This window comes from Geobacillus sp. CCR (assembly GCF_052906625.1).
Map to the genome: position 1 here is coordinate 110,286 of NZ_JBREBQ010000001.1, position 57,317 is coordinate 167,602.

The following is a 57,317-nucleotide window of genomic DNA, read 5'->3' on the forward strand; positions in this document are numbered from 1 at the left end:
TTGAAGTTTTTGATCGTCAGCCCGCATTCATACCCTTGCGCCACTTCGCGCACATCGTCTTTATACCGCTTGAGCGAATCGATTTCCCCTTCGTAGACGACGATGCCTTGGCGAATGAGGCGCACCTTGCTGTCGCGGGTGATTTTGCCGTCCGTGACATAGCAACCGGCGATCGTGCCGACTTTCGATACTTTGAACGTTTGCCGCACTTCCGCCTGACCGATCACTTTCTCTTCGTACTCCGGATCGAGCATCCCTTTCATCGCCGCTTCAATTTCCTCGATGACATTGTAAATGATGCGATGGAGGCGGATGTCGACTTTTTCCGATTCAGCGGCGCGCTTTGCGTTTGCATCCGGACGGACGTTAAATCCAATGACGATGGCGTTCGATGCCGTCGCCAGCGAAATATCCGATTCGGTGATGGCGCCGACAGCCGCGTGGATGATTTTCACCCGCACGCCTTCCACATCGATTTTTTGCAAGGCGGCGACAAGCGCCTCAACCGATCCTTGAACATCGGCTTTGACGATCAAATTCAGCTCTTTCATTTCGCCTTGCTTAATTTGTTCAAACAAATCATCCAAGCTGACGCGCGTTTTGACGCTTCGCTGCTCCTGCAGCTGCCGCTGCGCCCGCGCCTCCGCGATTTGCCGCGCCTTTTTCTCATCCTCAAACACCATGAAGCGGTCGCCGGCTTGCGGCACTTCATGCAGCCCAGTAATTTCGACTGGCATCGACGGAGTCGCCTCTTTGACGCGCCGGCCGCTGTCGTTCACCATCGCGCGCACGCGCCCGTATGTTGTGCCGACGACGATCGGATCGCCGACACGCAACGTTCCCGCTTGAATCAAAAGCGTTGCCACCGGGCCACGCCCTTTATCAAGCTTCGCTTCGATCACCGTACCGACCGCACGCCGGTTCGGGTTGGCTTTTAATTCTTCCATCTCACTGACAAGCAAAATCATTTCCAAAAGATGATCAAGACCCTCTTTCGTTTTCGCCGACAACTTGCAGAAAATCGTATCGCCGCCCCATTCTTCCGGAACGAGGTTGTATTCCATCAATTCTTGCATGACGCGGTCCGGGTTCGCTTCCGGCTTATCGATTTTGTTGATGGCGACAATAATCGGCACGTTTGCCGCCTTGGCGTGGTTGATCGCTTCCACCGTCTGCGGCATCACCCCGTCATCCGCGGCAACGACAAGAATGACGATATCGGTCACTTGCGCGCCGCGCGCCCGCATCGTTGTAAACGCTTCATGCCCCGGCGTATCGAGGAACGTAATTTTTTTGTCATTGACCGTCACTTGATACGCACCGATGTGTTGCGTAATACCGCCGGCTTCTTGCTCCGTCACTTTGGAGTGGCGGATCGCATCAAGCAACGTCGTTTTCCCGTGGTCGACGTGCCCCATGATCGTCACGACCGGCGGCCGTTCAACCAAATCTTCCGGCGCATCGACAATTTCGATCGCTTCAAAGTTCGTCTCATCGATCGTCACTTTTTCTTCGACTTCAACGCCGTAATCTGAGCAGATGAGCTCGATGGCGTCTTTGTCTAAATCTTGGTTGATTGTCGCCATCACGCCGAGCATAAACAGCTTCTTAATAATTTCCGACGGTTCGCGGCCAAGCTTTTTCGCCAGTTCGGCCACGGTAAGCGAGCCTTCAAACGTAATTTTTTTCGGCAGCTCTTTTTCTTTTTTCGCCGGCTGCGGCGCTTGTTTTGCGGCTGGTGCTGCCTGCTTTTTCCCTTTCGCCGGCCCTTTTCCTTTCTTTTTCGCCGCTTGGAGCAGTTTCTTTTCTTGCTGTTGCGCCTCGGTTTTTTTCGTTTCCTTCCCTTTTGGCGCTCCCTTTTTCTTCGCCGGTTTCATTTTCGCCGCTTCTTTGCTGTCGTCAAAAATTTCCTCATCAGCAAAATCGGCCGCTTTCGCCGGCGTCGGCCGTTTCGGCTTCTCCGTTTTCTTTTCCGCTTTTTTCTCTTCTTTTTTCCCGGTGTTCGGGCGATATTGATGGTCGAGTTTTTCGACGACATCAGCCTCCAGCATCGCCATATGGTTGTTCACTTCAATGTTCATTTCTTTCAATTTATGAATGACGTCCTTGCTTGGAACGTTCTGTTTTTTCGCGTATTCATACACACGCATTTTCGACATACATTCACCCCCATTAAGATCGGTCGAGCATCGTTTGCAATTGGCGCGCAAACCCTTCGTCGATGACAGCGACAACGACACGGGCGTCCTTGCCGATCGCGCCGCCAAGCACATACCGGTCCGGCACTTTGCAAAGCGGGACGCCATAAAACGTGCATTTGTCCGTCACTTTTTTTTCGGTGTTGACCGATGCGTCTTGCGAAAGCAAGACGAGCCGCGCCCGGCCCCGCTGCACTTCTTTGACGACAAGCTCCTCGCCGGAGACGACTTTGCCCGCCCGCTGCGCCAATCCAAGCAGCGATGCCCAACGGTTATGCTTCATGTCCGGCCTGTTTCTCCTTTTCCGCCAAGGCGAGCAATTCGTCATAAATCGCATCATCGATGTCTGCTTTTAAATGGCGGGCCAAAATGTTTTTCTTTTTCGCCTGCAAAATGCACTCCGGATCAAGGGTAATATACGCGCCGCGCCCCGCCTTTTTGCCGGTTGGGTCGATCGACACTTCCCCCTCTTTCGAGCGGACGATGCGCACCATCTCCCGTTTCGGCTTCATCTCTCCAGTGACGACGCATTTGCGCAACGGAATTTTCTTTTGCGCTGCCATTTTTCATTCCCCCTCACTCGATTTCCGCCGATTGATCAAACGATGGGCCGTTTTCTTCGCTATTTTCATTATCGGCCGCCGCATCGCTGAAATCAAGCGAAGTGGATGGCGCATGCGGATCAATGCCCATCTCCCGCGCTTCCGATTCGCTTTTAATATCAATTTTCCAGCCGGTCAATTTCGCCGCCAGCCGCGCGTTTTGCCCGCGTTTGCCGATGGCGAGCGACAGCTGATAGTCCGGAACGATGACCGTCGTCGCCTTTTGCTCCTCGTTGACAATGACGCGCAACACTTTCGCCGGGCTTAACGCGTTGGCGACAAACTCCACCGGATCGGCCGACCAGCGGACGATATCGATTTTTTCTCCGTTCAGCTCATCAACAATGGCCTGCACGCGTTGCCCTCTCGGTCCGACGCATGCGCCGACCGGATCGACTTCCGGGTTGTCGGAGTGGACGGAAATTTTCGAACGGTCGCCGGCTTCGCGGGCGATCGATTTAATCTCGACCGTTCCGTCGTAAATTTCCGGCACTTCGAGCTCAAACAGCCGTTTCAACAGTCCCGGGTGGGTGCGGGAGACGAAAATTTGCGGCCCTTTTGTCGTTTTTTCCACTTTCGTAATGTATACTTTCAACCGGTCGTGCGGCTTATAGGTTTCATTCGGCATTTGTTCGTTTGCCGGCAGGAGCGCCTCCGCCTTACCGAGGCTGACGTAGACAAAGCGCGGGTCGACGCGCTGAACGATGCCGGTCATAATGTCCTCTTCACGGTCGACAAATTCGGCGTAGATGATGCTCCGCTCTGCCTCGCGCACGCGCTGGGTGACGACTTGCTTCGCCGTCTGTGCGGCGATGCGCCCGAAATCGCGCGGCGTCACTTCGAGCTCGACGACGTCGCCGATTTGATAATTCGGATTGATCCGCTGCGCGTCCTCAAGTGAAATTTCAAGGCGCGGATCGGCCACCTCTTCGACGACATCTTTGCGCGCGAACACGCGGATCGTGCCGGTGTCCATATTGAGATCGACGCGCACGTTTTGCGCCTGGCCGAAATTGCGTTTATACGCTGAAACGATCGCCGCTTCGATCGCTTCCATCACGACTTCTTTGCTGATGCCTTTTTCCCGCATCAGATCGGCTAACGCCTCAAGCAATTGCGTGTTCATGCAACAAAAATCCCCCTTTTGCGATTAGAAGAAAATGACGGCTAATCGGGCGCTTGCCACTTTTTCATACGGAATGGCGACCGTTTTTTGCCGTCCGCGGTCTTTGACCAACAGCGTCACGGTCGTTCCGTCAAAAGCGGTTAGTTCGCCTTCAAACTGCTTTTCTCCTTCAATGGGCTCATACGTTTTGATATATACATTTTTCCCAATGGCCTTGGCAAAATCTTTTGCCTTTTTCAGCGGCCGCTCTGCTCCGGGCGATGATACTTCCAAAAAATAGTTATGCGGAATCGGATCGACTTCATCCAGCTTTTCGCTCAATTTTTCGCTGACAGCACCGCATTGTTCAATATCGACGCCATCGTCAGAGTCAATGAAGACGCGCAAAAACCAATTTTTCCCTTCCTTCACATATTCAATATCGACGAGTTCAAGCCCCATTTCGTCCAAAATCGGTGTGACGAGTTGTTCGACCGTTTCTGTCACCTTTTTGCTCATTGTGTTCCTCCTTACCGAGCAAACGTGCATGCGTGGCATAATGAGAAAATCCCCTGCACAAGGCGGGGAATGAACGAGAGACGGGTGCCCATTCAAGACGAAAGAGTGGGTTTCCCCACTCTCTGCTTGCCATTATCTTTGCCAATTCCACTAAAACTATAACACATTGGGAAATATATTGCAACGGGAAACTGCCGCTCGGGCGAAAGAGCGCTGTCCGCTTCCTTCAGCGGCGGCGTTTCCACTAAAACAGCGACAGCTGGTTATGGTCTGGAAGCGAGTCAAGGCAGCCGCGGCTTTCTAGATACTCGAGCAGCGTTTTCGACAATTTGCCGCGCTGTTGCAAATCCTCCTTCGACAAAAACTCACCTTCCTCGCGAGCGCGCACGATCGCCTGCGCCACGTTCGTCCCAAGCCCCGGAATGGCGTTGAACGGCGGAATGAGAGAATTGCCGTCAATGACGAATTCCGTCGCCTGCGAGCGGTACAAATCGATATTTTTAAAGGAAAAGCCGCGCTCGCACATCTCTAAGGCCACCTCAAGAACCGTGAGCAAGCTTTTTTCTTTCGCCGTCGCCTGAATGCCTTTGGCGTTGATTTCCTCAATCCGCTTGCGAATGGCGGCTGATCCTTTGATCATGGCGTCAAGGTCAAAGTCCTCCGCCCGCACCGTAAAGTACGACGCGTAATACAAAAGCGGATGGTGCACCTTAAAGTAGGCGATGCGCACCGCCATTAACACGTAGGCGGCGGCGTGCGCTTTCGGGAACATGTACTTGATTTTTTTGCATGAATCGATGTACCACTCCGGCACGTCATGTTTGCGCATTTCTGCTTCAAACTCCGGCGTTAAGCCTTTTCCTTTGCGCACGGATTCCATGATTTTAAAAGCGAGCGACGGCTCGAGCCCGCGGTAAATCAAATAGACCATAATGTCGTCGCGGCAGCCGATGACTTCCGATAACGTACACGTGCCGTTTTGAATGAGCTCTTGCGCGTTGCCGAGCCACACATCGGTGCCGTGCGACAAGCCGGAAATTTGCACGAGTTCGGAAAACGTTTTTGGCCTTGTCTCTTCCAACATTTGTCGAACGAAGCGCGTGCCAAACTCCGGAATGCCGATCGTGCCGACATTGCACATGATTTGCTCCGGCGTAACGCCAAGCGGCTCGGTGCTGCTGAAAATGCCCATCACATCCGGGTCGTCGGTCGGGATCGTTTTCGGATCGATGCCGCTTAAATCTTGCAGCATGCGAATGACCGTCGGATCGTCGTGCCCGAGAATATCGAGCTTCAACAAATTGTCGTGGATCGAATGGAAGTCGAAATGGGTCGTCCGCCATTCAGAGGACGTGTCATCGGCCGGATATTGAATCGGCGTAAAATCGTAAATTTCCATATAATCAGGGACGACGATGATGCCGCCCGGATGCTGTCCGGTCGTCCGCTTCACCCCGGTGCAGCCAGCCGCGAGCCGGTCGATTTCCGCGCCGCGCAGCTCTAAGTTATGGTCGCTCGCATACGCTTTGACAAATCCGTACGCCGTTTTGTCAGCGACCGTGCCAATCGTCCCGGCGCGGTAGACGTTGTCTTCGCCAAACAGCACTTTCGTATAGTTGTGGGCGCGCGGCTGGTATTCGCCGGAAAAGTTCAAGTCGATATCCGGCACTTTGTCGCCTTTAAAGCCGAGAAACGTCTCAAACGGGATGTCGTGCCCGTCTTTCTTGTATTTCGTTCCACATCGCGGGCAGTTTTTATCCGGCAAATCAAACCCTGAGCCGACTGAACCGTCGTTAAAGAACTCCGAATGCTTGCAGTTTGGGCAAACGTAATGCGGCGGCAGCGGATTGACCTCGGTGATTTCCGTCATCGTCGCGACAAACGACGAGCCGACCGATCCGCGCGACCCGACAAGGTAGCCGTCATCGAGCGATTTTTTCACAAGCTTGTGCGAGATCAAATAAATGACGGCAAAGCCATGGCCGATGATGCTTTTTAGCTCCTTCTCAAGCCGCTCTTCAACAAGTTTCGGCAACGGGTCGCCGTAAATTTCCTTCGCCCGCCGGTAGCTCATTTCCCTGATTTCCTCGTCCGCCCCTTCGATGCGCGGCGTATACAGCTCATCTTTGATCGGCTTGACATCGCCGATTAACGAAGCGATTTTTTGCGTGTTGTCAACGACGATTTCCTTCGCTTTTTCCGGCCCTAAAAACGAGAAGCAGTCAAGCATTTCATTCGTCGTACGGAAATATACATCCGGCAGTTCATGGCGGTTGAGCGGATTCGCCCCGCCTTGCGAATGGATTAAGATTTTCCGGTAAATTTTATCTTCTGGGTTCAAGTAATGGACGTTGCCAGTGGCGACAACCGGGATGTCAAGCTTCTCACCAAGGGCGACGATGCTGCGGATGATGTTTTTGATCATCTCTTCGTCTTTCACATAATCCATCTCGATGAGCGGCTTGTACACGTCCGGCGGATGCACTTCAAGAAAATCGTAAAAACGGGCGATGTCTTCGACTTCTTCCGGCGCCTTTTGGATCAAGTTGTCAAACAGCTCTCCTTTGTCGCAGCCCGAGCCGACAAGCAGGCCGTCGCGGTGCTTGACGAGCACGGAGCGCGGGATGCGCGGCACACGGTGAAAATATTGAATGTGCGACAATGACACAAGCTTGAACAAATTTTTCAATCCAGTCTCGTTTTGCGCCAACAGCGTCACATGGAACGGGCGCGCAAGCCGATAGGACGCTTCGCTGTGCGTGCGGCTGTTTAATTCGTCATGAAACAGTATGCCGCGCTCTTCCGCTTCCTTCAACAGCCGCATAAGCAAATGCCCGGTCGCCTCCGCGTCGTAGATGGCGCGGTGATGCTGCGTCAATTCAATGTCAAATTTTTTGCACAATGTATTGAGCCGATGGTTTTTCAAATCCGGGTATAAAAAACGGGCCAGCTCGAGCGTATCGATGACTGGATTCGCGATTTTGCCGCGCCCCATGCGAGCGAAGCCCGCGTTTAAAAAACCGATGTCAAAGCTGGCGTTGTGGGCAACAAGCGTCGCATCGCCGGCCCAGTCAACAAAACGGGCTAGCACCTCGTCCGGCTTCGGGGCGTCTTTCACCATCTCATCGGTGATCCCAGTCAGCTCCATCGTTGTCACTGACAACGGATGTCCAGGGTTGGCAAACGACATGAACCGGTCGATGATCTCGCCGTCTTTCACTTTCACCGCCGCCAGCTCAATGATCGTATTGTACACAGCCGACAGGCCCGTCGTCTCGACGTCAAAGACGACGTACGTTTCCTCCGAAAGACGGCGGTGCGTTTCATTGTAGGCGATCGGCACGCCATCGTCGACGATGTTCGCCTCAAGGCCGTAAATGACCTTCATGCCGTGTTTTTTCGCCGCGCTGTAGGCCTCCGGAAACGACTGAACAACGGCATGGTCGGTGACGGCGATCGCCGGATGCCCCCATTTTTTCGCTTGCTCAATGAGTTTTGTCACCGAGGTGACCGCGTCCATTTGGCTCATCGGGGTATGCAAATGGAGCTCGACCCTCTTTTCCCCTTCCGGCGCCGTATCTTGCCGTTCGTTTGCGGCGATTTCGTTCAAATCGTTGGCGATGATGACCAAATCACGGACGAACGTATCGTTTTGCACGCTGCCGCGCACTTTCACCCACATGCCTTTTTTGACGCCGCTCATGAGCTCGGCGTCCTCTTTGTCGCGCGAGAACATTTTGACTAAAATCGAGTTCGTGTAATCTGTGATTTTCATGGTCAACAGCGTGCGGCCGCTTTTTAATTCGCTCACTTCGGCGTCAAATACATAGCCTTGCACAACGACGCGCCGCTCTTCTTCGACGATCGTTTCAAGCCGCCGCACCGGCTCCTCGTCGCGGATCGGATAGCCGATGACAAGCGGACCGGACGGCGGCGCAGACGCGGCCTTTTCTTCTTCCCTCGCTAAATCGGTCAGTACAGCAAGCGCTCGCTCTTCGTCCTCTTGCTGTTTTTGCGCCAAAAACTGTTCCATTTCTTGCTTGGACGGCTCGACGCTGACGTCAAGCTGAAGGGGGGGAAACCCAAACGAAGCGTACACATCAGCGATTTTTTTGGCGAACCGCCGTTTGATCGCCAGCGCTTCCGCTTCATGGCGGGCAACGACAAGCAGCTTGTTTCCTTTCAGCTCGGGCGTCTGCCGGCTGAGCCAATCGACAAGCGGCGACATGCCTTCTTGCAGCTCGGCAAGGCAAAGCGGCCAATACGCCTGCACATCCGCCTCAGTTACGCGCGGCGCTTCGACCTCCATCGTATGGCGGACGGCGGCGATATGGCGGAACGCCGTCTGCAGCCGATCGGCAAACGTTTTGTATACATGAACCGGCAGCACATTGTCGAACTGAAAATAAAAATGCCAGCTTTTCTCCTCTTTATCGATCACGACTTTGCGAATGGCTGCCTCACGAAAATGCGGCATCCATTCGTCCGACGTCATCTTCAGCTGCTCAAGCAGGATGAGAAACCGCTCTTTTTGCTCTTTTGTCACCATGACGTCCGTTTGTTCCCCTCTCAACATCATTCTCTTTCTATATCATACCATAACAAAAGCGCCGGCGAAAAAGACAGAATTCTTTTTCGCCAGCGCCGGCACTCATGATTGAAGGAGACGGCGCGCAGTGTCGACAAGCTCGCTGACCGGCACATCGAACGTCTCGCCTGTTTTCCGCACTTTTACTTCCACAACGCCTTCGCCCGCTCGCTTGCCGACGGTGACGCGGAGCGGAATGCCGATCAAATCGCTGTCGGCAAACTTCACTCCGGCCCGTTCGGGGCGGTCGTCATACAACACTTCAAACCCAGCCTGTCCGAGCTTTTCATACCACTCTTCCGCCAACGCGCGCTGTTCATCGCTTTTTGCGTTCGCTGTAAGCAAATGGATGTGAAACGGTGCGACCGAAGCCGGCCACACAAGCCCGTGTTCGTCAGCAAACTGTTCGGCGATTGCGGCCACCAATCTTGATACGCCGATGCCGTAGCAACCCATGATCATCGTCTGCGTTTGGCCGTTTTCATCCAAATAGACGGCGTTCATCGCTTCGCTGTATTTTGTCCCCAGCTTAAACACATGCCCGACTTCAATGCCGCGGGCAAAGCGGATCGTCCCTTTGCCATCTGGAGACGGGTCGCCTTCTTTTACGAAGCGCAAATCGGCGTATTGACTGACGGCAAAATCGCGGCCCGGGTTGACTCCGATGTAATGGTATCCTTCCTCGTTCGCGCCGCAAACGCCGTTGACGATGGCGGCGACAGCATGGTCCGCGATCACAGTGACGTCTTCGCTGACGCCGATCGGGCCGAGCGAACCAATTGGAGCGTTCATCACCCGCTCCGTTTCTTCCGGCGTCGCCAATTCGACGACCGTCGCGTCGAGCACGTTTTTCACCTTCACCTCGTTCGCTTCATGATCGCCGCGGACGAGAACGAGCACATAGCGGCCGTCCACATTGAACAAAAGCGATTTGATGCAGCGCTCCGGCGATATTTGTAAGTGCGAAGCGACTTCAGCGATCGTTTTTTGCCCCGGCGTCGCCACTTTTTTCAATTCGGCTGGCGGCTCATCGCTTTTTTCGTACGTCGCCACGACCGGCGCCATCTCGATGTTGGCGGCATAGTCAGACGCATCGGAGTAGGCGATCGTATCTTCGCCGATGTCCGAGAGCACCATAAACTCATGCGTATCTTTGCCGCCAATCGCCCCCGAGTCGGCGATGACGGCGCGGAAGTTCAATCCGCAGCGGCGGAAAATGTTCGCATACGCCTCATACATGTTGTTGTACGTTTCATCCAAGCTTTCTTTCGACGTATGGAACGAGTAGGCGTCTTTCATCATGAACTCGCGGCCGCGCAACAGCCCAAAACGCGGACGCTTTTCATCGCGGAATTTCGTTTGGATTTGATACAAGACAAGCGGCAGCCGCTTGTACGTTTTCACCTCGTCGCGGACGATCGCCGTGATCATTTCCTCATGCGTCGGCCCGAGGGCGAAATCGCGCTCGTGCCGGTCTTTTAAGCGCATCAGCTCCGGCCCGTACGAGTACCAGCGGCCGGACTGCTGCCAAAGCTCAGCTGGCTGCAAGGCCGGCATGAAGAGCTCCATCGCTCCAATCCGGTTCATTTCCTCGCGAATGATGGCTTCCACTTTTTGCAAAACACGCTGCCCAAGCGGCAAAAACGTATAGACGCCGCTTGCGCTTTGACGAATGAAGCCGGCCCGGAGCAGGAGCTGATGGCTTTTCACTTCCGCATCCGCCGGCACTTCACGCAACGTCGGAATAAATGCTTGACTTTGTCTCATCCATTAGCCACCTCGTTTTCTCTCTATAGGAAAAATTTTTGAATGTCATTCCATGTCACCACAAGCATAAGCAACATAAGCAAGGCAAAGCCGATAAAATGAACCATTCCTTCTTTTTGCCGGTCGACCGGCTTGCCGCGCACCGCTTCAATGGCGAAAAAGAGGAGCCGCCCGCCGTCTAGCGCCGGCAATGGCAACAAGTTGACAATCCCCAGGTTGATGCTTAAAATCGCGCCCCATTTCATCAAGTAGTAGATCCCAGACTCAGCCACTTTGCCGGTCGATACGGCGATGCCGACCGGTCCGGACAGCATGTCAAGCTGAAACTGGCCGGTGATCAATTGGCCGAGCCCCGTTACAATTTCCCGCGTCCAGTAATACGTCTCAACCAGCCCTTGCTTGATCGAGCCCAACACCGATTTTTCCATCGGCTGATAGACGCCGATCAAGCCGATCGTCTCCCCTTGCACCGTTTTCGCCTCCGGAGTGACCGTCACACTCCGTTCTTTCCCATTCCGCTCAATTTGAAACTGAAGCGGTTCTCCCGGATGGGCGCGAATCGTGTTGACGATTTCCGTCCATGTTTCCATCCGTTCGCCGTTAATGGCGATCACTTCATCCCCTTGCTTCAAGCCGGCGGCGCGCGCCGCTCCTTCCGGCGTCAGCTCGCCGATCACCGGCTTGTCGACCGGATAGCCTTGCAAAAGACCGATGATGATAAAGACAACGAGCGACAAGAGAAAGTTGGCGAGCGGTCCGGCCAAAATCGTCATCGTTCGCTGCCCGAGCGTTTTTGCCGCAAATTGGCGATGGTACGGAGCAATTTGAATCTCTTGGCGGTCGACGACGAAAAACGCCGGCTCCTTGACCGTAAACCGCTCGAACCGCTCGCCGTCCGTATAGCCGGTCACATACATGCCATGCTCTAAATCGGCCTCTTCCACTTCCACTACGCGGATATTCGGATAATCGTCCTTATGGTTGAGGACGATTTTTTCCACTTGGCCGCTCTCATCAAGCAAAAGACCGACGACTTGCCCACGCTTCAATTCAATCGTCTCCGGGTCTTCACCGGCCATGCGGACGAAGCCGCCAAGCGGGAGCAGGCGGATCGTGTACACCGTTTCGTTTTTCTTGAACGAAAACACTTTCGGTCCGAAGCCGATGGCAAATTCGCGGCACAAAATGCCGGCCCGTTTTGCTAGCAGCAAGTGGCCGAGCTCGTGAAAAAAGACGAGGGCACCAAAGACGACGATAAATGAAATGATCGATTCCAACGTTTCAACCACCTTTATGTTAGTAGTGAGCGGACGTAGGCGCGCGCGTCCGCATCGATTTCACGAATGTCCTCAAGCTGCGGATCGCTCACTGGCCGATGGCGCTCGAGCGCGCGTTCAATCCACTCCTCGATGGCCAAAAACGGAATGCGCCCGGCTAAAAACGCCGCCACCGCCTCCTCATTGGCCGCATTCAACACCGTCGGCAGCGAGCCGCCGCGCTTGCCAGCCTCATAGGCGAGACGCAAACAGCGATAGCGGTCGAAATCAACCGGGGCGAAATGGAGCGCCCCAAGCGAGATTAAATCAAGCGGCTTGGCGGATGGGAGCGGCAACCGCTTTGGATACGCAAGCGCGTATTGGATCGGAACGCGCATATCCGGCGTTCCAAGCTGCGCCAATACACTTGTGTCACGGAACTGAACGAGCGAATGGATGATGCTTTCTCGATGCAAAACAACCTCAATCCGCTCATACGGCAGCCCGAACAGCCAATGAGCCTCAATGACCTCAAATCCTTTATTCATCATGGTCGCCGAATCAATCGTAATTTTTGCCCCCATCGACCAGTTCGGATGGCGAAGCGCCTCCTCAACCGTCACATGAGCGAGCTCTCGGCGCGTCTTGTCGCGGAAGCTGCCGCCGGATGCGGTCAGAATGAGTTTGTCGACTTGCTCCATCCTTTCCCCTTGCAGACATTGAAAAATGGCGGAATGTTCACTGTCAACTGGCAACAGCGGCACGCCGCGCCGCTTGGCTGCAGCCATGACGAGATGTCCGGCGACAACGAGAGTCTCTTTGTTGGCGAGGGCGATCGCTTTTCCCGCTTCAATCGCCTTCAGCGTCGGCACAAGGCCGACGCTGCCGACGACAGCGGTGACGACAACATCGGCTTGTGGGCAAACGGCTGCTTCAATCAATCCTTCCTCTCCGTACACGATCGTCGTCCGCCCGCGGTACTCGCGATAAAGAACTTCATACGCATCACGGTCAGCGACGGCGACAAGACTTGGGGAAAATTCAGCGATCAGCCGCCTCGCCGCCTCGATATTTTTCCCGACCGATGCGGCGGCCAAGCGGAATTCGTCCGGATGGGCGCGGATGACATCGAGCGTCTGTGTGCCGATCGATCCGCTCGCCCCTAATATACTAATATATTTCAATCGTTTCACTCCTCACCCGCTTATCGTGCGATTTCAAGCAATATGTACAATATCGGCAGCACGAACAGCAAGCTGTCAAACCGATCTAAAATGCCGCCATGTCCCGGCAAAATCGCCCCGGAATCTTTGACGCCGTAATGGCGCTTAAATGCCGATTCGATCAAATCGCCGAGCTGACCGAACGCCGACAGCAGCAGCGCGACGCCAAGCGCGGCCGCCAAACTGCCAAACGGCGCCGCCGCCCACTCGTAAATCGCGGCGACAACAGCCGCTGAAGCGATGCCGCCGATGGCGCCTTCCACCGTTTTTTTTGGGCTGATCTCCGGCCATAGCTTGCGCCGGCCAAACGCGCGGCCAAAGAAATACGCCCCAATGTCAGTCGCCCAAATGACAAACAAGGCATAAACGAAGTACACGAACCCAACCAAACGAACAGCGCCGAAACAGAAAAACCCTACGCCGACATAGACGACCGCCAAAACGACAAACGCCGCCTCATCGAACGAGAGCGCATTTTTCGTCACGACTGTGCCGACAAGCAGCAAAAAAGCCAAAGCGGCGAGCACGCCAAATTTGGCGGTCCCAGACGCCAACCACTCGCCGCCGTAACGGGCGGGAACGAGCAACAGCCAAAGGGCGATCAATCCAGCCGCCCCGACAAACGACAACGGGTGCATCCCTTTCATCCGCAACAATTCAAACAGCCCAATCGTGGCCAATATATATGTTACTATTATAAACGGAAATCCGCCAAAAATAACAATCGGCAAAAAGAGCGCCGCCGCTATGACTCCGGTGATGATTCGCTGCTTCATCGCGCTGACACTCCTCCAAATCGGCGGTCGCGCCGCTGGTAAGCGGCAATCGCCTCTAAGAAATGTTGCTCCGTAAAATCCGGCCATAAGACATCCGTAAACCAAAGTTCCGTATACGCCAACTGCCAAAGCATGAAATTGCTCAAGCGAATCTCCCCGCTCGTACGGATGAGCAAGTCAGGGTCAGCGAGCCCGCTCGTCATCAAGTACGAGGAAATGAGCGGCTCGGTGATGTCTTCCGGCGCGAGCATCCCGCGTTCAACGTCTTTGGCGATCTGCTTTACGGCGGCAGTGATTTCCGCCCGGCTTCCATAATTAAGGGCAAAGTTTAACACAAGGCCGGTGTTGCCGCTTGTTTCCTTCACGGCTTTCTCGACCGCCCGGCGCGTATGATCAGGCAGCGCCTCCGCATGACCGATCACTTGGACTTTGACATTTTCGGCGACGAGCTCGGGAAGAAACGTCGTCAAAAACTGTTCCGGCAGCTTCATCAAATAATCGACTTCACTTTTCGGACGTTTCCAGTTTTCTGTCGAAAACGCGTAAAGCGACAAAATCTGAATCCCCAGCTCATTCGCAAAACGAGTGATTTTGCGCACAACTTGCATGCCTTCGTAATGGCCGGCCGCCCTTGGCAGCGCCCGCTTTTTCGCCCATCTCCCGTTTCCGTCCATAATGATGGCGACGTGGTTCGGCATCGGATGCCTGAGCACCTCTTCTTTCGTCACCGGGACGTCTTTCTCTTTTGTTTTTCGCATTTTATTGAACATACGAGTCCTCCGGGATCGTGTTTTGCCTTTCCATTATAGCAAAAAAACCCTCCATCAACATAGAGGGTTTGCATGGTTTTGCCTATACTTCCATCACTTCTTTTTCTTTTTCTTTTGTGATGGCGTCAATTTTGGCGATGTGGTCATCGGTCAGCTTTTGCACTTCGTCCGTGTAGCTGCGGAGCTCATCTTCCGTAATTTCGCCGTTTTTCTCGAGTTTTTTCAATTCATCGTTCGCATCGCGGCGGATGTTGCGCACCGCGACTTTCGCGTCTTCTGAATACTTTTTGACAAGCTTCGCGAGCTCGCGGCGCCGTTCCTCGGTGAGCGGCGGAATGACAAGACGAATGACCGATCCATCATTCGATGGCGTCAGCCCTAAATCCGATGCTAAAATCGCTTTTTCCATTTCTTTAATGGCCGATTTGTCGTACGGCTGAATGACAAGCAGCCGCGCTTCCGGCACGCTGATGGAGGCCAGTTGGTTGATTGGCGTCGGCACGCCGTAATAGTCAACGGTTACTTTCTCAAGCAGCCCTGCGTTCGCCCGTCCGGCGCGAATGCTTGCCAGCTCGCGGGTGAACGCTTGCACCGCTTTATCCATCTTTTCTTTCGCCTGTTGGATCACTTGCTTTGCCATCGTTATTTCCCCCTTACGATCGTTCCGATGTTTTCACCTAACACAGCGCGTTTAATATTGCCTTCTTCCATAATCGAGAAGACGATGAGCGGAATGTTGTTGTCCATGCAAAGCGAGGAAGCAGTCGAATCCATGACGCCGAGCCCTTGCTTGATGACGTCCAAGTACGACAGCTCATCGTATTTGACCGCATTGGCATCGACGTTCGGGTCGGCGCTGTAAACGCCATCGACGTTGTTTTTCGCCATTAAAATGACGTCCGCCTCGATTTCCGCCGCCCTGAGCGCCGCGGTCGTATCGGTCGAAAAGTACGGGTTGCCTGTGCCGGCGGCGAAAATGACAACTCGTTTTTTCTCAAGATGGCGAATCGCCCGGCGGCGAATGTACGGTTCGGCCACTTGCCGCATTTCAATCGATGTTTGCACCCGCGTTTCCACACCGAGCTGCTCAAGGCTGTCCTGCAAGGCGAGGGCATTCATCACCGTCGCCAACATGCCCATGTAATCAGCCGTCGCCCGGTCCATGCCCATTTCGCTTCCCGTTTTTCCACGCCAAATGTTGCCGCCGCCGACGACGATGGCGACCTCGACGCCCAGTTCAACAACTTCTTTCACTTGTTTGGCGATCGACTGAATGACCGCCGGTTGAATGCCAAACCCTTGCTTTCCGGCGAGCGCTTCCCCGCTCAACTTTAACACGACGCGTTTGTATTTTGGCTGTTCCATGTCCAACCTCCATGATGCGAATCACTTTGAAAAACAGGGAACACGCGCGTGTTCCCTGTTGCGGTCCGTCATTGTTTTCTGACTTGGCTCATGACTTCTTCTGCAAAATTGTCTTGGCGTTTTTCGAGCCCTTCGCCGACTTCGTAACGGATGAACTGCTTGACTGTTGCTCCGTTCGATTCGACGTATTGGCGCACCGTCACATCCGGGTTTTTCACGAACGCTTGCTCGAGCAGGCAGACGTCTTCGTAAAACTTGTTCAGCCGGCCTTCGACCATTTTTTCAACGATTTTCTCCGGCTTGCCTTCGTTTAAGGCTTGCTGCTTCAACACTTCACGCTCATGCGCAATCTCTTCCTGCGGCACGTCGTCGCGCGAGACGTATTTCGGATGAAGTGCGGCAATGTGCATGGCCACATCTTTGGCGACGTCTTCGCTCGCATTGCCGGCTAATAACGTTAATACGCCGATGCGCCCGCCCATGTGCAAGTACGCACCGAACGTTTCGCCGTCCGCTTTATTGACGACGGCAAAGCGGCGAAGCGTAATTTTTTCACCAATTTTAGCGATCGCTTCGTTGATGTAGTCTTGGACGGTCGAGCCGTTGTCCATCGTTTGACCGAGCGCTTCATCAAGCGAAGCCGGCTTTTGTTTCAGCAAGTGGGCGGCCAGCTCTTTGACAAGCGTTTGGAATGCTTCGTTTTTCGCAACGAAGTCCGTTTCCGAGTTCACTTCCAAAATGACGGCGGTATTGCCTTCCACCGCGATGTACGCCATCCCTTCGGCCGCGATGCGGTCCGCTTTTTTCGCCGCTTTGGCAATTCCTTTTTCGCGCAGCCAGTCGATCGCTTTCTCCATGTCACCGTTTGTTTCGGTGAGCGCCTTTTTGCAGTCCATCATGCCTGCGCCTGTTTTTTCGCGCAGTTCTTTCACCATTTGTGCTGTAATCGCCATAAAAAAATCCTCCTTCTCATTGTCCCGTATATGTATCGGTGCCGGCAGCGGCTTCCCGTTTTGCCCTTATTCGTTAGTATAGCCAAAAGTTGCTCATTTCTGTCTCAAAAAAAGGTGATAAAAGGCTTTCCCCTCTTATCACCTTTCTTGTGCATCGTTACTCTGCTGCGACGGCCGCTTCTTCGCCTTGTTTCGCCTCAAGCACGGCGTCGGCGATTTTCGAAGTCAACAGCTTAACAGCGCGGATGGCGTCGTCGTTGGCCGGAATGACATAGTCAATTTCATCCGGATCGCAGTTCGTGTCGACGATGCCGATGATCGGGATGTTCAGCTTGCGCGCTTCCGCCACCGCGATCCGCTCTTTGCGCGGGTCAATGACAAACAACGCATCTGGCAGCTCTTTCATGTCTTTGATGCCGCCCAAAAACTTCTCAAGACGCTCTTTTTCTTTTTTCAAGCGAATGACTTCTTTTTTCGGCAGAACGTCAAATATTCCATCTTCTTCCATTTTTTCAATTTCACGCAGCCGTTTGATCCGCTTTTGGATCGTAGCGAAGTTCGTCAGCGTGCCGCCGAGCCAGCGTTGGTTGACATAAAACATGCCGCAGCGTTCCGCTTCTTCCTTCACCGACTCTTGCGCTTGTTTTTTCGTGCCGACGAACAAAATTTTGCCGCCATTCGCCGCCAATTCGCGGACGAAGTTGTATGCTTCCTCGACTTTTTTCACCGTTTTTTGCAAGTCGATGATATAGATGCCGTTGCGCTCCGTGAAAATGTATTTTTTCATCTTCGGATTCCAACGGCGCGTCTGATGTCCAAAGTGGACGCCAGCTTCAAGCAGTTGTTTCATCGAAATAACTGACATGTATGCTCCTCCTGTTTCCTTAGTGGTTTTTGGTCCTCCGCCTGCCTCATCTTTCAGCAAGACTGGCGTTGCCAGCACCGTTGCTGAAATCACCAGGCGTGTGTATTCACACCATGAAAAAATATATCACAACTGCAAGCGGCAAATCAAGCTGTTATTCGCCTATTGATTCGTTTTTTGCGCAAATTTGAGCCATAGCTCGACTTCTGTTTTCCCTTTGCCGAGCTGTTTGGCAATTTCCTCGACCGTCGCCCCTTCCGCATATAGGCGGCGAGCAAGCTCACTCGCGTCCGCTGGTCGGGTGAGTGAAAGTTCGAGCACATCCTTGACCGTTCCGATGTCTGGGAAATAGCCCGGAGCGGCGCTTGGGCGGCTTGTTTCTGTGCGTTTTTCGGTTTCTCCCCGCTCCGCCGGCTCGTTTTCCTCCTTTTTTGCTTCCGCTGTTCGCTTTTCGAACCCCGCTCCGATTTCACCGCCTCCTGCCCCCAGCATGGACGCCGTCTCTTTCCCGTTCGCGCCCCGTTGCACACTGGGCGCATCGTTCGTTTCCGGTGCAGAAACGAATGGATCCGCTCCGCTGCCAAGCAACGAGTCAAGTTCAGCCAAAAAGCGCTCGTTTTCTTCCTTCCAAGCAGCGAGATAAGCGGTCATGGCTTCCTCGAGCTCCTCGGCCCGCCTCTCCGCCTCGCCAAGCCGCGACAGGCGAAGGAAAAGCACAATGATCAACCAAAACGACAAGGCGTGCAGCAGCAAACTGATCGTTAGCCAAAATGCCATCATGATGTTCACTATCCTTGAATGTCGATCGTTTTTCCTTTATAAGGGTGTCCTCCAAAACGGGACGCCTCCTGCTCAAGACGGGCGCTCGTTCGTTTATCCGTCACCCGACGGCGCGCACGCTCCGCCCGCTTTTGGCCGGCAGTTGCCATTTGCGCCTGCACTGCATAGGAGTGTTGTTGCGTCGAAGCTTGAAGCCTTTCCGCGTCGGGCGCTTTCGGCATGACGCTTTGCAACGCTGGAAGCTGGATGTCCATCGCGTTTTCTCTCCCCTCATGGCTCTTTTTCAAAAAAGCGGCGCAGTTTCCAAAGCGCTTTCGCATGAATTTGCGAAATTCTTGATGTCGACAAATGCAAAAGGCTCCCGATTTCTGTAAACGTCAGCTCCTCTTTGTAAAACAAACTGATGACGAGCTGCTCTTTTTCATTCAGCTGTCCGATGGCTTCAGCCAGCTTTTCGATCATTTCCTGCTTAACGATTTGCTCCTCGGGAAGCGGAGCGCGGTCGTCGCGAACCGCCAACAGTCCTTCATCTTCGTCGACGGTCGTCTGCCCGAGCGGCAGCCAATGGGAAAAAAACGTTTCACTCGCCGCCGCCTGCACTTCCTCTTCCGTCATCCCGAGCTCAGCGGCGATCTCTTTCGCCGTCACCGATCGCATGTGCCGCTGTTCAAGCCGCTCGATCGCTTCCTCAATTTTTTTTGCCTTATCGCGCATGCTGCGCGGCAGCCAGTCTTCTTTGCGCAAACCGTCTAAGATGGCGCCGCGGATGCGGAACGAGGCGTACGTGTCGAACTTCAAATCACGCGATGGGTCAAATTTCTCCAACGCATCGTATAAGCCGACGAGTCCAAGGCTGACGAGCTCATCCTTCGGCACGGAGCTCGGCAGCGTCGCCGAAAGCCGCTGCACGTGGTAGAAAACAAGCGGCATATAGCGCTGCACCAGCTCCTCGGCCGCGTGGCGGTCGCGGCCATGGATCCATTCATCCCAGTATTTCCGTTCTTCTCCTTTTAGCGCGCTTCCCATTATTCTCCCCCTTGCCTTGCGGAAACGGCGCATCCCGGTCATATTTCCTTTATTTCTTGAGCGGCGGTGCGGATGGAGAGCACGCCCGTCTGCGGATTAAATTCGATCGTGCGGCCGCTATGGCCCCCGACATCTTCGGCGACGACCGGAATGTGAAGCCGCTCGAGCTGCTTTTTCACTTCCTCCACATTGCGCGCGCCAATGCGCATCATATCGCCGCCAACTGTCGAAAACGAAAACATTTGCGCCCCGCCGGCCAGCTTCGCTTTCAGCATCCCTTTCCGCCCGCCAGCGGCAATGACAAGCTGAACGAGCGCCTCGACCGCCGTATCAGCGTATTTGGCCGCATTGATGACTCCGCCGCGCGCCATCGAGGAATGCGGAAGCATGACATGCGCCATGCCAGCAACCGCCTTGCCTGCATCGTAAATGACGACACCGACGCACGACCCAAGCCCGCACGTGCGGATGACATTCGGCGCTATGACGACCTCCATTTCCGCAATGCCGATTTTGACAGCCTGCGCTGTGCTCATAGACCATCCACACCTAGTGCTCGAAAGATGGTGGAAAACGACTCGGGGTCAGGTAGAAGAAAGAAATGGCCGTTGATGCTTTCGTCCGGGCGCCGTTCATCGTAAATGGCTGTGTCAATCAAAATGGCGTAATCGCCAACACGCGACAGCTCAAGCAATCCGAACGACAGCACAGCTCCAATCATGTCGATGGCCAATGCCGGCACGGACGGGTGCAAGTTGAGCCGCGTAAAGTCAGCCAATGCCGACAAATACGAGCCGGCTAAAATATTGCCGAGCTCCTGAAGCGCCGAGCAGCCAAGCTCATGGGCTTCTCCTTGAAACGAAAACGAGTCATCGCCAATCATCCGACGGACAAACCGCTCAGCCTGTTCCGGCGGCAACACGAAAAACATGTTTCCCGGCGCTTCTCCTTCGATGCGCAAATAGACGCACGCCACTACTTGTTCCGGTCCACCGATTGATTCCATCATTTCGGCAAACGTCGCAATTTGAACGCGCGGCACCGCCATTTCAATTTTTTTGTTTAGCAACGTCGACAAAGCCGTCGCCGCGTTGCCGGCGCCAATGTTGCCGATTTCGCGCAAAATGTCAATATGCATCCCCGTCAAGTTGCGAATATCGTCCAATGTCAACGCTCCTCTCCACGGATTATCGGTCGAGCACTTTCGCCAAATCGAGCAAAATGAGGAGCCGATTCTCCACTTTCGCCACGCCGTCGATGTAACTTGCCTCAACGGAGCCAATTGCCTCTGGCGGCGGTTCGATGCTTTCCGCCGGCAGATCAAGGACATCATTCGCGGCATCGACGATGAGCCCAACTTCCATATCCTCAAGAGCAACGATAATGATCCGCGTCTGTTCCCCATATGGTTCGGGGGCAAACCCGAACCGCTCGCGCAAATCGATGATCGGCGTCACAACACCGCGCAAGTTGATGACCCCTTTTACATAATGGGCCGTCCCCGGCACGCGCGTGATCGGCTGCATTTTCTCGATGGAACGGACATGCTGCACCGGCAGAGCATATTCTTCTTCTTTCAGGCGAAACGCAATCACTTTCCAGTCTGCTTGCACGCTGGCCGTCATCCAATCCTCCCCCTTTTTTTCGACATGCCACTGAAAACGGCAGATCAACGCCATAGGCGCCCCCGCACCGACACGGCCATCTCCTACTTCACGAGCGCGTTGCAGTCGATAATCAGCGCCACTCGGCCGTCTCCCAAAATCGTCGCCCCCGAGATGGCGAAAACCGAAGATAAATAGTTTCCTAGCGATTTCAACACGACTTCTTGCTGCCCGATAAACGAGTCGACCGCCAGCGCCGCCAGTTTTTCCCCTTTCCGGACGATCACGACCGCCACCGCATCTCCGTCATCGGCTGCTCCAGGAACAGCGAAGACGTCTTTCAGGCGGACGAGCGGCACGATTTTGCCGCGAAAATCGATGACCGGCTGGTTGTGGGCGGAAAAAATCTCTTCCTTTTTCACCAGCGCCGTCTCAATGATCGATGACAGCGGAATCGCGTACGTTTCCTCGGCGATTTGAACGAGCAACACAGAAATGATCGACAATGTGAGCGGCAGCTGAATCGAAAAGAGCGACCCTTTTCCAGGCTGCGAATCGACCGAAACGGTGCCGCCGAGCGACTCAATCGTGCTTTTGACGACATCCAAACCGACGCCGCGGCCGGAAATGTCAGAAACTTGCTCAGCGGTCGAAAAGCCGGGAGCGAAAATAAGCTCGTAAATTTGCTGATCGTTCAAATGCTCCGCCGCCTGCGGCGAGACAATGCCGCGGCTTTTCGCCTTTTGCAGCACCTTCTCCCGGGAAATGCCGGCGCCGTCATCCTCGATTTCAATAAAGACATGGTTGCCGCTATGGTACGCTCGCAATTGAACGGTCCCTTCTTCCGGCTTTCCGCGCGCCACCCGGACGTCCGGCGCTTCGATGCCGTGGTCGAGCGCATTGCGGATCAAATGGACAAGCGGGTCGCCGATTTCATCGATCACCGTCCGGTCAAGCTCGGTATCCGCGCCGATGATGTCAAGGCGCACCTTTTTGCCGAGCTCGCGGGCGAGCTGGCGCACCATGCGCGGGAAGCGGTTGAACACCGTTTCGACCGGCACCATGCGCATATTTAAAATGATCGTCTGCAAATCGCTCGAGATGCGAGACATCCGCTCGACCGTTTCCGTCAATTCGGCATGGTTCAGTTCGCGGGAAATTTGCTCAAGCCGACCGCGGTCGACAACCAATTCTTCAAATAAGTTCATCAACCGATCGAGCCGTTCAATGTTGACGCGGATCGTTTTCGTCGCCTGTTTCGCTGTTTGTTTTTCCGGCGCCTCCGCTTCGGCCTGAACGGCCGCCGCCTGCTCCATAGCGGCCGGTTGTTGGGGCGCAGCCGCTTTCTCGCTTTCTGCCGACGGTTCATGGCTCGATAGCATAGACACCTTGACGTCATCAATTTCCGAAATGCCCATCAGCCGCTTTTGCAACTCATCGGCTGGCGCTTTGGATACAACCGTAACGAGAAACTCCCGGTCAAACTGTTCTTCCTCCAGCATCTCGACCGGCGGCGTTGCTTTCACAATTTCTCCGACTTCATTCAGCTGTTCAAACACCATATAGACGCGCGCTGCTTTCAACAAGCAATCATCGCGAAGCCGAACGCGGATTTCGTAGACGGAAAATCCCTGCTCCTTCGCCTGCTCGAGCACATGGTATTCAAATTCCCCATACGCATGTTCAAGGGGCGGTTCTTCTCTTGCTGCCTGCTTGTTCGGCATCTCCCCTTGCTCGATTCGTTTCAGCTGTTCGACTGTTCTCCTTACATCGCGCGTTCCGTCGCCGCCTGCAGCGATGGAACTGATCATCGCCTCCAAATGGTCGACGGCCTCAAAAATGACGTCAAGCAATTCCGGGGTAACGGAAAGCCGCCGATTGCGGATGCCATCGAGCACGTTTTCCATTTGGTGCGTCAAATTGGCTAAATCTTCAAACCCCATCGTGGCGGACATGCCTTTCAACGTATGGGCCGAACGGAAAATATCATTCACCACAGACATGTCCTCCGGAGTTTTTTCAAGTTCCAACAGCCGCTCGTTGATCGCCTGCAAATGCTCTTTGCTTTCATCAATAAATAAATCCAAATATTGGCTCATGTCCATGCCGTTTCCCCCTCACTCCCCGATCAATTGGACGATGGCAGCGGCGATGCTGTCAAGCGGAACGATGACATCAACGACGCCAGCCTCGATCGCCGCTCTTGGCATCCCAAAGACAACGGCTGTCTCGCGCGCTTCCGCGATCGCTTTTGTGTTCCCGCTTTCCTTCAGCTTTTTCAACCCCGCTGTTCCGTCGCTTCCCATCCCGGTCATGATCACCGCGATTTTCCGACAGAGGCGAATGGCAGCGAGCGACTCGAACAACACGTCAACAGCCGGACGATGGCCGGCGCGCGGCGGCGATTCGTCGAAACGGGCTTTAAGCGCGCCGCCTTCTTCGCGAACGATGAGATGGACGCCGCCTGGCGCGATATAGGCGGTGCCATTTTGCAGCACTTCCCCGTCTTCCGCCTCCTTGACCGTGATTGCGGCAAGCGCATCAAGCCGGTTGGCGAGCGATGTCGTAAATCCTTTGGGCATATGCTGGACAGCGACGACCGGAGCGGCTAGATCGGGCGGAAGCTGCGTCAGCACCGTCTCGAGCGCGCGCGGGCCGCCGGTGGAAGTGCCGATCGCGACGATGGCCTGTTGCGGCCGCGCCGCCGCTTTGAACGATGGGCGCCAAGACGGACGTTGGCGGCGCGGGGCAGTCAAGGCAGCCACGTTCGCTTCGCTCGCGTGCAGCACTTTGCCAATCAGCTCGTCTTTCACTTTGTACAAATCGAGCGAAATCGGTCCGGACGGCTTAGCGACAAAGTCGACCGCCCCGTACTGCATGGCGGCGATCGTGTTTTCCGCCCCTTCGGTCGTCGTGCTTGACACCATGACGACCGGCACGGGATGGTCCCGCATGATGCGCTGCAACGTTTCGAGTCCGTTCATGACCGGCATTTCCACATCAAGCGTCACGACATCCGGCCTTAGGGCGGCGATTTTCTCGAGCGCCTCCCGGCCGTTGCGAGCTGTTCCGATGACTTCGAGGCGCGGATGTTCGGACAAAAAATCACTGATCCATTTGCGCATAAACGCCGAGTCATCGACGACAAGCACCTTGATCGTCTTCATGTTCCGTCTCTACCTTTCTAGCAAAAGTTGACGCAGCTTCGCAAAAAAGCGGGGAGCCCGCTCCGGCTCTTTTTCTCCTCCCGCCGCATAGCGGCATGCCATTTGACGCACTGCCCGGCTCGCCTTCGCCGCTGGATCAAAGAGAACAAACGGCGTTTGCCGGACGACACAGCGCGCGACCATCCGGTCTTCAGGAACGACGCCAAGCAAGGCGATGTCTTTATGGAAAAACCGACTGGCGGCATGCTGCAGGCGCGAAAAGACGCCATATCCTTCCCGCTCGCTGCCGGCGCGGTTGACGATGACGGAAAACGGAGCCTCGCTGCCGGCGGTGTGCATATATTTCATCATGGCGTACGCATCCGTCATCGCGGTCGGCTCCGGCGTCGTGACAATAAACACATCGTCGACGGACTTTAAAAAATACAATCGTTCTTCTGAGGCACCCGCCCCCATATCGAAAATGAGATAATCATATCGCGACGCCACCGTCTGCAGCTCGGCCAACAAATAGTCGATAGCGGATCGATCGACACTCAACCATTGCGCGGCGCCCGTCCCCCCAGCAATATACGATAGATGCTCCGGTCCGCTTTTTACCAGCTCGGAAAGCGGCAACCGCGCGGAAAACCAATCCGAAAGCGTCAATGGCGACGACTGGCCGAGCAAAATGTCGATGTTGCCCATGCCGATGTCCATATCAAGCAGCAAGACGCGAAACCCGAGCTTCGAGAGCGACAGCGAAAAATTGAGCGAAAGGTTTGACTTGCCGACTCCGCCTTTCCCGCTCGTCACCGCGATGGTCCGCGGCCCCGCCGCCGGCTGGCGCCGGCGGCCCAGCTCATAGCGCAGCCGTTCTGCTTGATCGCTCACCATCGCTCCGCCCCAAACAGCAGATGAACGAGCCGGTCTGCGGACGCTTCCACCATGTCGTCCGGCACATTTTGCCCGTTCGTGAAATAGGCGGCGGCAAGCCGGCTGTCAAGCAACACATTGACGATCGTTCCAAACGAGTCCGTCTCATCGAGCTTCGTCACGATCAGCCGATCGATCGGCAGGCGGGAAAAGTGGTTGTAAATCATTTTCATATCGTCATACTTTCCCGTGGCGGCGAATACAAGAAACGTTTCCGTTTCGCTGTCAAACTCGAGCGTTTGCTGCAGTTCATCCACGTATTGCGGGTTGCGGAAGTTGCGGCCAGCCGTATCGACGAACACGAGATCGCAACCGGCCAATTTCCGCTTCGCCGTCCGAAAATCGTCGGCATTGTAGCATACTTCCAACGGAGCGTGCAAAATGTCGGCATACGTCTTCAGTTGGTCGATGGCGGCGATCCGGTACGTGTCGGCCGTGATGAACCCGACTTTTTTCCCTTGCTCGAGGACGGCGCGCCCTGCCATTTTGGCGAGCGTCGTCGTTTTTCCAACCCCGGTCGGACCAAGCAAAATCATATACTTTTTTTGCTCCGCCGTTTTGACAAACGGAAGCGTCGACAATAGATCGCGCACCGCTTCTTTCGTCCAGGCGGAGACCGCAGCGGGCGACCGGCTGTCTTTGTCGGCATACCACCGTTCAAGCAGGCGATCCATCACTTGGCGGACGTACACATCCGCCATCCCTTGCCGAACGAGGCGCCGTTCCGCTTCCGCAAGCGGCGGAGGATACAAAAGCGAAGACGAGCGGGCGTTGAACTGACGGATGAGCGCCTTGACTTCCTCGATCTCACGGGCAAGCGAGCCGTCTTCCTCCCGCTCGGCCGCCGGCAAAGGGGCAAAGGACGCAGCACTCGGCTGACGCGTCAAAGACGCGGCGGCACTCGGCTGACGCGTCAAAGACGCGGCGGCATCCGGCTGACGCGGCGGCAGTGGATCCGGATCAACGCCGGCCAACACTTCGATCTTTTTTTTCGCAAACAGACCGAAAAATCCGCCGGTCTGCACGACTTTCGAGTGCAAAATGACGGCGTCGCGGCCAAGTTCGGCGCGAACCATTTTCATCGCTTCGTTCATGGACGGGGCGACAAATTTTTTCACTTTCATTCGATTTCCACCATCCCCACGCTTTGAACTTCGACATCCGCTTCAAGCTCGTTGTACGACAGCACCGGAACAGTCGGAAAATGGCGCTCGGTCAGCTGGCGGACGTACATGCGCACCGCCGGGGAGCAGAGCAAAATCGGCGTCTGGCCGGCGAACGGATAGCGTTCAAGCGCCGCGGCGACCGCTTCCACAAACGCCTGCGCCCGCGCCGGCTCGAGCGCCAAATAGCGGCCATGCTCTGTTTGCTGCACGGCGTCGGCGATCGTTTTTTCCGCTCTGCCCGACAGCGTAATGACGCGCAGCGGCTCGCCCGGCACGGCGTACTGCGAGGTGATTTGCCGCGCCAACGCTTGGCGGACGTATTCCGTCAACAAATCGGTGTCGCTGGTCAGGCGGGCAAAATCGGCAAGCGCCTCAAAAATGAGCGGCAAGTTGCGGATCGACACTTTCTCTTTCAATAGCTTGGCGAGCACTTTTTGCACGTCGCCGACAGACAACGGATTCGGCGTCACATCGTCGACAAGCACCGGATACGATTCTTTTAAATGATCGATCAGCTGTTTTGTTTCCTGGCGCCCCAGCAGTTCGTGGGCATGGGCTTTCAGCACCTCCGTTAAGTGTGTCGAGACGACCGATGGCGGGTCGACGACCGTATAGCCAAGCATTTCCGCCCGGTCTTTTACGGTCTCGGAAATCCATTTCGCCGGCAGACCAAACGCCGGCTCGATGGTGTCAATGCCATCAATCGAATCGTCGTCAACCCCGGGGCTCATCGCCAAATAATGGTCAAGCAGCAACTCGCCGCGCGCCACTTCCTCGCCTTTCACTTTGATCCGGTATTCATTCGGCTGCAACTGGATGTTGTCGCGAATGCGCACAACCGGGATGACAATGCCAAGCTCGAGCGCGAGCTGCCGACGGATCATGACGATCCGGTCAAGCAAATCCCCGCCTTGATTGGCATCAGCGAGCGGAATGAGCGCATAGCCGAACTCAAATTCAATAGGATCGATATGCAACAGTTGGATGACGCTTTCCGGGCTTTTCAATTCGTCGGCGGCCGCCGCCTCCTCTTCCGGAGCGGCCAATGCCGCTTCTTCTTGCTTTTGCCGCTCGATAAATCGGTAGCCGCCAAGCGCCAGCAACCCGGCAATCGGCATCGTCAACAAGTCGTTGATCGGCGTAAACAAGCCGAGCAGGAAAATCGTTCCTGCCGTGACGTACAACATTTTCGGAAACGCGAACAGCTGGCGCATAATATCGCCGCTCAAGTTGCTGTCCGACGCCGCCCGGGTGACGATGATGCCGGTCGCCGTGGAAATCAACAGCGCCGGAATTTGGCTGACGATTCCGTCGCCGACCGTCAAAAGCGTGTAGCGCTTCGCCGCCTCCGCCATCTCCATCCCTTGCTCAACGACGCCGATCACCATGCCAAACAACATGTTGATGACGACGATAATGATGCCGGCGATGGCGTCGCCTTTCACGAACTTGCTCGCCCCGTCCATTGCTCCGTAAAAGTCGGCTTCTTGCGCCACTTTTTCCCGCCGCTTTCGGGCTTCTTGCTCCGAAATCATGCCGGCATTTAAATCGGCGTCAATGCTCATCTGTTTGCCGGGCATCGCATCGAGCGTAAAGCGGGCCGCCACTTCAGAGACGCGCTCCGCCCCTTTGGTGATGACAACAAACTGGATGATGACCAAAATCAAAAACACGACAAACCCAACGACGACATCGCCGCCAACGACGAACGTTCCGAACGTTTCAACGACGCCGCCCGCCTCCCCTTTGCTTAAAATCGAGCGGGTGGTTGACACATTCAGCCCGAGCCGAAACAGCGTCAGCACTAAAAGCAATGACGGAAAAATGGAAAACTCAAGCGGCTCTTTCGTGTTCATCGCCGTCAGCAATACAAGCAAGGCAAGGGAAATATTGATGATGATCAATACGCTCAACAGCCATGTCGGCAGCGGGATGACGAGCATGGCGACGATGAGCACGACAAGAAACAATACGGATAAATCTTTGATTTGCGCTTGCATTGTTTTCTCTCCTTGTTGCTACACGTTTCCTTTGAGCCGATAGACGTACGCCAAAATTTCCGCCACTGCCTTAAAAAACGCCTCTGGAATCATATCGCCGACTTCCGTCTGGCGGTAGAGCGCCTGCGCAAGCGGGCGATTTTCGACAGTCACGACGCCATGGGTTTTCGCCACTTCCTTGATTTTCATCGCCATATAATCCGCCCCTTTCGCGACGACGACCGGCGCTTCCATCTTGCCGTCTTCATACTTGAGGGCAACGGCGTAATGCGTTGGGTTGGTAATGACGACATCCGCGTTCGGCACTTCCTGCATCATCCGCCTCATCGCCATCTCGCGCTGTTTTTGCTTGATGCGCGATTTGATGAGCGGATCGCCTTCCGTCTTTTTGTATTCATCTTTAATGTCCTGTTTGGACATGCGGATGCTTTTTTCAAATTCAAACCGCTGATACAAGTAATCAAACAGCGCTAAAAACAAGAGCGCCCCCGCGGCGTACAGCCCCATTTTCACCGTCAAGCCGCCGACGACAGTCAAAGCCTCACCCGGCGTCTTGGAAACGAGCGCCGCAAGCTCGCTTCGTTCGGCCAACAGCGCCGCGAACACGACCGCACCGATGATTCCAGCTTTTAACACGGATTTCAACAGCTCGACCAAGGCGCGCAACGAAAACAGCCGTTTCATTCCTTGCACGGGATTGAGGCGGTTCCAATCCATTTTTAACGGTTCAACGGTGAACAAGGCGCCGATTTGCAAAAAGTTGGCCAACCCAGCCGCCAGCACTGCGGCGGCGAACAGCGGCGCCAAAAGCAAGGATGCATGGGAAAGCCAGTCAAGAAACAGCCGGTGAAGCGAGTCAACCGTCAACGAAGCGGACGCATAATCGGACAAGGCGCGGGCGAACAACCGCAGCAGACCGTCCCGCTCGTACGCCCCGGCCAAGGACAAAGCAAGAAATGAAGCAAGCAGCACGGAAGCGGAGACGACATCACCGCTTTTGGCCACCTGTCCTTTTTCCCGCACTTCTTGCCGTTTGCGAGGCGTCGCCTTTTCCGTTTTTTCCCCAGCGAAAAATTGCAAATCGAGCCGCCACTCGCCCATCTTATCCGCCCCCCAACAGCCGCATCAACTCGCGCAACGAGGCAAACATGAAGTGAAATACGCCGCGCGCCGCGAGCAATATTCCCCCGACTGCCGCCAACAGGAGCAAAAACGCCGCCGCCGTTTTGGCGGAAAAGCCGACCGCGAAAATGTTCATTTGCGGCACCGCGCGGGCGATGATGCCAAGCGCCACGTCGACTAAAAAGAGCGATCCGACAAGCGGGGCGGCCATTTGCACAGCGGCGGCAAACATGGCAGCGAACACCCGCACGACGTACTCCACCGCCGGCCCATCGGCAATGTGCGGCAAGCGGTCAAGCGGCAGCCAATGATAGCTGTAAAACATGCCGTCAAGCAGCAAATGGTGCCCGTCAAGCATAAGCAAAAGCAAAAGCGCCAGCAAATGAAGATACTCGCCAAGCAGCGGGCTTTGCGCTCCAGTTTGCGGGTCGATGACGTTGGCGATGGCAAACCCGATTTGAAAATCGATCAAGCCGCCGGCGACTTGCACCGCCGCCATGAGGATCGCTGCCAGCAGCCCAAGCGCCAGTCCGACGAGCGCTTCTTTTACGACAAGCAATACATACACGCCGTCAAGCGCCAACACCGGTTTGGGCATCGCCCAAAACAACAGCCAGCTGAACAAAAACGCCAATCCGGCTTTATACGAAGCCGGCACGGTCCGGTAGGAAAACAACGGCATCGCCGCGAAAAACGAAGCAGCGCGGACAAAGACGAGCAAAAACGCCGGAAAATAAGTCCATACTTGTTCCATCGCCGATCAGCCTATAAACGAAGCAAGATTGTTGAAAATATCGTGCGCGTACGACACCATTTTCGAGAGCATCCACGGCCCAAAGAACACAAGTCCAAGCAAGACGGCGACGATTTTCGGCACAAACGCGAGCGTCTGCTCTTGAATTTGCGTCGCCGCCTGAAAAATGCTGACGACAAGCCCGACGGCAAGGGACAACAACAAGAGCGGCCCGCAGACGACAAGCACGATATACACGCCTTGTTCAGCAAGGCGGATGATGAAATCGGCACTCATAAACGCCACCTATCTTTATTGAAAACTTTGCAACAATGATTTGACGACCAAATGCCAGCCATCAACAAGGACAAACAATAAAATTTTAAACGGCAGCGAAATCATCACAGGCGGCAGCATCATCATCCCCATCGACATTAAGACGCTGGCGACGATCATGTCGATGACTAAAAACGGAATAAAAATCATAAAGCCCATTTGAAACGCCGTTTTCAACTCACTGATGGCAAACGCCGGCACGAGCGCGGTCATCGGGATGTCGTTGATCGTTTTCGGCTGTTTGGCGCCGCTGTATGATAAAAACAGCGCCAAATCTTCCTGCCTTGTGTATTGGCTCATAAACTGCTTCAGCGGAACAGCCGCCCGTTCATACGCCTCCTCCAAATCAATTTTGTCGGCAAACAGCGGCTGCAATGCCTGGTCGTTGATTTCTTTCCAGGTTGGCGCCATAATGAAAAATGTTAAAAACAGCGCGAGCCCGACGAGCACTTGGTTCGGCGGCATCTGCTGCGTGCCGAGCGCCGTGCGCACAAACGACAAAACGATGACGATGCGCGTAAAACATGTCATCATAATGAGAATGCCGGGAGCGATCGACAAAACGGTGAGCAGCAGAAGAAGCTTCACCGCTGTCGACACGTGCTCGGGAGCCATCGAATCAAACATATGGACAAATTCACTCATCGCCCGCCGTCCCTTTCTTCTTCAACCGATTGAGCCACTCGTTTCGCTTTTCGGCCATTTGCTTCATCTCCTCAGCCAACAGCGCCGAAAACGATGACAGCGAACCGCTTTTCCGCTTTGATTTCGCCGTCCACTCACCGCGAAGGAGGGAGCCAAGCCGGCCCAACTCCGCCATTCGCTCCAACCGTGCGCGATGTTGCTCCAACAGTTCATTCATTTCTTGTTCGTCTTCAATTTCTTTCAGAAGCTGAATCGAATCACCGACACCGATGACGAGCAGCCGACGGCCGACTTTAATGAGCTGTACAGAGCGGTTCGTCCCGACGCTCGTCCCGCCGAGATGCTCGATGACGCCCTTTTGGCTTGAAACAAACGACTGACGGCGGGACATCCACCTTAACACCGCATAAAGGAGAATGAGGACAAAGACGGTCGCGCCGATGAGCCGAAGCACATCGAAAGCGGAAACCGCATCAGCGGCTTGATTCGCTGTCTGTTTTGTCTGTTGCCCGGAAGGAGCTGACTTCCCGCATGAATCGGGATGCTGCAGGCAGTCGGCGACCGTCGGGCTTTGGGCGGCCAATGCCGGCACCGGCCCCAAAGCGATGGCTGCTGCCAGCAAAACGGCCGCCCAGCGCCAAATTGCCATAGTTTCCACCTCTGATCGCTCACCCGATCGTTTTGTTGATCGCTTCGATGACGCGGTCCGCTTGGAACGGCTTGACCACAAAATCTTTCGCCCCGGCTTGAATGGCATCAATCACCATTGCCTGCTGCCCCATCGCGGAGCACATAATGACTTTGGCGTTGCTGTCGATTTTTTTAATTTCCTTGAGCGCCGCAATCCCATCCATCTCCGGCATCGTAATATCCATTGTCACGACATCGGGCCGCGTTTCCTTGTATTTCTCGATCGCCTGCCGTCCATCGGCCGCTTCGGCGACGACTTCATGTCCGTTTTTCGTCAAAATGTCTTTAATCATCATGCGCATAAATGCCGCATCATCAACGACAAGCACTCTTGCCATGTCCCCTAACCTCCCAAACGCCTGTTTATTTTAACTTTGTCAGCCGATCGCTTTGGCTGATGATGTCCGTGATGCGGACGCCGAAATTTTCATCGATGACGACAACCTCGCCTTTCGCGATCAGCTTGTTGTTGACAAACACATCGACCGGTTCGCCGGCCAGTTTATCGAGCTCAATGATCGATCCAGTCGACAGCTGCAAAATTTCCTGCACCGACCGCTTCGTCCGCCCGAGTTCAACCGTCACCTGCAGCGGCACATCAAACAGCAGCTCCAAATTGCGCGCCTCCGTTGCCGCAAGCGGCGGGGCATCGAACTCGACGAAATCGGCGGTTTGAATATGCCGAGCGGCTGCACCCTCCCTCTCCTTGTCCGCGCGCCCAGCCGGCGGTCCATCCGTCGAGCGGCTCGCCGCTTCTGAAGCTGCCGCACCGCCGTTTGCCTGAACGTCAATTGGAACAGGCTGCGGCTCGCGAAACGGCCGGTCGTCCGCCGACGACTTAAGGCTCACTTCCGCTGCCCCCGGCTCCTCAAGCGGCGAGCCGAGCAATTGGGCAACCAATTCTTTCGCGAAATCGATCGGCAACAGCTGCATAATGCTTGAGTCGATCAACTCGCCGATTTTCAGCCGAAATGACACTTTAATGAGAAAATCTTCGTCCGGCAAATATTCCATCCCTTTTCCTTCCGCCAAATCAAGCAGGTGGAGCGTCGGCGGGGAAATATCAACCCGCTTGCCAAAGACGGTCGACATCGACGTCGCCGCTGAGCCCATCATTTGGTTCATCGCTTCTTGAACAGCGCTCAGCTGAATCTCTCCGAGCGGACCATCGGCCGCCGTTCCGTCGCCGCCAAGCATTAAATCAGCGATAATCGCCGCGTCTTTCTGTTTAATGACCAACAAGTTTGTCCCGAGCAGCCCTTCCGTATAGTTGACTTGGATGGCGACATATGGCTGCGGAAATTCATCCGCGACGCTTGTGCGCTCGATAATGGACACGCTTGGCGTCGTAATTTCCACCTTTTGGTTCAATAACATCGACAGGGCAGTGGCCGAACTGCCGAAAGAAATATTGCCGATTTCCCCAAGGGCGTCCTGCTCAAGCGGAGAGAGAAGATCATGAAGCGCCGGAATAGGTCCGTCGCTGTCCATTCCGCGCAACAAAGCATCAATTTCATCCTGCGACAACATTCCATCATTCATCATGGTCGTCTTCGTCCCCCTCGATCATCGCTAAAATTTGCACCGCCAGCTTTTTGTTCCGCTTCCCCGGCTGGCCGATAAACTTTGGAATATGGCCGATTTTGACCACGAGCGGCTCATGAATCGACTGCTCGAGCTGAATGACATCGCCGGCCTCGAGTTGAAGAAATTCATTGACCGTGATGACCGCCGTTCCCAGTTCAGCGATAATCGGCAATTTTGCCGCGCGGATGCGCTGTTCGATCCGTTTCGCTTCCTCGGGGGAACGCTCCTTTTTTTGCGCCTGCATCCAGTAATGCACCGACAGCCGCGGCATAATCGGCTCCAAGACGACATGCGGAATGCACACATTCATCATGCCGCGCGCTTCGCCGATTTGCGTGTTGAGCGAAATGACGACAACGGTGTCGTTCGGCGCAATCATGCGCAAAAACTGCGGATTGACTTCAAAATCGACAAAGAGCGGGTCGACTTCCGCCACCGATTCCCAAGCGTCGCGCCAATGGACAAACGCCTTGTCAAACAAATTGGACATGATGCGTGTTTCAATCTCAGTCAAATGCTCCACTTTATCCATGCCGACGCCGCGCCCGCCCATCACCCGGTCAAGCATGGCGTAAGCGATGTTCGGGTTGACTTCCAAAAGGACATGCCCGCCAAGCGGCGGCACCTCAAAGACATTGATGATCGTCATTTTTGGGATGGAGCGGACAAATTCTTCGTATGGAATTTGGTCGGCCGATGCGACCGAAATTTGCACATATGTGCGCAACTGGGCGGAAAAAAACGTTGTCAGCAGACGGGCGAAATTCTCATGAATGCGCGTCAGGCTGCGGATTTGATCTTTGGAAAACCGGAGCGCCCGCCGGAAATCATACGTTTTGACGCGTCGGCCTTCCTCCTCTTTTTTCAGCTCCTCCGCGCTCATCTCCCCTGCAGAAAGCGCAGCGAGCAACGCGTCAATTTCGCTTTGCGACAATACTTCCCCGGCCGTCATTTCATCTTCCCCCCTTCCAATGACAGGGCTACTGGAGGATAAAAGAGGTAATGTAGACGTTCTCCACTCTCCCTTCTTGCATCAATCCGTTGATCTCGCGCTTCAGCCGCTCTTTCAGCGCCGTCAGCCCTTCTTTTCCTTTAAAGTCGGCCGCTTTCATCTGCGAAAGTTGCTCGATGATCACGTCTTTCATCTGAAAATCGCGTTTCTCCGCCTCTTCTTTTCCTTGATCGCTGTCTGTTTCAATTTTAAATGAGATTTTAATATAACGCCCGTCCGCTAAATTGGTGGTCATTTCCGGAATGTCGATCGATCGTTCCGCTAGTTCATCGGCGCTTGGCGCCCCTTGTTTTTCCGCATGCCCCATCTTCATCACCGCGACAAGCGCCGCCGTTCCGGCCAAGGCGATGACCGCCAGCACAATGATCATCGTTTTGATTGCTTTATTCCCTTTCACTGTCCAATCCTCCTGCTTTCGGTAAGCGAAACACACCAAGCTGCCGGTAAAATTCGCTCGCTCGTGCAGCCACTTGCTCGACCGTTTCGCGCACGACGAATTTTTTTCCGTTCGTCAGCGTCACGGTCGTATCAGGAAACGCTTCAATTTGTTCGATGTACAACGCATTGAGCACAAACCGTTTCCCGTTGAGCTTCGTTAACGAAATCATCGGCCAGCAGGCGCAAGACGCCGCTCACGCCCTACCTCCTATTCTATTTTTTCAAGTTGACAAGCTCTTGCAAAATTTCATCCGATGTCGTAATGATGCGCGTATTCGCCTGGAAGCCGCGCTGGGCGACGATCATCTCCGTGAATTCCTCGGCAAGGTCGACGTTGGACATCTCAAGCGCGCCGGAGACGATGGTTCCTGTTCCGTTCGCTCCCGGCGCCCCTGTCGTTGGCGCGCCGGAGTTGGTCGTTTCGCGGAACAAGTTGTTGCCGGCTTTTTCTAATCCGTCATTGTTTGCAAATTTGGCCAGCTGAATCGTGCCTATCAGCTGTAAATTCCCAGAAGCATCGATGATGTTGACCGTGCCATCGGCTCCGATGCTTAAACTTTTCGCATTAGAAGGAATTTTCAAACTCGTGATTTTCCCAGTCGAATCAGTTCCAAGTAAATATTGGCCATCGGCATTGACAATATAGCCTTGCGAATCGAGATAAAAATTCCCGGCTCTCGTATACATGCGATTGTTGCCGGAAGCGTCGCCGACGACGAAAAACCCGTCGCCGGAAATTGCCAAATCAAGCACGCGGCCGGTCGTTTGCAAGCTGCCTTGCGTATGGACGGTGTCGATCGCCGCAAGCTGCGAACCGAGCCCGACCTGCTTTGGATTCGTCCCGCCGCGGCCGGCACCGGCATTGGGTCCGCTTGCTCCAGAAATCGTCTGGCTCATCAAATCTTTGAAAATCGTTCGTCCTTTTTTAAACCCGTACGTATTGACATTGGCAATGTTGTTGCCGATGACATCCAACTTCGTTTGAAAGTTGCGCATGGCGCCGATTCCGGAATACATGGAACGAAGCATCGGTTCCCTCTCCCCTTTTATCCTTTTTGTTCGACTTTCACGACCGCATCCGCGGCAATCGTTGTCCCGTTATCAAGCCCAAGAGTCACTTGGCCGTCTTTTTGCATGACCGATTGAACGACGGCGCTCATCATCGTCTCGCCGTCTTGCCAGTGCACCGTTTTGCCGATCCATTCGCTGTAGCGCAAAAGCGCATCGCGGCTTGACGCTTGCATCCATTGCTGCATCAAATTGGCGATGTTCATCATTTGCTCAAGCGAGGAGAAGCTCGCCATTTGCGCGATAAAGTCTTTATCTTCCATCGGATTGAGCGGGTCTTGGTTTTCTAGCTGAGCGAGCAAAATTTTGAGAAAGTCGTCTTTTCCTAAAATTTGATTGCCCGTTTTCCGTTCCGGCTGAACCGCGTTTGCCAGCCATAAGCTTCCATCAATCGCATTCGTTGTCATCCTCGTTCTTTTCCCCCTTATGCGTCAGCTTCGATCCCGTCTAGCGCAAACGGGAAGGAAGATGATGGCTCCCGCTTTTGTTTTTGCCGCGATTCGCCCTGCTGCTGTCCTCCTTGGCGGTTCCCGGAATACGGCGGCATAGCGGAGCGGTCATAATCCGACCAAACGGTCCATTTTTCGACCGTGATGGAACTCGCATCAAGCTGCTGAGCAAGCTGCGGCAAATGAGCGTAGAGCAACTCTTTCACCGCGTCGTTCGCCACGAGCAGCTTGGCGGCGAGCTTTCCACCTTCCTCTGTCATTTTCACCGTCACCGTCCCGAGATGTTCCGGATGCAGACGGATGACAAGCTGCATGACACCGTTTGGCAACTTCATCCACCGCGCCGACCTTAGCGCGTGGGCGACTTGATCAGCGACGCTTCCGCCAGCTGACGCCGGCATCTCGCCGATCAGCCCGACAGATGAAGAGGAGGGTGATAAAAGCGCAGGAGGAGTGGTGAATGAAGGAGCGGCCTCGCCGCCATGCCCCTTGTCCCCCCTTTTTGACAGCGAAACGTCTTTTTCGCCAGCCGGACGGACGGAAGAAGCTCCGTTAGGCAGCGCGACAACCGGCCTGTTGCCTCCCTGCTCATGGAATGGACGCTGGTCGCCGTCGCTCAGGAGCGGTGGAAACATCCCTGTTTTTCCGCTGGAAGGCGAAAAAGATTCAGCATCGATATGACCACTTTTCCGTCCGTCGGTTATGAACGCACGTTCAAATCCCGCTTCATCGGCCGCCGGCTGAGCGGCAATCGTTTCTTCACCATTCATCGCACCGACAAACGGAAATGTCCAATGATCACTCGTTTTCCCTTCCGCCTGCTGATCCGCCGCCAAAAGCGGCGCGCCTGCAGCTGCCGAAATTGGAGCAACAGCCCAAGCAGCCACGATGGAAGGGGCAAGCCACAATGATTCGATTTGCGCCGGCTTCTTTTCCGCTGAAGATGGTTGTCCGGCTGCGCCCGTTTCCATTCCGCCATTTTGCCAATCTGGCTCTTTGTTTTTGTTCGACTCCTCTTGAAACAAGCTAGTCTCTGCCCCAGCGGGCAATAACTCTTGTTGCTTGTGCGCAAGCAACGCCGCAAACACGTTTGCGTTTTCCGCCTCTTTTTTCACCGCCATAGCGCCTGCCGATAGCGGCGCGTTTGCTGTGATCGTTACTTTCATTCGGCCGCCTCCTTCCCCATCGCCCTTTTGCTTAACGATGCCAACAGTTTCGCCGCCTGCCCAGCCGGCATTTGTTCCAAAATGGCTGCCGCTTTGTCGCCGTCAATCTGGCTCAGTACACGGAGCGCTTCGCTCTCAGGCAGTTCCGCTAAAATAGCCGCCGCCTGTTTTTCCGACATGGCGTCATACATGCCGGCGACATCTTCTTCCGTCAAGGCCGGCTCGTCAACAGGCTCAGCCTGAGCGTCCGTTTTCCCGCTTGGCGCAGACAGCTGGGCGATTTCCTTTTCCTTTGCCGCCAATTCGTTTTTCAACTGCTTGATTTGCTTTTGTTGGTCGGCGATCGTTCGTTTTTGCTGGTTGATTGTCTGCTGCTGAGCTTCAATCGTTTTTTGCAAAGCTTTCTCCCTTTTGCTCCAGTTGATCCACTCGGAGACAAACGGCGCCTTTATTGTCCACTGCTTTGCCGCCTTGGCCACATCAACGCCGGCAATGTTTAAAATCAACAACAGAAAGGAGGCAGCAAACGCACTCGGAATGACAATGACAAACAACAGCCATTGCCACCAACTCGCCTGCATTTCCTGTTCAACTTTGCTCTCCGCCATCTATACCTCTCCTTGCCTTGCAAAACGTTGAACCGCCATTTCATCGAGCAGGCGGCGTTCCGCTTCCCTCTCAAGCTGCTCGGCCCACCGCTTAATGCGCTCACGCATTTTTTCGTATTTTTTCACTTCGATATTCAATTCCATCAAACGCTGCTGCCGGCGCTGCATCTGCTCGCGCGCCTGCATGACGACGAGCTGATAATGGTCGATCATCCGCTCTAAATTCGCCATATATTGCAGCCTAAGGCGAATGTCTCCAACGGACAGGCCGGCTTGAAGCTGTTCATCCCGAGCCGCCGCGCATTCTTCTTTTTCCTTGAGCAGGCGGTAAAGCGTTTCGGCTGCCTGCTCAAACCGGCGGACCGCCTCCTCGTATTCGCCAAGCGCCTTTTCTTTTTCTTTTTCTTTCATCGCCAGCACTTTTTGCAGCCGAAACGTCGGCGTCACATTTGTTCACCCTTTCATCGTCTGAAAATGGCGCGCGATTTCTCACCGAACCGACAACAAGCGCAACAGGGCATCAATGCTTTCGGCGCGCGTCGTTTTTTCATCGATGTTTTGGCGGCAAAACGCCATCATTTGCGGATAAAATTCGATCGCCTCATCAATTTCTTGGGACGACCCCCGTTTGTACGCCCCGATTTGAATCAAATCCTCCGAATCGATATAAGTGGACAGAAGGCGGCGGAACCGGTTTGCCGCTTCGCGGTGCTCTGCGCTGATCATGTGGGGCATGACGCGGCTGACGCTTTTGAGCACGTTAATCGCCGGGTAATGCCCTTTGTTCGCCAGCTGGCGTTCCAACACAAAATGGCCATCCAAAATGCCGCGCACCGCATCAGCGATCGGCTCATTCATGTCATCGCCGTCAACAAGCACCGTATAAAACGCGGTGATCGTGCCGGAAGCGTTCGTTCCAGCCCGTTCAAGCAGCTTTGGCAGGAGGGCGAAGACCGATGGCGTATAGCCTTTCGTCGTCGGCGGCTCACCGACGGCAAGGCCAATCTCCCGTTGCGCCATAGCGACGCGGGTGACCGAGTCCATCATGAGCATAACATCCGCCCCTTGGTCGCGGAAATATTCGGCGATCGCCGTTGCCGTATAGGCGCCTTTGACGCGCATCAGCGCCGGCTGGTCGGACGTGGCGACGACGACGACCGAGCGGGCCAAGCCGTCCGGGCCAAGGTCGCGCTCTAAAAACTCGCGCACTTCGCGGCCACGCTCGCCGATTAAGGCGATGACGTTCACATCAGCCGACGTATGGCGGGCGATCATTCCCATGAGCGTGCTTTTGCCGACGCCCGAGCCGGCAAAAATGCCGACGCGTTGCCCCTTGCCGACGGCAAGCAGGCTGTCGATGACGCGGATGCCAACTTCAAGCGGTTCGACAATCGGCGGCCGAACGAGCGGATTGGGCGGATCGCGTTCGACCGACACCGGCTTCAGCCCGGGCGGCAACGGGCTCCCGTCAAGCGGTTGGCCGAGCGGATCAAGAACCATGCCAATGAGCGCATCGCCGACGTGCACTTCAAGCGGCCGGCCGGTCGCTTCGACAAGGCAGCCGGGAGCGATATGAGACATGGCGGAAAACGGCATAAGCAAGACGTGCTGTTCATGAAAGCCGACGACTTCGGCGGGAATTTTCCGGCATCCGCTCTGTTCATGGATGTAACAAAGATCGCCAATCGAGCTTTTCGGTCCTTTCGATTCCATCATCAAGCCGATGACGCGCGACACTTTGCCAAACCGTTTATACAAGTCGACAGCGTCTATTTCATCAAGAAGCGCCTGCCAGTTCAGAAAACGCCCCCTCCTTCAATCGCCGGTAGAGCGCCTCGCGCAGCCGCTCAAGCTGTACATCGACGCTCGCCTCGATGCGCCCAAACGGCGTCTCCACGACACATCCATATTCAGGAAGCGCATCGTCCGGGTAGATGAATAGATCAACGCGATGCGGAAACAGAGATTTCAACAGCTCCTTTTGCTCTGCCACTATTTCGTAGCCGTGCGGATGCACATAAACGGCCACTTCCGTTTGCCGGCGCACTTCCTGCAACGCTTGGTGCACGAGCGGCAAAAAAGCGTTTCGATCGCCCTCAAGCGCGGCGCCGATAATGCGTTCGGCCGCTTTTAACGCCACCTCCAGCATCGCCTCAGCCGTCGATTCGATGCGAGCGTAAAATTCGGTGTTCGCTCGCTCCGCCAAGCGGCGGGCTTGCTCGATCAACGCGCGGTGCTCGCTCAAAGCCTCCTCGCGCCCAGCCGCATAGCCGTCTTCATACCCGCGGGCGCGCGCTTCCTGCATGAGACGCTCTTTCTCCCGCTGCCATTCCTCTTTTTCGCGGGCCAACTGCTCGCGCACCGATTCGTAATATTGCTCTGCCTGGCGGCGAAGCTTGGCTGCTTCTTCCTTGGCGGCGGCGACCGCTTCCATCTCCCTCTGCCGATCGTCGACGGACGATGGAAGATCGGAAACATGGCGCTGCACGACGATCGTCTTTTTCCCAGCGCGCGCCGCCAATTTCGGCGCTTTAATGACGTTAGACAATAATATCATCTCCTCCCCCGCGCGCGATGACGATTTCTCCGGCCTCTTCGAGACGACGGATCACGGCGACGATGCGCGATTGCGCCTCCTCGACATCACGCAGCCGAACCGGCCCCATATATTCCATTTCTTCTTTGAACGTCTCGGCCATTCTTGTCGACATGTTGCGGAAAATAATGTTTTTCACTTCGTCGCTCGCTACTTTCAGCGCCAACATGAGATCGTTGTTGTCCACCTCGCGGATGACGCGCTGAATGGCGCGGTGATCGAGCGTCACGATATCTTCAAAGACAAACATCCGTTTTTTAATTTCCTCAGCCAGTTCCGGGTCTTGAATTTCCAAGGCATCCAAAATCGTCCGCTCCGTGCTCCGGTCGACTTGGTTCAGCACTTCCACGACCGCCTCAATTCCGCCGGCTTGCGTGTAATCTTGCACGACGGTCGCGGACAGCCGCCGCTCCAAAATTTGCTCGACTTCGTTGATAATCTCCGGCGATGTGCTGTCCATCAGCGCGATGCGCCGGGCGACATCCGCCTGCATTTCCTGCGGCAGCGCCGATAAAATTTGCCCTGCCTGTGCCGGCTCCAAATACGAAAGAATCAGAGCGATCGTTTGTGGATGTTCATTTTGAATGAAGTTTAACAGCTGCATCGGGTCGGCTTTGCGGGCGAAATCAAACGGCCGCACCATCAGCGCTGATGTCAGGCGGTTGATGATCTGCATCGCCTTATCCGGGCCGAGCGCTTTTTCAAGCACTTCTTTCGCATAGGCGATGCCGCCTTGGGCAATGTAATCTTGCGCCAAGGCGAGCTGTCGAAACTCTTCAAGCACTTCCTCTTTTTGTTCGGCCGTCACTTGACGGACGTTGGAAATTTCTAGCGTCAGCTTCTCAATCTCTTCCTCGGATAAATGTTTATAGACAGAGGCCGACACATCCGGGCCGAGGGAAATAAGCAGGATGGCTGCTTTTTGCCTGCCCGACAGCCCGCCTTTTCGTTCGCGCTTTGCCATACGCCGTTCCCCCTACTCTTCCGATAGCCACGTTTTTAATAGTTTTGCAAACTCATCCGGCTTTTCTTTCGCCAGCCGCTCAAGCTGTCGACGGCGCAACGCTGCCTCCGTCTCCGGCGGCTCCGGCAAATCCGGCTCCGTCGAAAGCGGCGGAGTGAACAAGTGTTCTTCTTCCTCTTCCTCGTCTTCACGGCGGCGGCGCAACCAGAGGAACAACAGCAAGGCAACGAGCAACAGCGCTCCTGCACCGGCCGCATACCACCACCACGCCGGCCGATCCGGCGTTGATTCGGTGAATGTCGGCTTGCCGTTGAATTTTTGCACCGAAACGACGATGCGGTTGTTGATGTCTTGATCAGTGAGCGTTTGCGCCTCGCTTTTGTCAATTGACGTCCGAACGATCGTTCCTAGCAGTTTTTGAATATCATTGACCGTCTCGGGCGGCAGCGAGTTCGGATCATTAGGGTCAGGCGGCTCGACCATCACTTGGATGCCTAGGTCGCGGATTTTATATGGACTTTCGACGATTTGCTTTTTGATTTTGTTTACCTCATTGTTGATCGTCTCTTCGGTTCGTTCATAGTTGCCGTTTGTTGCGCCGTTTGCGTTTTGGTAGCCCGGCACTTCGTTCGCGCCCGTTCCAGCGGCGCCTCCGGGCGGCGCACCGCTCCCGGAGTACGTCTCTTTAATGCGCTGAACGCTGACGGCAATACCTTGCTTCGTTTTCTCGTCCACTGGAGAAACCAAATTTTCTTCTCGTTTCTCCTGCGTAAAGTCGACATCCGCCGTCACGGAAACGACGACTTTATCCTGCCCCATCATCGTGCCGAGCAGTTGCTGCACTTGGCGTTGAATGTCGCGCTCGATCTGCTTTTTGATTTGCTGCTGCGAGGCGAATGTCGTTCCTGTCGAATTTTCGCCGTCGTTTTTTAAATCGTAATACTCAAAAAACTGATTCATAATGACGATATTATCTGTAGAGAGATTCGGAACACTTTTGGCGACGAGATGATAGAGCGCTTTGATTTGCTCGTCGCTGAATTGATAGCCCGGCTTCGTCTTCAGCACGATCGAAGCCGAGGCTTCCCCTTTCTCATCGGAAACGAATACGCTCGGCTGCGGAAGGTTGATCATGACTTTGGCGTCCTCGACGCCGTCGATCGTCTTGATCAAGTTGGCGAGCTCCGTTTGCATCGCCTTCAGCTTCACCATATTGAACTCGTTATCCGTCATGCCGAAGCTCGCGTTTTGGCCGAAAAATGAATAGTCAATGACTCCACTGTTCGGGATGCCTTCAGCAGCGAGCTCGACTTTCAGCGCGTCCACTTGCTCTTTCGGCACTTTAATCGTCGTCCCGCCGTCCGCCACTTCGGCCGGAACGCCGCGCTGGTCAAGCGTTGCTTTAATTTGCCCCGCTTCTTGCGGCGACAAATTGCTGTAGAGGGGCACCATTTCCGTCCTTGTGGCGAAAAAGACGCCGACGCCAACGGCCAAAAGCACGGCCGCTGCCGCAGTGAGCACGAGCCATTTCTGTTTTTTTGTCCGTTCCTGCCAAAACGCGCGAGCGCGGCTCCACCACTCTTTCCATTTCCTTCTCATACAATTCCCCCGATGATCCAATACCTGCCGCCATAGCGCAACAATGGCGGCGGCTTCCGTATGTATTGCGATTCATTGCTGCTACAATGGCATGCGCATCATTTCTTGATACGCCTCGATCGCTTTGTTGCGGATCTCCAGCGTCAGCTGCAGCGTGATGCTCGCTTTTTGCGCGGCGATCATCACATCATGCAACTGAACGTTCTCCCCGCGAACGAGCTTTTCCGTCAGCGCATCGGCTTGAATTTGCGCTTCGTTCACGCGGTTGAGCGCCTCTTTGAAAAATGCGGCGAATTGCTTTTGCGCCTCAGCCGGCTTCGCTGGGGGCGAAACGGCGGAAGACATCGTCAGCCCAATGCGGCTTGCTCCATCAATCATCGTTTATCCCCCTCGCATGCTATTTCCCGATCTCGAGCGCCTTCATGAGCATTCCTTTTGAAGCATTCAACACCGTAACGTTCGCCTCATACGAACGCGTCGCCCCGATCAAGTCCACCATTTCTTTCAGCGGGTCGACGTTTGGCAGACGCACATAGCCGTCGGCGCCCGCATCCGGGTGATTCGGGTCGTAGACGAGTTTAAACGGCGCCGGATCATCGACAATTTCGCGCACCCGCACTCCGCCGTCCACCGCGTCGGCACGGCCGAGCGCAGCCTGCAAATAGCCCGAAAACGACCCGCTGCGCGGTTCAATGATGACCATTTTGCGGCGGTACGGCTCCCATTCGCCGTTGACAAGGCGGGCGCGCGTCGTATCGACGTTAGCGATGTTGGAGGCGATCACGTCCATGCGCAACCGTTGGGCGGTCAACGCCGAAGCCGAAATGTTTAGACTTTGAAACAAAGACACCCGTTATTTCCCTCCTTTAATCACTGTTTTCAACGTTGTAAATTTGCCGTTGAGCCGCTCGATTAAGGCATTGTAATAAATTTGGTTTTCTGCTAGTTTTGACATTTCCTGATCGATATCGACACTGTTTCCATTATGATTGTAACTCACCGTTGTGTCCGTCGTCACGATGATTTTTCCATTTTGTTCGTTTGGAAACGAAAAATGCTTCGGATTCGTCCGTTTGGCCTCAAGCCGAAACGCCCGTTCCAATTCAGCCTGAAAGCGCACATCTTTCGCCTTATAGCCCGGCGTATCGGCGTTGGCGATGTTGTCGGCGATCGCCTGTTGGCGAAGCGCAGCGTAGCGAAGCCCTTGTTCAAGCCAACCGATCGTCGCTGAAAAGAGCGCCAATGGAATCCCCTCTTTTCTCCTATTTTTCGACAATTTCTGCTAGTTTTCATTTTACGGGAAAGAAAACCCAATGTATAGACGGAACTTGGTACTATTTTTCGACGATGCCATTACAGAAAAACGATGCCAAGGATGTTTGTCAAAACAAAAAACCCGCCGGGCCAAAATACCCAGCGGGCTTAGGCGGCTGCGCCGTTCAGCTCGATTTCAATTTTTCAAGTTCGCTTAAAAACTTGTCGTTCAATACTTTAATGTACGTTCCTTTCATGCCGAGTGAACGCGATTCGATCACGCCGGCGCTTTCTAGTTTGCGCAGAGCATTGACAATGACCGAGCGGGTGATGCCGACGCGGTCGGCGATTTTGCTCGCGACAAGCAGTCCTTCCGTTCCGTCAAGCTCCTCAAAAATGTGTTCGATCGCCTCAAGCTCGCTGTAAGAAAGGGAGCTGATCGCCATTTGCACGACCGCCTTGCTGCGCGCTTCCTCTTCAATTTCTTCCGCCTTTTCACGCAGAATTTCCATGCCGACGACCGTCGCACCGTATTCAGCCAAAATGAGATCGTCATTGTCAAACTCGCGGTCAAGGCGCGATAAAATGAGCGTGCCGAGCCGCTCGCCTCCGCCGTTGATCGGAACAATCGTCGTCAAGCCGGTTTTGAACAAGTCACGATTTTCCACTGGAAACGCCGTATATTCGCTATTAATATCAATATTAGGAGACGTTTCCGTAATGTTGAACAAGTTTTTCGTGTATTCTTCCGGAAACTGGCGCTCCTCCAGCATTCGCTTCATCCGTTCGTTTTCAATCGATTGTTTAATGGCGAATCCAAGCAGTTTGCCGCGGCGGCTGACGACAAACACATTGGCTTCAATCACTTCGCAAAGCGTTTCTGCCATTTCTTTAAAATTGACCGGCCGCCCGGCCGCCTTTTGCAACATGGCGTTGATTTTCCGCGTTTTCTCTAGCAAGTTCATTGATTTCATCTCCTCCTCATAAAATAAACTCGCTTAAATCTTTGTTTTTGACGATGCTGCCGAGTTTTTGCTCGACATATTGCGGTGTGATGACGACCTTGTCGATTCCGATGTCCGGCGCCTCAAACAGCAAGTCTTCCAGCAGTTTTTCCAAAATCGTGTGCAACCGGCGCGCACCGATGTTGTCGGTCGTCTGGTTTACTTCAAACGCCACCTCGGCAATCTTACGAATAGCATCGTCAGAAAATTCAAGACTTATACCTTCTGTTGCCAAAAGAGCTTGATATTGTTTAATGAGCGCGTTATTCGGCTCGACTAATATTCTTACGAAATCGTCGACCGAAAGTTTCGCAAGTTCGACGCGGATCGGGAAACGGCCTTGCAGCTCAGGGATCAAATCCGACGGTTTCGCCATATGGAACGCGCCGGCGGCGATGAATAAAATATGGTCTGTTTTCACCGGTCCGTACTTCGTCATGACGGTCGACCCTTCGACAATTGGCAAAATGTCGCGCTGCACCCCTTCGCGCGAGACGTCGGCCGAGCCGGACACCGCTCCGCTGCGGGCGATTTTGTCGATTTCATCGATAAAAATGATGCCGGACTGTTCAGCCAGGCGGACGGCCTCTTGCGTCACTTCATCCATGTCGATCAGCTTTTGCGCTTCCTCGTTGATGAGCACTTTGCGCGCTTCACTCACTTTGAGACGCCGCTTTTTGCGCCGCTTCGGCATGAGGCTGCTCAAGGCGTCCTGCATGTTCATCCCCATCTGCTCAATGCCTGCCCCTTGCAAAAAGTCAAACCATAACGGCGTCTGTTCCTCGATTTCAATCGTCACCATCTCGTTCTCCAACTGCCCGTTTGCCAACTGCCAAGCAACTTGGCGCCGCTTTTGTTCCACCTGTTCATCCTCATGGCTGTAGCTGTTGTCCGCTTGGGCTCCTTGGCCGCCAAACAGCAGCTCAAGCGGATTTTTGATTGTCTGCTTTGGCTTGCCCGGAACAAGCAGTTCAACAAGCCGCTTGTTCGCCTGCTGTTCAGCCCTGTCTTTCACTTCGTTCATTTTTCGTTCTTTCACGAGCCTAACTGACGTTTCCACCAAATCGCGCACCATCGATTCGACGTCGCGCCCGACATAACCGACTTCGGTGAATTTCGTCGCTTCGACTTTGATGAACGGGGCGCCGACGAGTTTGGCGAGCCGGCGGGCGATCTCGGTCTTCCCGACCCCGGTCGGGCCGATCATTAAAATGTTTTTCGGCATCACTTCATCGCGCAATTTTTCATCGAGCAAACTGCGGCGGTACCGGTTGCGAAGCGCGATCGCCACCGCCTTTTTTGCCTCTTTTTGCCCGACGATGAACTGATCGAGCTTTTCGACAATCTGCCGTGGAGTCAACGTTTCCGCCATCATCGGCCTCCTCCTTTTTACAGCTCTTCGACAATAATATGGCCGTTCGTATAAACGCAAATGTCAGCAGCGATCTCGAGCGCCGCCTTGGCAATCTCTTTCGCGGTCATCGAGCCGCCGGCGTACTTCTTCAACGCACGCCCAGCAGCCAACGCATACTGACCGCCCGAGCCGATGGCAAGCATGCCATCATCCGGCTCAATCACTTCGCCCGTGCCGGAGACAAGCAACAAATGCTGTTTGTCCATAACAATGAGCATCGCCTCGAGGCGGCGCAACACTTTATCGCTCCGCCACTCTTTCGCCAGCTCAACCGCCGCGCGCGGCAAGTTGCCATTCCATTGTTCGAGCTTGCCTTCAAACATTTCAAACAGCGTAAACGCGTCAGCGACGGAGCCGGCAAAACCGGCGAGCACGTTTCCTTGGAACAGCCGCCGCACTTTTTTCGCTGTATGCTTCATGACGACCGCATTGCCGAACGTCACTTGGCCGTCTCCAGCCATGGCGGATGCGCCGTTATGGCGGATGGCAAAAATTGTCGTCGCATGAAAGGCTCCCATCATTTCCCCTCCTTGCCTGCGGGTTACGCCCGCGGATGCGCCTGCAAATAAATATGCCGCAGCCGGTCTTTCGTTACATGTGTATACACTTGCGTCGATGACAAATGCGCATGACCGAGCAGTTCCTGCACCGAACGGAGATCGGCCCCTTCGTTGAGCAAATGAGTCGCAAACGTATGCCGAAGCACGTGCGGGCTGATGTTTTGCGTCAGCGCAGCGGCTTCGACAATCCGATCCAAAATATGGCGCACTCCCCGAGGCGTGAGCGGATTGCCTCGGGCGTTGACAAATAAATAGCGGTGGTCCGCCGGCAGCTTTCTTGTCAGTTCGCGTCGGCCCCTATGGATATACCGTTCAAGCGCTTCGCGGGCCGGACGGCCGAACGGAACGTAGCGCTGCTTGTTTCCTTTGCCGTGAATGAGCACGGTTTCCGCAACAAAATCGACATCAGACAGCTGTATGTGACAACATTCACTAACCCGAGCGCCAGTCGCGTACAACAACTCAAGCAGCGCCGCATTGCGCTGGCCTAGGGCCGTATTTTCATCATTGACAAGAAACAATGCTTCTAATTCTTTTGGGTATAAAAAATTAGGAATTTTTTGCTCTTTTTTCGGCAGTGTCGCGAGCGCAAACGGGTTTTCGGCCGCCCGCCCTTCGCGCAACAAAAACTTGTAAAAGCTGCGCAGACTCGAAATTTTGCGGGCGACCGAACGGCTGGCCAACTGTTGCTCGTATAGTTTCGTCAAATATAAACGAACGTCGCTGTAGGACACTTCATTGAGCGCGCCGATTCCTTCCTCATCCATAAACCGGAAAAACTGCTCAATGTCACGCCGGTAACACACAATAGTATATTGTGAATAATTTTTCTCGATTTGTAAATATTCCATGAATAATTGTAACGCAAGTTTCGAATTCTCCATCGCCTCACCCCGCAACGGCTACTACATCGTACCATATTCATCCGCATGAATGCAACTGTTTTTTTATAAAATTCTGAATTGTATCCGATGCCTATTCAAGCTTCTAGCCGCTCTTCATAGTCGCACGCCGTGCATTGCACTTGCACACCTTTTTTCAGCACTTTCTCCACAAGCAGCCCCGCGCATTTCGGACACGGGCGGGCGAGCGGTTTATCCCACGAGACGAAGTCGCAATCCGGGAAACGGTCGCAGCCGTAAAACACCCGCTTTCTTTTCGTGCTGCGCTCGACGATGTTGCCCTCGCGGCATTTCGGGCACTTGACGCCGATTTCTTTGACAATCGGCTTCGTATGGCGGCATTCCGGAAAATTCGAGCAGGCGATAAACTTGCCGAAACGGCCCATTTTGTACACCATCGGACTGCCGCACACCTCGCAGTCAATGCCGGCCGGCTCATCCTTAATCTCAACTGCGCGCATTTCTTTTTCCGCCACTTTCAACCGTTTTTCAAATTCGCGGTAAAACTCGTCGACGACTTTGATCCATTCCACTTTCCCTTCTTCAATTTCGTCCAATTCTTTTTCCATTTTCGCCGTAAACTCGACATCGATAATTTCCGGGAAAAATTCGAGCATCAGCTCTACAACGATTTCGCCGAGCTCGGTCGGGACAAACCGCTTGTTCTCAAGGACGACATAGTTGCGTTTTTGGATCGTATCAAGCGTCGGGGCATACGTCGACGGGCGGCCGATGCCGAGTTCCTCCAACGTTTTGACGAGGCGGGCTTCCGTGTAGCGCGGCGGCGGCTGAGTAAAGTGCTGCTTCGATTCGATCGTTTCGCTCTCAACCGTTTCCTCTTCTTCCAAATCCGGGAGGATACGGTCCTGCTCTTCCGTTTGATCGTCCGTTCCTTCAATATACACTTTCATAAACCCTGGAAATTTCACCTTCGAGCCGCTGGCGCGGAACACGACACCGTTGTTTTCCAACTCGACGCTCATGGTGTCAAGCACGGCGGCCGCCATTTGACTGGCGATGAACCGTTCCCAAATGAGTTTATACAACCGAAACTGGTCGCGCGTCAAATACGGTTTCACTTTGTCCGGATCGCGAAATGCCGATGTCGGGCGAATCGCTTCGTGGGCGTCTTGGGCGTTCGTGCTTTTCTTCTCTTTCCGCTTTTCCTGGTTGACATACATAGCGCCGAACGTCGCCTCGATATATGCCGCCGCCTCTTGCTGCGCCGTCTCGGCGACGCGCGTTGAATCGGTGCGCATATACGTGATCAAACCGACCGTCCCTTCGCTGCCAAGATCGATTCCTTCGTACAGCTGCTGGGCGATCATCATCGTCTTTTTCGTCCGGAAATTCAGTTTGCGCGCCGCTTCCTGCTGAAGCGACGACGTCGTAAACGGCGGCACGGGGCTGCGCTTGCGCTCTCGTTTTGTCACCGTTTTCACCGCAAATGCCGTTCCGTTTAAGCGGTCCAGCACGGCTTTCACATCCGCCTCCGTCTTTAAATCGCGCTTTTGTCCGTCAATACTGTAAAACGAGGCGGCAAACGTCTCTCCTTCTTTTTGAAACGTCGCTTGAATCGTCCAATATTCTTCCGGCTGAAACTCGCGAATTTCTCGTTCCCGATCGATGATGAGGCGCAGCGCCACCGATTGGACGCGGCCGGCGCTTAATCCTTTTTTCACCTTTTTCCATAAGAGCGGGCTGATGTTATAGCCGACGAGGCGGTCGAGCACGCGCCGCGCCTGCTGGGCGTCAACAAGATTCATATTGATCGCGCGCGGCTGCTGAAACGATTGCTGAATAGCATCCTTCGTGATCTCATGAAAGACAACGCGGCAATCAGAGTGAATGTCCAGATCGAGCATGTGGGCCAAATGCCAGGCGATCGCCTCTCCTTCGCGATCGGGGTCGGCGGCAAGAAACACTTTTTTCGCTTTTTTCGCCGCCGTTTTCAACTCTTTGATCACCTGGCCTTTGCCGCGGATCGTAATGTATTTCGGCTCGTAGCCGTGGTCTATATCAACGCCCATTTGGCTTTTTGGCAAATCGCGGACGTGGCCCATCGACGCTTTGACTGTATATTTTTTTCCCAAGTATCGTTCGATCGTCTTCGCTTTCGTTGGCGATTCGACGATAACTAAGTAGTCTGACATCCATCTTCCACCCCTAGGAGGTAAATTGAAATCTTCATTATTATTAATGATTATTGCCGCATTTGTCAAACATGTGCATTACACGTACGGGAATTCATCCAAAATGTCCGCCGCTTCTTGCACTAGTTTTGCCCCGTGCTGAATGAGCGTATTCGGCCCGGCGGATTCCGCCAAACCGATCGGGCCGGGGACGGCGAACACTTCCCGCCCTTGCTCAAGCGCATACGCGGCGGTAATGAGCGAACCGCTTTTTCGCTTCGCCTGCACGACAAGCGTGCCGAGCGACAGCCCGCTGATGATGCGATTGCGCGCGGGAAACTGCCATGCCTGTGGGCGCGTTGCCGGCGGATGCTCAGCGATGACCAACTGTTCGTTCATCAGCCGGGTGGCGAACGGTCGATGTTCTTTCGGATAAATGTGGTCCAGCCCACCGGCGATGACGGCGATCGTCGACCCGCCATGCTGGACGGCGAGTTGGTGGGCGCACACGTCAATCCCAAACGCGAGCCCGCTGACGATCGTAAAGCCGGCGGCAACAAGCGGCGGCACCAATTTGTTCAACGCTTCGATTCCTTCCTTCGTCGGCCGCCTCGTGCCAACGATGCTGATCAGTTTCCGCTCCTGAAGCAAAGCGGAGTCCCCCTTTGCATACAGCACCCACGGCGGGGCGTATATATATTTAAGCAGCGGTGGGTAGTCGGAATCAAATACAGTGATCACACGAATGCACCGGCCCTTATATGTTTTTATCACACGTTGCACATCGATGGAATGCAAATCATGAAAAAAAGCGGTCCATTGAGCGTCGGAAAGCGGAACGAGCGGGCGGAGATCATGAGGAGGCAGAGAAAATGGAGCGGTGAGCGTCGGATCAGCCTTAAGCAAGGAATGAATCGTCTTCCATCCCGCCCCGCGGCAATGATGGAGATGGATAAGTCGGTCGCGGACCGTATCGTACATACTGCTCCCCTTTCTTTTTTCACCTTCAACATGGATCTATAGGTGCAACGAAAACGTTTAACATATCCTTGACGGAAAAGCCGCCTGTCTATTTTTTCGACTGTCGGAGGCAAGCCGCAGGCTTCCTCGTCACGCCTTGGCGTGACGGAAGATCGAACAGCCACCCGCTTCACAGACCCATACATGGGTCTTTAAGCAGCGTTGTTCGGTCGCCCGACAGTCGATCCAATTGCTCTGTAAAAGCGGCAAATGGTAAAGCTTCAAATTGCATCTATAGCATGATATGCAACACCCCGCACGAGGACGTGCGGGGCCAAACCATTAGTGCGTTTTGCATTTTTCGTACAAGCCGCGTTCTTTCAGCACAGAAATGAGCGTTTCGCCGATGACGGCCGGCGTTTCCGCCACTTTAATGCCGCATTCGGTCATTTTTTTGATTTTCTCTGCGGCCGTGCCTTTGCCGCCGGAAATGATCGCGCCGGCATGGCCCATCCGTTTGCCCGGAGGCGCCGTTTGCCCGCCGATAAAGCCGACGACCGGTTTCGTCATGTTCGCTTTCACCCATTCGGCCGCTTCTTCTTCCGCCGTGCCGCCGATTTCGCCGATCATAATGACCGCGTACGTTTCTTCGTCTTCATTAAACGCCTTCAACACATCGATGAAGTTTGTGCCGTTGACCGGGTCGCCGCCGATGCCGACCGCCGTCGACTGGCCGATGCCGGCTTGCGTCAGTTGGTGAACGGCTTCGTACGTCAGCGTGCCGGAACGGGAAACAATGCCGACATGTCCTTTTTTATGGATATAGCCCGGCATAATGCCGATTTTGCACTCTTCCGGCGTAATGACGCCCGGGCAGTTCGGGCCGATGAGGCGCGTCTTTTTGCCCTCCATGTACCGTTTCACTTTCACCATATCAAGCACCGGAATGCCTTCGGTGATGCAAACGACAAGGTCGAGTCCCGCGTCGACCGCTTCCATGATGGCATCCGCAGCGAAGGCCGGCGGAACGTAAATGACCGAGGCGTTCGCTCCCGTTCTTTCGACCGCTTCCGAAACAGTGTCAAACACCGGCACGCCTTCGACTTCCGTGCCGCCTTTGCCCGGCGTGACGCCGCCGACGATGTTCGTCCCGTACTCGATCATCTGCTTTGTATGGAACAGCCCTTGCGAACCGGTAATCCCTTGCACGATCACTTTCGTGTCTTTATTGACAAAAACGCTCACGTGTCTCCCTCGCTTTCTTAACGTACTAGCTCGACGATTTTTTGTGCTCCGTCCGCCATCGATTCGGCCGCAATAATGTTTAAGCCTGACTCTTGCAAAATCTTTTTCCCAAGCTCAACGTTCGTTCCTTCAAGCCGGACGACAAGCGGAAGCGTCAAACCGACTTGCTTCGTCGCCGCGACGATGCCGCTCGCGATGACATCGCATTTCATAATGCCGCCGAAAATGTTGACGAAAATGCCTTTGACGTTCGGGTCGGACAAAATGATTTTGAACGCTTCCCTTACTTTTTCCTCGCTGGCGCCGCCGCCGACATCGAGGAAGTTGGCCGGCTCGCCTCCGTAATATTTGATGATGTCCATTGTCGCCATCGCCAAGCCGGCGCCGTTGACCATGCAGCCGATGTTGCCGTCAAGAGCGATGTAGTTCAAGTCGTATTTCGACGCTTCGACTTCTTTCGGGTCTTCTTCATCCAAGTCGCGGTATTCAAGGATGTCCGGATGGCGGTATAAGGCGTTTGAATCGAAATTCAGCTTCGCATCAAGCGCCATCACTTTGCCGTCGCCGGTGACGACAAGCGGGTTGATTTCGGCGATCGAGCAGTCTTTATCGACAAACACTTGGTACAAGCCCATCATAAATTTGACCGCTTGGTTGACGAGATGCTTCGGAATGTTGATGTTGAAAGCCAATCGGCGCGCTTGGAACGCTTGGAGCCCGACGGCTGGATCGATGTATTCTTTAAAAATTTTCTCCGGCGTTTTCGCCGCCACTTCTTCGATTTCCGTTCCGCCTTCTTCCGACCCCATTAACACGACGCGCGAGGTGGCGCGGTCGACGACAAGGCCGATGTAGTATTCTTTTTGGATGTCGCACCCTTCTTCAATCAACAGCCGTTTCACTTCTTTTCCTTCCGGGCCGGTTTGATGGGTGACGAGCACTTTGCCGAGCAATTCGCTGGCGTATGTACGGACTTCCTCGAGGCTTTTTGCCACTTTCACCCCGCCCGCTTTGCCGCGCCCGCCGGCATGAATTTGCGCTTTGACGACACACACCGGCGCGCCGAGCTCTTTCGCCGCTTCGACCGCTTCATCCACCGTGAACGCGACGCGGCCGTTCGGCACGCTCACACCATAGCTTCGCAAAATTTCTTTTGCTTGGTATTCATGAATGTTCATGCGCCAACCTCCTATGTATAAAATCAAAAAAGTCTTAGCGCTTTCATTTTATACCTAACATTTCGCGCTTGTCCACCGTTTCGCCGCAAAATTAAGAAAGCGGGGAATAGGAAAATTATCCCTTCCCCGCTCTTTCTCCTTTCGCTTCCTGATCAAGCTGATACAAAAACACGAACAATTCAGCCACTAAGGCGTACAGCTCCTCCGGGATCATTTCGTTGATCTCCACTTTCCCCAGCAGCTCAACAAGCGTCGGATCTTGGCGAATCGGCACGCCGTGCTGCCGGGCGGCGGCGATGATCGCTTCGGCGACCTTGCCAACCCCTTTCGCCTTGACGATCGGAGCTGCGTCAAGTGCCGCATCGTAAGACAAGGCGACTGCTTTTTTCCGCTCCTCGTTCATGCTTGGCAATCCACCTCGCTGCAACTGTCGGCAAACAGAAAAACGGAAGGCGGAGGAGGGGCGGAACGCGTTGCCTTTACATCAATGCCTGAAAGCGCATAGCCGTGCGCCTGAAACCGCTCTTTGACAAGCGGAGCCATCCGAGCGGCAGCAACCGCCAACCGCGGATCATCGTGAAAAATGGAGATGTGGACGATCCGTCGTTGCACGCGCATATCAACGATCACCTCTCCCAGCTCTTCAAGCGTCAGGCAACAAACAATGCGGTTGTAATCGGCATCAAGCGGCCCGCCTTGTTTCCTCCTTCCTTGCCAGCACACAGCAAAATCGCTGCTGCGGCCGCCAAGCGGCAATGGAAACGAAATCCATACGTGCTCAATGAGCCCATCGCCGCCAGCAGCGATGGCCATGCCATCGAGCTGGTCGAGAATCGCTTCGGCCGCCCTCTTGGCCCCTTCGCTCCCCGATTCATGAAGAAAGCGAAGAAGCAGCCGTTTCAACGACGGGGCGGAAGGCAAATCCTCGATTTTCCCAACACGGACGAGCGCCGCCTCGTCCTCAAGCCCAAGCCGCACGGCCGCTCGCCTCAGCCAGCAAAACAGCGACAGCGCCGGATCTCTCGTCGCTCGAGCGGCCGCCCACAACTTCGCTTCCGCGGCGGGCAGCGCTCCGCTTTGATAGGCAGCATCAAGAGCTGCCCACCGTTCCAAAAACGCCTCCTCGTCCGTCAAGCCGAGCTGCCGAATGATATCGGCAAACCGGCGGCATTGCACCGCCTCCCGAAGCGCCAAGCGGCGGTCCTCCGGCAACGGGGCGAGCCCAAGGCGGGCAAGAAGCGCGCGGGCCGTTTCGGCCTCTTCCTCCCCTGACAGCAACAAACGCACGGCCGCCTCGTAAGCGGACAGCGGCGGTGAAAGAAACTTCTCCATCGCCCGGCTGAGCTCAAGCGCCGCCGGATGGGCGGAAAGGGCGGCAATGGCCGCTTTCAGTTTCCCCAACCCCTCAGCGAGCGGCACCCCGGTTTTGGCTGCCCATAGCGCGCGAAACACGGCTGAAGAGAACGGCAGCCGGCGGCGAAACAAATGGGCGAGCACGTCTTCGGCCGCGTCCGGCTGGCCGGTCTCTTTCACCGCTTCAGTCAGTGCGGCAATTTCCTCTTTCGTTGCAGCCGCGCCAGCTTTCAGCGCTTGGCGGAGCACCGGCAGCGCCGCATCCGGCAGTTTCCACGCTTTTTGCCACCGGCGCACCGCCTCTTCACCTGACGGAGCAGACGCCGGTTCGGAAAGGGGAATGGCTTTCCAATAAATTGTTCCTTGTCGTTCGTGAATTTCAAACAAATACAAACGTCCGACGGCAAGCGGCGCCTCCAAACGGGCGCGCACAAGCTGTCCGCCAGCGCGGACGAGCGCCGCCCGCTCCCCGGTTTCCATCTCCTCGACCCGCTCCACTCGGCCGACGACGGCCTGCCCCGGCTGAAACCGCCGGCTGGATGTCGCGTCGCGGACAGCGGTCGTTGGCATTGTCCGCTCCATGCGCTCGACCATTTCGTCCCATCCCTTCTTCTAGAGCTGCTCGCTCGCCTTCAGCACCTCCCTCACCGGTGCGAACGAACGACGGTGCTCAGGCGTAACGCCGTAGCGGCGGATCGCCTCGAAATGTTCCGGCGTTCCGTAGCCCATATGGCGCGCGAACCCGTATTGTGGATAGCGGCGATCCAGTTCTTTCATCCACCGGTCGCGCGTCACTTTGGCGATGACCGACGCAGCGGCGATTGAAGCGCTGTTGGCGTCTCCTTTTATGAGGCGCTGTTGCGGCAGTGGGCACGGCACCGCCATCGCATCAACAAGCAAATGTTCAGGCGGCGGGGAAAGGGCGTTCACCGCTTTCGCCATCGCTTGCCTTGTCGCTTCGTAAATATTCCTTTCATCGATCTCCGCCGCGCTGACGATGCCGATGCCGATGGCGACGGCGCACGCTTCAATTTGCGCAAACAATGCCTCGCGCTTTTCCGGCGTCAGCCGCTTCGAGTCGTCAAGCCCCGGCAAATAGGCGTCTTTCGGCAAGATGACCGCGGCGGCGACGACCGGGCCGGCCAGCGGGCCGCGCCCGGCCTCATCAATGCCGGCGATCCGTCTAACGCCAGCGGCGTATAGTTCCCTCTCATAACGCATTAGTTCTTCCCACCGCTGCTCGATGGCGTGCCGGCGCGCTTTCTGCCTTTCAAAACGGGCAAGAAGCGCCTGCACGCTTTTTCGCTCATCCTGCCGCAGCATCTCCCAGCGCGGGTCGTCCGCGCCAAGCTTCGGAAGCAGCGCTTCAATGTCTTTCACCGTATACCGCTTCATGCTCCTCTCCCTCTTCTACTTATTACTATCGGCTCTGTTTGGCCGACCGTAAAGCACCGCCGGCAAAAAACGCCCGCCGGACGCGCTACGTCCGTGAAGCGGGCGTTTCAAAGCTTAAGCGGCCTAATTTTTCCGTGCGGATGTCATACAAAACGATGTCAGCCACTTTATCGTAGTCAACAGCGCCGCCTGACGTCAAGCAGCCGCGCCGCCTTCCGATGGTGTCAAACAAGGCGACGATGTCATCAGGAATGTCATCAAG

60 protein-coding genes (2 of these 60 cut by a window edge) are annotated in these 57,317 nt (G+C 54.8%); all 60 read right to left on the reverse strand.

Going from position 1 to position 57,317, the window contains the following annotated elements:
* Positions 1–2,159: the 5' portion of a translation initiation factor IF-2 gene (gene infB, locus ACVBDQ_RS00670; protein ID WP_013523417.1), read on the reverse strand. It extends 61 nt beyond the left edge of the window; 2,159 of the gene's 2,220 nt are visible here — the first part of the coding sequence; its start codon is at positions 2,157–2,159; the stop codon falls past the left edge of the window.
* Positions 2,160–2,172: 13 nt separating this feature from the next.
* Positions 2,173–2,481, reverse strand: a complete 309-nt coding sequence (locus tag ACVBDQ_RS00675) for a YlxQ family RNA-binding protein (RefSeq protein ID WP_011230762.1) — start codon at positions 2,479–2,481, stop codon at positions 2,173–2,175.
* Positions 2,471–2,761: an RNase P modulator RnpM gene (rnpM, locus tag ACVBDQ_RS00680; protein ID WP_011230761.1), complete on the reverse strand. Its 291-nt coding sequence runs from the start codon at positions 2,759–2,761 to the stop codon at positions 2,471–2,473. Before rnpM ends, ACVBDQ_RS00675 begins: the two co-directional genes overlap by 11 nt.
* Before the next feature lie 13 nt (positions 2,762–2,774).
* Positions 2,775–3,926 (reverse strand): transcription termination factor NusA, encoded by a 1,152-nt coding sequence (nusA, locus tag ACVBDQ_RS00685; RefSeq protein WP_011230760.1) that lies wholly within the window; start codon positions 3,924–3,926, stop codon positions 2,775–2,777.
* 24 nt (positions 3,927–3,950) lie between these two features.
* Positions 3,951–4,424: a ribosome maturation factor RimP gene (gene rimP / locus ACVBDQ_RS00690; protein ID WP_011230759.1), complete on the reverse strand. Its 474-nt coding sequence runs from the start codon at positions 4,422–4,424 to the stop codon at positions 3,951–3,953.
* A gap of 244 nt (positions 4,425–4,668) precedes the next feature.
* Positions 4,669–8,973: a PolC-type DNA polymerase III gene (locus ACVBDQ_RS00695; protein WP_446663008.1), complete on the reverse strand. Its 4,305-nt coding sequence runs from the start codon at positions 8,971–8,973 to the stop codon at positions 4,669–4,671.
* A 102-nt stretch (positions 8,974–9,075) separates the two neighbouring features.
* Positions 9,076–10,779, reverse strand: coding sequence for a proline--tRNA ligase (locus ACVBDQ_RS00700; RefSeq protein ID WP_013523414.1), 1,704 nt, complete (start codon positions 10,777–10,779; stop codon positions 9,076–9,078).
* Between the two features lie 23 nt (positions 10,780–10,802).
* The gene (gene rseP, locus ACVBDQ_RS00705) at positions 10,803–12,068 is read right to left on the reverse strand and encodes an RIP metalloprotease RseP (protein ID WP_173346434.1); all 1,266 of its coding nucleotides are present in this window, start codon (positions 12,066–12,068) and stop codon (positions 10,803–10,805) included.
* A gap of 2 nt (positions 12,069–12,070) precedes the next feature.
* A complete protein-coding gene (dxr, locus tag ACVBDQ_RS00710; protein ID WP_020278203.1) occupies positions 12,071–13,219 on the reverse strand; it encodes a 1-deoxy-D-xylulose-5-phosphate reductoisomerase in 1,149 nt (382 codons plus the stop codon).
* A gap of 20 nt (positions 13,220–13,239) precedes the next feature.
* Positions 13,240–14,034, reverse strand: coding sequence for a phosphatidate cytidylyltransferase (locus tag ACVBDQ_RS00715; protein ID WP_014195473.1), 795 nt, complete (start codon positions 14,032–14,034; stop codon positions 13,240–13,242).
* Entirely contained in the window at positions 14,031–14,804 is a 774-nt protein-coding gene (locus ACVBDQ_RS00720; protein ID WP_014195472.1) for an isoprenyl transferase, read from the reverse strand. Before ACVBDQ_RS00720 ends, ACVBDQ_RS00715 begins: the two co-directional genes overlap by 4 nt.
* An 82-nt stretch (positions 14,805–14,886) precedes the next feature.
* Positions 14,887–15,444 (reverse strand): ribosome recycling factor, encoded by a 558-nt coding sequence (gene frr, locus ACVBDQ_RS00725; protein WP_011230752.1) that lies wholly within the window; start codon positions 15,442–15,444, stop codon positions 14,887–14,889.
* A 2-nt stretch (positions 15,445–15,446) separates the two neighbouring features.
* On the reverse strand, positions 15,447–16,169 hold the full coding sequence (pyrH, locus tag ACVBDQ_RS00730) for a UMP kinase (protein WP_011230751.1): 723 nt from the start codon (positions 16,167–16,169) through the stop codon (positions 15,447–15,449).
* Between the two features lie 68 nt (positions 16,170–16,237).
* Complete coding sequence (gene tsf / locus ACVBDQ_RS00735; protein ID WP_011230750.1) at positions 16,238–17,122, reverse strand: translation elongation factor Ts; 885 nt, start codon at positions 17,120–17,122, stop codon at positions 16,238–16,240.
* 157 nt (positions 17,123–17,279) lie between these two features.
* Entirely contained in the window at positions 17,280–17,987 is a 708-nt protein-coding gene (gene rpsB, locus ACVBDQ_RS00740; RefSeq protein ID WP_013145737.1) for a 30S ribosomal protein S2, read from the reverse strand.
* Between the two features lie 162 nt (positions 17,988–18,149).
* Complete coding sequence (locus ACVBDQ_RS00745) at positions 18,150–18,767, reverse strand: hypothetical protein (protein ID WP_031206499.1); 618 nt, start codon at positions 18,765–18,767, stop codon at positions 18,150–18,152.
* A gap of 8 nt (positions 18,768–18,775) precedes the next feature.
* Complete coding sequence (locus tag ACVBDQ_RS00750) at positions 18,776–19,021, reverse strand: hypothetical protein (protein WP_011230747.1); 246 nt, start codon at positions 19,019–19,021, stop codon at positions 18,776–18,778.
* A gap of 16 nt (positions 19,022–19,037) precedes the next feature.
* Entirely contained in the window at positions 19,038–19,793 is a 756-nt protein-coding gene (locus ACVBDQ_RS00755; protein WP_011230746.1) for a FliA/WhiG family RNA polymerase sigma factor, read from the reverse strand.
* Positions 19,794–19,831: 38 nt separating this feature from the next.
* Positions 19,832–20,329, reverse strand: coding sequence for a chemotaxis protein CheD (locus tag ACVBDQ_RS00760; RefSeq protein ID WP_011230745.1), 498 nt, complete (start codon positions 20,327–20,329; stop codon positions 19,832–19,834).
* Entirely contained in the window at positions 20,326–20,958 is a 633-nt protein-coding gene (locus ACVBDQ_RS00765; protein WP_011230744.1) for a chemotaxis protein CheC, read from the reverse strand. The genes ACVBDQ_RS00760 and ACVBDQ_RS00765 overlap by 4 nt, the downstream gene beginning before the upstream one ends.
* A gap of 22 nt (positions 20,959–20,980) precedes the next feature.
* Positions 20,981–21,418 (reverse strand): chemotaxis protein CheW, encoded by a 438-nt coding sequence (locus tag ACVBDQ_RS00770; protein ID WP_011230743.1) that lies wholly within the window; start codon positions 21,416–21,418, stop codon positions 20,981–20,983.
* 83 nt (positions 21,419–21,501) lie between these two features.
* Positions 21,502–23,502, reverse strand: coding sequence for a chemotaxis protein CheA (locus ACVBDQ_RS00775; RefSeq protein WP_446663002.1), 2,001 nt, complete (start codon positions 23,500–23,502; stop codon positions 21,502–21,504).
* A 12-nt stretch (positions 23,503–23,514) separates the two neighbouring features.
* On the reverse strand, positions 23,515–24,564 hold the full coding sequence (locus ACVBDQ_RS00780) for a protein-glutamate methylesterase/protein-glutamine glutaminase (protein WP_081130467.1): 1,050 nt from the start codon (positions 24,562–24,564) through the stop codon (positions 23,515–23,517).
* A 9-nt stretch (positions 24,565–24,573) separates the two neighbouring features.
* Positions 24,574–25,440, reverse strand: a complete 867-nt coding sequence (locus tag ACVBDQ_RS00785) for a MinD/ParA family protein (RefSeq protein ID WP_021322273.1) — start codon at positions 25,438–25,440, stop codon at positions 24,574–24,576.
* Positions 25,434–26,603 (reverse strand): flagellar biosynthesis protein FlhF, encoded by a 1,170-nt coding sequence (flhF, locus tag ACVBDQ_RS00790; RefSeq protein WP_062898530.1) that lies wholly within the window; start codon positions 26,601–26,603, stop codon positions 25,434–25,436. The genes ACVBDQ_RS00785 and flhF overlap by 7 nt, the downstream gene beginning before the upstream one ends.
* Positions 26,600–28,645 carry a flagellar biosynthesis protein FlhA gene (flhA, locus tag ACVBDQ_RS00795; RefSeq protein WP_011230738.1) on the reverse strand — a complete coding sequence of 682 codons (2,046 nt, stop codon included), beginning with the start codon at positions 28,643–28,645 and terminating at the stop codon, positions 26,600–26,602. Before flhA ends, flhF begins: the two co-directional genes overlap by 4 nt.
* An 18-nt stretch (positions 28,646–28,663) precedes the next feature.
* Complete coding sequence (gene flhB, locus ACVBDQ_RS00800; RefSeq protein WP_011230737.1) at positions 28,664–29,746, reverse strand: flagellar biosynthesis protein FlhB; 1,083 nt, start codon at positions 29,744–29,746, stop codon at positions 28,664–28,666.
* 1 nt (position 29,747) lies between these two features.
* Positions 29,748–30,521, reverse strand: a complete 774-nt coding sequence (gene fliR / locus ACVBDQ_RS00805) for a flagellar biosynthetic protein FliR (RefSeq protein ID WP_023634337.1) — start codon at positions 30,519–30,521, stop codon at positions 29,748–29,750.
* Positions 30,522–30,527: 6 nt separating this feature from the next.
* On the reverse strand, positions 30,528–30,797 hold the full coding sequence (gene fliQ, locus ACVBDQ_RS00810) for a flagellar biosynthesis protein FliQ (RefSeq protein ID WP_011230735.1): 270 nt from the start codon (positions 30,795–30,797) through the stop codon (positions 30,528–30,530).
* A gap of 15 nt (positions 30,798–30,812) precedes the next feature.
* Positions 30,813–31,481 (reverse strand): flagellar type III secretion system pore protein FliP, encoded by a 669-nt coding sequence (gene fliP, locus ACVBDQ_RS00815; protein ID WP_011230734.1) that lies wholly within the window; start codon positions 31,479–31,481, stop codon positions 30,813–30,815.
* Positions 31,474–32,130: a flagella biosynthesis regulatory protein FliZ gene (gene fliZ, locus ACVBDQ_RS00820; protein WP_138187437.1), complete on the reverse strand. Its 657-nt coding sequence runs from the start codon at positions 32,128–32,130 to the stop codon at positions 31,474–31,476. Before fliZ ends, fliP begins: the two co-directional genes overlap by 8 nt.
* A gap of 19 nt (positions 32,131–32,149) precedes the next feature.
* Positions 32,150–32,509, reverse strand: a complete 360-nt coding sequence (locus ACVBDQ_RS00825; RefSeq protein ID WP_013145750.1) for a response regulator — start codon at positions 32,507–32,509, stop codon at positions 32,150–32,152.
* 25 nt (positions 32,510–32,534) lie between these two features.
* Complete coding sequence (gene fliY, locus ACVBDQ_RS00830; RefSeq protein ID WP_446663003.1) at positions 32,535–33,716, reverse strand: flagellar motor switch phosphatase FliY; 1,182 nt, start codon at positions 33,714–33,716, stop codon at positions 32,535–32,537.
* Positions 33,706–34,710 (reverse strand): flagellar motor switch protein FliM, encoded by a 1,005-nt coding sequence (fliM, locus tag ACVBDQ_RS00835; RefSeq protein WP_011230730.1) that lies wholly within the window; start codon positions 34,708–34,710, stop codon positions 33,706–33,708. Before fliM ends, fliY begins: the two co-directional genes overlap by 11 nt.
* Before the next feature lie 28 nt (positions 34,711–34,738).
* Entirely contained in the window at positions 34,739–35,167 is a 429-nt protein-coding gene (fliL, locus tag ACVBDQ_RS00840; protein ID WP_011230729.1) for a flagellar basal body-associated protein FliL, read from the reverse strand.
* Positions 35,154–35,378, reverse strand: coding sequence for a flagellar FlbD family protein (locus tag ACVBDQ_RS00845; RefSeq protein WP_011230728.1), 225 nt, complete (start codon positions 35,376–35,378; stop codon positions 35,154–35,156). Before ACVBDQ_RS00845 ends, fliL begins: the two co-directional genes overlap by 14 nt.
* A gap of 43 nt (positions 35,379–35,421) precedes the next feature.
* On the reverse strand, positions 35,422–36,237 hold the full coding sequence (flgG, locus tag ACVBDQ_RS00850; RefSeq protein WP_069304132.1) for a flagellar basal body rod protein FlgG: 816 nt from the start codon (positions 36,235–36,237) through the stop codon (positions 35,422–35,424).
* A gap of 17 nt (positions 36,238–36,254) precedes the next feature.
* Positions 36,255–36,683, reverse strand: a complete 429-nt coding sequence (gene flgD / locus ACVBDQ_RS00855) for a flagellar hook assembly protein FlgD (protein ID WP_011230726.1) — start codon at positions 36,681–36,683, stop codon at positions 36,255–36,257.
* 17 nt (positions 36,684–36,700) lie between these two features.
* A complete protein-coding gene (locus tag ACVBDQ_RS00860; RefSeq protein ID WP_011230725.1) occupies positions 36,701–37,891 on the reverse strand; it encodes a flagellar hook-length control protein FliK in 1,191 nt (396 codons plus the stop codon).
* Entirely contained in the window at positions 37,888–38,499 is a 612-nt protein-coding gene (locus ACVBDQ_RS00865) for a MotE family protein (RefSeq protein ID WP_011230724.1), read from the reverse strand. The genes ACVBDQ_RS00860 and ACVBDQ_RS00865 overlap by 4 nt, the downstream gene beginning before the upstream one ends.
* Positions 38,500–38,946 (reverse strand): flagellar export protein FliJ, encoded by a 447-nt coding sequence (gene fliJ, locus ACVBDQ_RS00870; RefSeq protein ID WP_011230723.1) that lies wholly within the window; start codon positions 38,944–38,946, stop codon positions 38,500–38,502.
* 42 nt (positions 38,947–38,988) lie between these two features.
* The gene (gene fliI / locus ACVBDQ_RS00875; RefSeq protein ID WP_081712628.1) at positions 38,989–40,299 is read right to left on the reverse strand and encodes a flagellar protein export ATPase FliI; all 1,311 of its coding nucleotides are present in this window, start codon (positions 40,297–40,299) and stop codon (positions 38,989–38,991) included.
* A complete protein-coding gene (gene fliH, locus ACVBDQ_RS00880) occupies positions 40,277–41,056 on the reverse strand; it encodes a flagellar assembly protein FliH (RefSeq protein ID WP_020278189.1) in 780 nt (259 codons plus the stop codon). The genes fliI and fliH overlap by 23 nt, the downstream gene beginning before the upstream one ends.
* Positions 41,040–42,059, reverse strand: coding sequence for a flagellar motor switch protein FliG (gene fliG, locus ACVBDQ_RS00885; protein ID WP_011230720.1), 1,020 nt, complete (start codon positions 42,057–42,059; stop codon positions 41,040–41,042). Before fliG ends, fliH begins: the two co-directional genes overlap by 17 nt.
* Before the next feature lie 12 nt (positions 42,060–42,071).
* Complete coding sequence (gene fliF / locus ACVBDQ_RS00890; protein ID WP_011230719.1) at positions 42,072–43,658, reverse strand: flagellar basal-body MS-ring/collar protein FliF; 1,587 nt, start codon at positions 43,656–43,658, stop codon at positions 42,072–42,074.
* Positions 43,659–43,739: 81 nt separating this feature from the next.
* Entirely contained in the window at positions 43,740–44,036 is a 297-nt protein-coding gene (fliE, locus tag ACVBDQ_RS00895; protein ID WP_011230718.1) for a flagellar hook-basal body complex protein FliE, read from the reverse strand.
* A gap of 19 nt (positions 44,037–44,055) precedes the next feature.
* Complete coding sequence (gene flgC / locus ACVBDQ_RS00900; RefSeq protein ID WP_011230717.1) at positions 44,056–44,508, reverse strand: flagellar basal body rod protein FlgC; 453 nt, start codon at positions 44,506–44,508, stop codon at positions 44,056–44,058.
* 3 nt (positions 44,509–44,511) lie between these two features.
* Positions 44,512–44,901, reverse strand: coding sequence for a flagellar basal body rod protein FlgB (flgB, locus tag ACVBDQ_RS00905; protein ID WP_011230716.1), 390 nt, complete (start codon positions 44,899–44,901; stop codon positions 44,512–44,514).
* A 196-nt stretch (positions 44,902–45,097) separates the two neighbouring features.
* The gene (gene codY / locus ACVBDQ_RS00910; RefSeq protein ID WP_011230715.1) at positions 45,098–45,877 is read right to left on the reverse strand and encodes a GTP-sensing pleiotropic transcriptional regulator CodY; all 780 of its coding nucleotides are present in this window, start codon (positions 45,875–45,877) and stop codon (positions 45,098–45,100) included.
* Positions 45,878–45,893: 16 nt separating this feature from the next.
* Positions 45,894–47,288 (reverse strand): HslU--HslV peptidase ATPase subunit, encoded by a 1,395-nt coding sequence (gene hslU, locus ACVBDQ_RS00915; protein WP_013523393.1) that lies wholly within the window; start codon positions 47,286–47,288, stop codon positions 45,894–45,896.
* A gap of 17 nt (positions 47,289–47,305) precedes the next feature.
* Positions 47,306–47,848 (reverse strand): ATP-dependent protease subunit HslV, encoded by a 543-nt coding sequence (gene hslV, locus ACVBDQ_RS00920; protein ID WP_011230713.1) that lies wholly within the window; start codon positions 47,846–47,848, stop codon positions 47,306–47,308.
* Positions 47,849–47,871: 23 nt separating this feature from the next.
* Positions 47,872–48,774: a tyrosine recombinase XerC gene (gene xerC / locus ACVBDQ_RS00925; RefSeq protein ID WP_021321701.1), complete on the reverse strand. Its 903-nt coding sequence runs from the start codon at positions 48,772–48,774 to the stop codon at positions 47,872–47,874.
* A 95-nt stretch (positions 48,775–48,869) separates the two neighbouring features.
* The gene (gene topA, locus ACVBDQ_RS00930) at positions 48,870–50,945 is read right to left on the reverse strand and encodes a type I DNA topoisomerase (RefSeq protein WP_011230711.1); all 2,076 of its coding nucleotides are present in this window, start codon (positions 50,943–50,945) and stop codon (positions 48,870–48,872) included.
* A gap of 78 nt (positions 50,946–51,023) precedes the next feature.
* The gene (gene dprA, locus ACVBDQ_RS00935; RefSeq protein WP_014195444.1) at positions 51,024–51,905 is read right to left on the reverse strand and encodes a DNA-processing protein DprA; all 882 of its coding nucleotides are present in this window, start codon (positions 51,903–51,905) and stop codon (positions 51,024–51,026) included.
* A gap of 321 nt (positions 51,906–52,226) precedes the next feature.
* Entirely contained in the window at positions 52,227–53,129 is a 903-nt protein-coding gene (gene sucD / locus ACVBDQ_RS00940; RefSeq protein WP_011230709.1) for a succinate--CoA ligase subunit alpha, read from the reverse strand.
* A 17-nt stretch (positions 53,130–53,146) separates the two neighbouring features.
* Positions 53,147–54,307, reverse strand: coding sequence for an ADP-forming succinate--CoA ligase subunit beta (gene sucC / locus ACVBDQ_RS00945; protein ID WP_011230708.1), 1,161 nt, complete (start codon positions 54,305–54,307; stop codon positions 53,147–53,149).
* 115 nt (positions 54,308–54,422) lie between these two features.
* Positions 54,423–54,710, reverse strand: coding sequence for an EscU/YscU/HrcU family type III secretion system export apparatus switch protein (locus ACVBDQ_RS00950; protein ID WP_020278183.1), 288 nt, complete (start codon positions 54,708–54,710; stop codon positions 54,423–54,425).
* Positions 54,707–56,254, reverse strand: coding sequence for a flagellar hook-length control protein FliK (locus ACVBDQ_RS00955; RefSeq protein WP_446663004.1), 1,548 nt, complete (start codon positions 56,252–56,254; stop codon positions 54,707–54,709). Before ACVBDQ_RS00955 ends, ACVBDQ_RS00950 begins: the two co-directional genes overlap by 4 nt.
* An 18-nt stretch (positions 56,255–56,272) precedes the next feature.
* Positions 56,273–57,055 carry a ribonuclease HII gene (locus ACVBDQ_RS00960; RefSeq protein ID WP_011230705.1) on the reverse strand — a complete coding sequence of 261 codons (783 nt, stop codon included), beginning with the start codon at positions 57,053–57,055 and terminating at the stop codon, positions 56,273–56,275.
* Positions 57,056–57,140: 85 nt separating this feature from the next.
* On the reverse strand, positions 57,141–57,317 hold the end of the coding sequence (gene ylqF, locus ACVBDQ_RS00965) for a ribosome biogenesis GTPase YlqF (protein WP_021321697.1). It continues 690 nt past the right edge of the window; the window shows 177 of its 867 coding nt (coding positions 691–867); the start codon falls outside the window, past its right edge; its stop codon occupies positions 57,141–57,143.

Excerpts from the sequence above, each read along its gene's own strand:
- ACVBDQ_RS00675 (WP_011230762.1), bottom strand. The coding sequence starts at position 2,481 with ATGAAGCATAACCGTTGGGCATCGCTGCTTGGATTGGCGCAGCGGGCG.
- rnpM (WP_011230761.1), bottom strand. The coding sequence starts at position 2,761 with ATGGCAGCGCAAAAGAAAATTCCGTTGCGCAAATGCGTCGTCACTGGA.
- nusA (WP_011230760.1), bottom strand. The coding sequence starts at position 3,926 with ATGAACACGCAATTGCTTGAGGCGTTAGCCGATCTGATGCGGGAAAAA.
- rimP (WP_011230759.1), bottom strand. The coding sequence starts at position 4,424 with ATGAGCAAAAAGGTGACAGAAACGGTCGAACAACTCGTCACACCGATT.
- ACVBDQ_RS00695 (WP_446663008.1), bottom strand. The coding sequence starts at position 8,973 with ATGGTGACAAAAGAGCAAAAAGAGCGGTTTCTCATCCTGCTTGAGCAG.
- ACVBDQ_RS00700 (WP_013523414.1), bottom strand. The coding sequence starts at position 10,779 with ATGAGACAAAGTCAAGCATTTATTCCGACGTTGCGTGAAGTGCCGGCG.
- ACVBDQ_RS00715 (WP_014195473.1), bottom strand. The coding sequence starts at position 14,034 with ATGAAGCAGCGAATCATCACCGGAGTCATAGCGGCGGCGCTCTTTTTG.
- ACVBDQ_RS00720 (WP_014195472.1), bottom strand. The coding sequence starts at position 14,804 with ATGTTCAATAAAATGCGAAAAACAAAAGAGAAAGACGTCCCGGTGACG.
- frr (WP_011230752.1), bottom strand. The coding sequence starts at position 15,444 with ATGGCAAAGCAAGTGATCCAACAGGCGAAAGAAAAGATGGATAAAGCG.
- pyrH (WP_011230751.1), bottom strand. The coding sequence starts at position 16,169 with ATGGAACAGCCAAAATACAAACGCGTCGTGTTAAAGTTGAGCGGGGAA.
- tsf (WP_011230750.1), bottom strand. The coding sequence starts at position 17,122 with ATGGCGATTACAGCACAAATGGTGAAAGAACTGCGCGAAAAAACAGGC.
- rpsB (WP_013145737.1), bottom strand. The coding sequence starts at position 17,987 with ATGTCAGTTATTTCGATGAAACAACTGCTTGAAGCTGGCGTCCACTTT.
- ACVBDQ_RS00745 (WP_031206499.1), bottom strand. The coding sequence starts at position 18,767 with ATGATGGCATTTTGGCTAACGATCAGTTTGCTGCTGCACGCCTTGTCG.
- ACVBDQ_RS00750 (WP_011230747.1), bottom strand. The coding sequence starts at position 19,021 with ATGGACATCCAGCTTCCAGCGTTGCAAAGCGTCATGCCGAAAGCGCCC.
- ACVBDQ_RS00755 (WP_011230746.1), bottom strand. The coding sequence starts at position 19,793 with ATGGGAAGCGCGCTAAAAGGAGAAGAACGGAAATACTGGGATGAATGG.
- ACVBDQ_RS00760 (WP_011230745.1), bottom strand. The coding sequence starts at position 20,329 with ATGAGCACAGCGCAGGCTGTCAAAATCGGCATTGCGGAAATGGAGGTC.
- ACVBDQ_RS00770 (WP_011230743.1), bottom strand. The coding sequence starts at position 21,418 with ATGACGGCCAGCGTGCAAGCAGACTGGAAAGTGATTGCGTTTCGCCTG.
- ACVBDQ_RS00775 (WP_446663002.1), bottom strand. The coding sequence starts at position 23,502 with ATGGACATGAGCCAATATTTGGATTTATTTATTGATGAAAGCAAAGAG.
- ACVBDQ_RS00780 (WP_081130467.1), bottom strand. The coding sequence starts at position 24,564 with ATGAAGACGATCAAGGTGCTTGTCGTCGATGACTCGGCGTTTATGCGC.
- ACVBDQ_RS00785 (WP_021322273.1), bottom strand. The coding sequence starts at position 25,440 with ATGGTGAGCGATCAAGCAGAACGGCTGCGCTATGAGCTGGGCCGCCGG.
- flhF (WP_062898530.1), bottom strand. The coding sequence starts at position 26,603 with ATGAAAGTGAAAAAATTTGTCGCCCCGTCCATGAACGAAGCGATGAAA.
- flhA (WP_011230738.1), bottom strand. The coding sequence starts at position 28,645 with ATGCAAGCGCAAATCAAAGATTTATCCGTATTGTTTCTTGTCGTGCTC.
- flhB (WP_011230737.1), bottom strand. The coding sequence starts at position 29,746 with ATGGGCGAGTGGCGGCTCGATTTGCAATTTTTCGCTGGGGAAAAAACG.
- fliR (WP_023634337.1), bottom strand. The coding sequence starts at position 30,521 with ATGGAACAAGTATGGACTTATTTTCCGGCGTTTTTGCTCGTCTTTGTC.
- fliQ (WP_011230735.1), bottom strand. The coding sequence starts at position 30,797 with ATGAGTGCCGATTTCATCATCCGCCTTGCTGAACAAGGCGTGTATATC.
- fliP (WP_011230734.1), bottom strand. The coding sequence starts at position 31,481 with ATGAGTGAATTTGTCCATATGTTTGATTCGATGGCTCCCGAGCACGTG.
- fliZ (WP_138187437.1), bottom strand. The coding sequence starts at position 32,130 with ATGGCAATTTGGCGCTGGGCGGCCGTTTTGCTGGCAGCAGCCATCGCT.
- ACVBDQ_RS00825 (WP_013145750.1), bottom strand. The coding sequence starts at position 32,509 with ATGGCAAGAGTGCTTGTCGTTGATGATGCGGCATTTATGCGCATGATG.
- fliY (WP_446663003.1), bottom strand. The coding sequence starts at position 33,716 with ATGATGAATGATGGAATGTTGTCGCAGGATGAAATTGATGCTTTGTTG.
- fliM (WP_011230730.1), bottom strand. The coding sequence starts at position 34,710 with ATGACGGCCGGGGAAGTATTGTCGCAAAGCGAAATTGACGCGTTGCTC.
- ACVBDQ_RS00845 (WP_011230728.1), bottom strand. The coding sequence starts at position 35,378 with ATGATTTCGTTAACGAAGCTCAACGGGAAACGGTTTGTGCTCAATGCG.
- flgG (WP_069304132.1), bottom strand. The coding sequence starts at position 36,237 with ATGCTTCGTTCCATGTATTCCGGAATCGGCGCCATGCGCAACTTTCAA.
- flgD (WP_011230726.1), bottom strand. The coding sequence starts at position 36,683 with ATGACAACGAATGCGATTGATGGAAGCTTATGGCTGGCAAACGCGGTT.
- ACVBDQ_RS00860 (WP_011230725.1), bottom strand. The coding sequence starts at position 37,891 with ATGAAAGTAACGATCACAGCAAACGCGCCGCTATCGGCAGGCGCTATG.
- ACVBDQ_RS00865 (WP_011230724.1), bottom strand. The coding sequence starts at position 38,499 with ATGGCGGAGAGCAAAGTTGAACAGGAAATGCAGGCGAGTTGGTGGCAA.
- fliH (WP_020278189.1), bottom strand. The coding sequence starts at position 41,056 with ATGATATTATTGTCTAACGTCATTAAAGCGCCGAAATTGGCGGCGCGC.
- fliG (WP_011230720.1), bottom strand. The coding sequence starts at position 42,059 with ATGGCAAAGCGCGAACGAAAAGGCGGGCTGTCGGGCAGGCAAAAAGCA.
- fliF (WP_011230719.1), bottom strand. The coding sequence starts at position 43,658 with ATGAGAAGGAAATGGAAAGAGTGGTGGAGCCGCGCTCGCGCGTTTTGG.
- fliE (WP_011230718.1), bottom strand. The coding sequence starts at position 44,036 with ATGATTGATGGAGCAAGCCGCATTGGGCTGACGATGTCTTCCGCCGTT.
- codY (WP_011230715.1), bottom strand. The coding sequence starts at position 45,877 with ATGAACTTGCTAGAGAAAACGCGGAAAATCAACGCCATGTTGCAAAAG.
- hslU (WP_013523393.1), bottom strand. The coding sequence starts at position 47,288 with ATGGCGGAAACGTTGACTCCACGGCAGATTGTCGAAAAGCTCGATCAG.
- hslV (WP_011230713.1), bottom strand. The coding sequence starts at position 47,848 with ATGGGAGCCTTTCATGCGACGACAATTTTTGCCATCCGCCATAACGGC.
- xerC (WP_021321701.1), bottom strand. The coding sequence starts at position 48,774 with ATGGAGAATTCGAAACTTGCGTTACAATTATTCATGGAATATTTACAA.
- topA (WP_011230711.1), bottom strand. The coding sequence starts at position 50,945 with ATGTCAGACTACTTAGTTATCGTCGAATCGCCAACGAAAGCGAAGACG.
- dprA (WP_014195444.1), bottom strand. The coding sequence starts at position 51,905 with ATGTACGATACGGTCCGCGACCGACTTATCCATCTCCATCATTGCCGC.
- sucC (WP_011230708.1), bottom strand. The coding sequence starts at position 54,307 with ATGAACATTCATGAATACCAAGCAAAAGAAATTTTGCGAAGCTATGGT.
- ACVBDQ_RS00950 (WP_020278183.1), bottom strand. The coding sequence starts at position 54,710 with ATGAACGAGGAGCGGAAAAAAGCAGTCGCCTTGTCTTACGATGCGGCA.
- ACVBDQ_RS00955 (WP_446663004.1), bottom strand. The coding sequence starts at position 56,254 with ATGGTCGAGCGCATGGAGCGGACAATGCCAACGACCGCTGTCCGCGAC.
- ACVBDQ_RS00960 (WP_011230705.1), bottom strand. The coding sequence starts at position 57,055 with ATGAAGCGGTATACGGTGAAAGACATTGAAGCGCTGCTTCCGAAGCTT.